Origin of the sequence: Cytobacillus oceanisediminis (genome assembly GCF_004366035.1) — a bacterium.
In the GTDB taxonomy this organism is placed as follows: Bacteria; Bacillota; Bacilli; order Bacillales; family Cytobacillaceae; genus Cytobacillus; species Cytobacillus oceanisediminis_C.
The window spans coordinates 169,958-227,628 of sequence record NZ_SOEE01000007.1; the positions used below are offsets into that span (position 1 = coordinate 169,958).

The 57,671-nt window shown below is 41.4% G+C and carries 53 protein-coding genes (2 of these 53 running past the window's edge); 34 read left to right on the plus strand and 19 right to left on the minus strand.

Annotated elements, in window-relative coordinates; genetic code table 11:
• The 3 genes from fabG to DFO72_RS18460 form a co-directional block, all read left to right on the plus strand.
• On the plus strand, window positions 1-497 hold the 3' portion of the coding sequence (gene fabG / locus DFO72_RS18450) for a 3-oxoacyl-ACP reductase FabG (RefSeq protein WP_113883400.1). Its footprint begins 244 nt before the window's first position; the window shows 497 of its 741 coding nt (coding positions 245-741); its start codon lies beyond the left edge, outside the window; the stop codon is at window positions 495-497.
• Window positions 498-551: 54 nt separating this feature from the next.
• Entirely contained in the window at window positions 552-1,730 is a 1,179-nt protein-coding gene (locus tag DFO72_RS18455) for a thiolase family protein (protein ID WP_113883399.1), read from the plus strand.
• Between the two features lie 81 nt (window positions 1,731-1,811).
• Window positions 1,812-2,351, plus strand: coding sequence for a GNAT family N-acetyltransferase (locus DFO72_RS18460; RefSeq protein ID WP_243856202.1), 540 nt, complete (start codon window positions 1,812-1,814; stop codon window positions 2,349-2,351).
• 33 nt (window positions 2,352-2,384) lie between these two features.
• Here DFO72_RS18460 and DFO72_RS18465 read toward each other — a convergent pair whose 3' ends face one another.
• Complete coding sequence (locus DFO72_RS18465; protein WP_113883398.1) at window positions 2,385-3,539, minus strand: MFS transporter; 1,155 nt, start codon at window positions 3,537-3,539, stop codon at window positions 2,385-2,387.
• 148 nt (window positions 3,540-3,687) lie between these two features.
• On the opposite strand from DFO72_RS18465, the gene addB reads away from it, so the two are divergent.
• The 3 genes from addB to DFO72_RS18480 all read left to right on the plus strand — a co-directional run bounded on the left by addB (window position 3,688) and on the right by DFO72_RS18480 (window position 11,433).
• A complete protein-coding gene (gene addB / locus DFO72_RS18470; protein ID WP_113883397.1) occupies window positions 3,688-7,194 on the plus strand; it encodes a helicase-exonuclease AddAB subunit AddB in 3,507 nt (1,168 codons plus the stop codon).
• Window positions 7,172-10,930 carry a helicase-exonuclease AddAB subunit AddA gene (gene addA, locus DFO72_RS18475; RefSeq protein WP_113883396.1) on the plus strand — a complete coding sequence of 1,253 codons (3,759 nt, stop codon included), beginning with the start codon at window positions 7,172-7,174 and terminating at the stop codon, window positions 10,928-10,930. Before addB ends, addA begins: the two co-directional genes overlap by 23 nt.
• A 191-nt stretch (window positions 10,931-11,121) precedes the next feature.
• On the plus strand, window positions 11,122-11,433 hold the full coding sequence (locus DFO72_RS18480; protein ID WP_113883395.1) for an HNH endonuclease: 312 nt from the start codon (window positions 11,122-11,124) through the stop codon (window positions 11,431-11,433).
• Between the two features lie 35 nt (window positions 11,434-11,468).
• Here DFO72_RS18480 and DFO72_RS18485 read toward each other — a convergent pair whose 3' ends face one another.
• From DFO72_RS18485 to DFO72_RS18510, 6 genes are read right to left on the minus strand one after another with little or no spacing between them, the layout of a single operon-like run.
• Window positions 11,469-11,687: a spore germination protein gene (locus DFO72_RS18485; RefSeq protein ID WP_009331287.1), complete on the minus strand. Its 219-nt coding sequence runs from the start codon at window positions 11,685-11,687 to the stop codon at window positions 11,469-11,471.
• Window positions 11,688-11,729: 42 nt separating this feature from the next.
• A complete protein-coding gene (locus tag DFO72_RS18490) occupies window positions 11,730-12,110 on the minus strand; it encodes a spore germination protein GerPE (RefSeq protein ID WP_113883394.1) in 381 nt (126 codons plus the stop codon).
• Between the two features lie 6 nt (window positions 12,111-12,116).
• Window positions 12,117-12,293, minus strand: a complete 177-nt coding sequence (locus DFO72_RS18495; protein ID WP_009331284.1) for a germination protein GerPD — start codon at window positions 12,291-12,293, stop codon at window positions 12,117-12,119.
• Window positions 12,290-12,898, minus strand: a complete 609-nt coding sequence (gene gerPC / locus DFO72_RS18500; protein ID WP_113883393.1) for a spore germination protein GerPC — start codon at window positions 12,896-12,898, stop codon at window positions 12,290-12,292. The genes DFO72_RS18495 and gerPC overlap by 4 nt, the downstream gene beginning before the upstream one ends.
• Window positions 12,899-12,928: 30 nt before the next feature.
• The gene (locus DFO72_RS18505) at window positions 12,929-13,168 is read right to left on the minus strand and encodes a spore germination protein GerPB (protein ID WP_113883559.1); all 240 of its coding nucleotides are present in this window, start codon (window positions 13,166-13,168) and stop codon (window positions 12,929-12,931) included.
• A 13-nt stretch (window positions 13,169-13,181) separates the two neighbouring features.
• Window positions 13,182-13,403 carry a spore germination protein gene (locus DFO72_RS18510; protein ID WP_009331280.1) on the minus strand — a complete coding sequence of 74 codons (222 nt, stop codon included), beginning with the start codon at window positions 13,401-13,403 and terminating at the stop codon, window positions 13,182-13,184.
• 207 nt (window positions 13,404-13,610) lie between these two features.
• Between DFO72_RS18510 and DFO72_RS18515 the strand changes: the two genes are divergently transcribed.
• From DFO72_RS18515 to DFO72_RS18535, 5 genes are all read left to right on the plus strand, one after another.
• Window positions 13,611-15,203: a long-chain-fatty-acid--CoA ligase gene (locus DFO72_RS18515; RefSeq protein ID WP_113883392.1), complete on the plus strand. Its 1,593-nt coding sequence runs from the start codon at window positions 13,611-13,613 to the stop codon at window positions 15,201-15,203.
• A 205-nt stretch (window positions 15,204-15,408) separates the two neighbouring features.
• A complete protein-coding gene (locus tag DFO72_RS18520; protein WP_113883391.1) occupies window positions 15,409-16,596 on the plus strand; it encodes a DUF418 domain-containing protein in 1,188 nt (395 codons plus the stop codon).
• An 84-nt stretch (window positions 16,597-16,680) separates the two neighbouring features.
• The gene (locus DFO72_RS18525; protein WP_113883390.1) at window positions 16,681-17,589 is read left to right on the plus strand and encodes a fumarylacetoacetate hydrolase family protein; all 909 of its coding nucleotides are present in this window, start codon (window positions 16,681-16,683) and stop codon (window positions 17,587-17,589) included.
• A gap of 195 nt (window positions 17,590-17,784) precedes the next feature.
• Window positions 17,785-18,141: a YisL family protein gene (locus DFO72_RS18530; RefSeq protein ID WP_113883389.1), complete on the plus strand. Its 357-nt coding sequence runs from the start codon at window positions 17,785-17,787 to the stop codon at window positions 18,139-18,141.
• 201 nt (window positions 18,142-18,342) lie between these two features.
• Entirely contained in the window at window positions 18,343-21,258 is a 2,916-nt protein-coding gene (locus DFO72_RS18535) for an EAL domain-containing protein (protein ID WP_113883388.1), read from the plus strand.
• Between the two features lie 538 nt (window positions 21,259-21,796).
• Here DFO72_RS18535 and DFO72_RS18540 read toward each other — a convergent pair.
• Window positions 21,797-22,360, minus strand: a complete 564-nt coding sequence (locus tag DFO72_RS18540) for a DUF2777 domain-containing protein (RefSeq protein WP_113883387.1) — start codon at window positions 22,358-22,360, stop codon at window positions 21,797-21,799.
• Window positions 22,361-22,516: 156 nt separating this feature from the next.
• On the opposite strand from DFO72_RS18540, the gene asnB reads away from it, so the two are divergent.
• Entirely contained in the window at window positions 22,517-24,364 is a 1,848-nt protein-coding gene (gene asnB, locus DFO72_RS18545) for an asparagine synthase (glutamine-hydrolyzing) (RefSeq protein WP_113883386.1), read from the plus strand.
• 165 nt (window positions 24,365-24,529) lie between these two features.
• On the opposite strand, the gene DFO72_RS18550 is transcribed toward asnB, so the two are convergent.
• On the minus strand, window positions 24,530-25,879 hold the full coding sequence (locus tag DFO72_RS18550; RefSeq protein ID WP_113883385.1) for an MATE family efflux transporter: 1,350 nt from the start codon (window positions 25,877-25,879) through the stop codon (window positions 24,530-24,532).
• A gap of 123 nt (window positions 25,880-26,002) precedes the next feature.
• Window positions 26,003-27,772 carry an alpha-glycosidase gene (locus tag DFO72_RS18555; protein ID WP_113883384.1) on the minus strand — a complete coding sequence of 590 codons (1,770 nt, stop codon included), beginning with the start codon at window positions 27,770-27,772 and terminating at the stop codon, window positions 26,003-26,005.
• 314 nt (window positions 27,773-28,086) lie between these two features.
• On the opposite strand from DFO72_RS18555, the gene DFO72_RS18560 reads away from it, so the two are divergent.
• The 5 genes from DFO72_RS18560 to DFO72_RS18580 all read left to right on the plus strand — a co-directional run bounded on the left by DFO72_RS18560 (window position 28,087) and on the right by DFO72_RS18580 (window position 34,597).
• Window positions 28,087-29,379, plus strand: coding sequence for an extracellular solute-binding protein (locus DFO72_RS18560; RefSeq protein WP_113883383.1), 1,293 nt, complete (start codon window positions 28,087-28,089; stop codon window positions 29,377-29,379).
• A gap of 294 nt (window positions 29,380-29,673) precedes the next feature.
• Window positions 29,674-30,957, plus strand: coding sequence for a carbohydrate ABC transporter permease (locus DFO72_RS18565; protein WP_113883382.1), 1,284 nt, complete (start codon window positions 29,674-29,676; stop codon window positions 30,955-30,957).
• Between the two features lie 2 nt (window positions 30,958-30,959).
• Complete coding sequence (locus tag DFO72_RS18570; protein ID WP_113883381.1) at window positions 30,960-31,802, plus strand: sugar ABC transporter permease; 843 nt, start codon at window positions 30,960-30,962, stop codon at window positions 31,800-31,802.
• 89 nt (window positions 31,803-31,891) lie between these two features.
• Window positions 31,892-33,430 carry an alpha-amylase family glycosyl hydrolase gene (locus DFO72_RS18575; RefSeq protein ID WP_113883380.1) on the plus strand — a complete coding sequence of 513 codons (1,539 nt, stop codon included), beginning with the start codon at window positions 31,892-31,894 and terminating at the stop codon, window positions 33,428-33,430.
• Between the two features lie 120 nt (window positions 33,431-33,550).
• Window positions 33,551-34,597: a LacI family DNA-binding transcriptional regulator gene (locus tag DFO72_RS18580; RefSeq protein WP_113883379.1), complete on the plus strand. Its 1,047-nt coding sequence runs from the start codon at window positions 33,551-33,553 to the stop codon at window positions 34,595-34,597.
• 171 nt (window positions 34,598-34,768) lie between these two features.
• On the opposite strand, the gene DFO72_RS18585 is transcribed toward DFO72_RS18580, so the two are convergent.
• Window positions 34,769-35,638 carry an SDR family oxidoreductase gene (locus DFO72_RS18585; protein WP_113883378.1) on the minus strand — a complete coding sequence of 290 codons (870 nt, stop codon included), beginning with the start codon at window positions 35,636-35,638 and terminating at the stop codon, window positions 34,769-34,771.
• A gap of 119 nt (window positions 35,639-35,757) precedes the next feature.
• Between DFO72_RS18585 and DFO72_RS18590 the strand changes: the two genes are divergently transcribed.
• On the plus strand, window positions 35,758-36,261 hold the full coding sequence (locus DFO72_RS18590) for a GNAT family N-acetyltransferase (RefSeq protein ID WP_113883377.1): 504 nt from the start codon (window positions 35,758-35,760) through the stop codon (window positions 36,259-36,261).
• Between the two features lie 165 nt (window positions 36,262-36,426).
• Here the strand turns inward: DFO72_RS18590 and DFO72_RS18595 are convergent, their stop codons facing one another.
• Window positions 36,427-36,918 (minus strand): YajQ family cyclic di-GMP-binding protein, encoded by a 492-nt coding sequence (locus DFO72_RS18595; protein ID WP_113883376.1) that lies wholly within the window; start codon window positions 36,916-36,918, stop codon window positions 36,427-36,429.
• 158 nt (window positions 36,919-37,076) lie between these two features.
• Between DFO72_RS18595 and DFO72_RS18600 the strand changes: the two genes are divergently transcribed.
• Window positions 37,077-37,940 (plus strand): CvfB family protein, encoded by an 864-nt coding sequence (locus DFO72_RS18600; protein ID WP_113883375.1) that lies wholly within the window; start codon window positions 37,077-37,079, stop codon window positions 37,938-37,940.
• Window positions 37,941-37,985: 45 nt separating this feature from the next.
• On the opposite strand, the gene DFO72_RS18605 is transcribed toward DFO72_RS18600, so the two are convergent.
• Together DFO72_RS18605 and DFO72_RS18610 are read right to left on the minus strand one after the other, a co-directional pair.
• Window positions 37,986-38,117 (minus strand): DUF3941 domain-containing protein, encoded by a 132-nt coding sequence (locus tag DFO72_RS18605; RefSeq protein WP_009331260.1) that lies wholly within the window; start codon window positions 38,115-38,117, stop codon window positions 37,986-37,988.
• A gap of 109 nt (window positions 38,118-38,226) precedes the next feature.
• Complete coding sequence (locus DFO72_RS18610) at window positions 38,227-39,081, minus strand: DegV family protein (RefSeq protein ID WP_113883374.1); 855 nt, start codon at window positions 39,079-39,081, stop codon at window positions 38,227-38,229.
• A 395-nt stretch (window positions 39,082-39,476) separates the two neighbouring features.
• Here DFO72_RS18610 and DFO72_RS18615 point away from each other — a divergent pair, with 395 nt between their 5' ends.
• Both DFO72_RS18615 and DFO72_RS18620 read left to right on the plus strand, forming a co-directional pair.
• Entirely contained in the window at window positions 39,477-40,307 is an 831-nt protein-coding gene (locus DFO72_RS18615) for a YitT family protein (RefSeq protein ID WP_113883373.1), read from the plus strand.
• Between the two features lie 19 nt (window positions 40,308-40,326).
• Window positions 40,327-41,082, plus strand: coding sequence for a BsuPI-related putative proteinase inhibitor (locus DFO72_RS18620; RefSeq protein ID WP_113883372.1), 756 nt, complete (start codon window positions 40,327-40,329; stop codon window positions 41,080-41,082).
• A gap of 38 nt (window positions 41,083-41,120) precedes the next feature.
• On the opposite strand, the gene DFO72_RS18625 is transcribed toward DFO72_RS18620, so the two are convergent.
• From DFO72_RS18625 to DFO72_RS18630, 3 genes are all read right to left on the minus strand, one after another.
• Window positions 41,121-41,306 carry a DUF3813 domain-containing protein gene (locus DFO72_RS18625; RefSeq protein ID WP_113883371.1) on the minus strand — a complete coding sequence of 62 codons (186 nt, stop codon included), beginning with the start codon at window positions 41,304-41,306 and terminating at the stop codon, window positions 41,121-41,123.
• 2 nt (window positions 41,307-41,308) lie between these two features.
• A complete protein-coding gene (locus tag DFO72_RS29580; protein ID WP_009331255.1) occupies window positions 41,309-41,461 on the minus strand; it encodes a hypothetical protein in 153 nt (50 codons plus the stop codon).
• A 129-nt stretch (window positions 41,462-41,590) separates the two neighbouring features.
• On the minus strand, window positions 41,591-42,409 hold the full coding sequence (locus tag DFO72_RS18630) for a Cof-type HAD-IIB family hydrolase (protein ID WP_113883370.1): 819 nt from the start codon (window positions 42,407-42,409) through the stop codon (window positions 41,591-41,593).
• 280 nt (window positions 42,410-42,689) lie between these two features.
• Here DFO72_RS18630 and DFO72_RS18635 point away from each other — a divergent pair, with 280 nt between their 5' ends.
• From DFO72_RS18635 to DFO72_RS18645, 3 genes are all read left to right on the plus strand, one after another.
• The gene (locus tag DFO72_RS18635; RefSeq protein WP_113883369.1) at window positions 42,690-43,457 is read left to right on the plus strand and encodes an alpha/beta fold hydrolase; all 768 of its coding nucleotides are present in this window, start codon (window positions 42,690-42,692) and stop codon (window positions 43,455-43,457) included.
• A 77-nt stretch (window positions 43,458-43,534) separates the two neighbouring features.
• Window positions 43,535-43,843 carry a metal-sulfur cluster assembly factor gene (locus DFO72_RS18640; RefSeq protein WP_113883368.1) on the plus strand — a complete coding sequence of 103 codons (309 nt, stop codon included), beginning with the start codon at window positions 43,535-43,537 and terminating at the stop codon, window positions 43,841-43,843.
• Window positions 43,844-44,074: 231 nt separating this feature from the next.
• Window positions 44,075-45,199: a TIGR04053 family radical SAM/SPASM domain-containing protein gene (locus DFO72_RS18645; protein WP_113883367.1), complete on the plus strand. Its 1,125-nt coding sequence runs from the start codon at window positions 44,075-44,077 to the stop codon at window positions 45,197-45,199.
• A 30-nt stretch (window positions 45,200-45,229) separates the two neighbouring features.
• Here the strand turns inward: DFO72_RS18645 and DFO72_RS18650 are convergent, their stop codons facing one another.
• Window positions 45,230-45,931 (minus strand): Crp/Fnr family transcriptional regulator, encoded by a 702-nt coding sequence (locus DFO72_RS18650; protein WP_113883366.1) that lies wholly within the window; start codon window positions 45,929-45,931, stop codon window positions 45,230-45,232.
• Window positions 45,932-46,217: 286 nt separating this feature from the next.
• Here DFO72_RS18650 and moaA point away from each other — a divergent pair, with 286 nt between their 5' ends.
• Window positions 46,218-47,234, plus strand: a complete 1,017-nt coding sequence (gene moaA / locus DFO72_RS18655) for a GTP 3',8-cyclase MoaA (RefSeq protein WP_113883365.1) — start codon at window positions 46,218-46,220, stop codon at window positions 47,232-47,234.
• A gap of 111 nt (window positions 47,235-47,345) precedes the next feature.
• On the opposite strand, the gene ric is transcribed toward moaA, so the two are convergent.
• Window positions 47,346-48,038: an iron-sulfur cluster repair di-iron protein gene (ric, locus tag DFO72_RS18660; protein ID WP_113883364.1), complete on the minus strand. Its 693-nt coding sequence runs from the start codon at window positions 48,036-48,038 to the stop codon at window positions 47,346-47,348.
• A gap of 224 nt (window positions 48,039-48,262) precedes the next feature.
• Here ric and DFO72_RS18665 point away from each other — a divergent pair, with 224 nt between their 5' ends.
• The 9 genes from DFO72_RS18665 to DFO72_RS18705 all read left to right on the plus strand — a co-directional run.
• The gene (locus tag DFO72_RS18665) at window positions 48,263-49,528 is read left to right on the plus strand and encodes a molybdopterin molybdotransferase MoeA (RefSeq protein ID WP_113883363.1); all 1,266 of its coding nucleotides are present in this window, start codon (window positions 48,263-48,265) and stop codon (window positions 49,526-49,528) included.
• On the plus strand, window positions 49,516-50,058 hold the full coding sequence (mobB, locus tag DFO72_RS18670; RefSeq protein ID WP_113883362.1) for a molybdopterin-guanine dinucleotide biosynthesis protein B: 543 nt from the start codon (window positions 49,516-49,518) through the stop codon (window positions 50,056-50,058). The genes DFO72_RS18665 and mobB overlap by 13 nt, the downstream gene beginning before the upstream one ends.
• Before the next feature lie 161 nt (window positions 50,059-50,219).
• Window positions 50,220-50,939, plus strand: coding sequence for a YwiC-like family protein (locus DFO72_RS18675; protein ID WP_113883361.1), 720 nt, complete (start codon window positions 50,220-50,222; stop codon window positions 50,937-50,939).
• Window positions 50,940-51,142: 203 nt separating this feature from the next.
• Window positions 51,143-52,174, plus strand: coding sequence for an N-acetyl-gamma-glutamyl-phosphate reductase (gene argC, locus DFO72_RS18680; protein ID WP_113883360.1), 1,032 nt, complete (start codon window positions 51,143-51,145; stop codon window positions 52,172-52,174).
• Between the two features lie 13 nt (window positions 52,175-52,187).
• Window positions 52,188-53,417 (plus strand): bifunctional ornithine acetyltransferase/N-acetylglutamate synthase, encoded by a 1,230-nt coding sequence (argJ, locus tag DFO72_RS18685; RefSeq protein WP_113883359.1) that lies wholly within the window; start codon window positions 52,188-52,190, stop codon window positions 53,415-53,417.
• Between the two features lie 12 nt (window positions 53,418-53,429).
• Window positions 53,430-54,203, plus strand: a complete 774-nt coding sequence (argB, locus tag DFO72_RS18690) for an acetylglutamate kinase (protein ID WP_113883358.1) — start codon at window positions 53,430-53,432, stop codon at window positions 54,201-54,203.
• On the plus strand, window positions 54,200-55,357 hold the full coding sequence (locus DFO72_RS18695) for an acetylornithine transaminase (RefSeq protein ID WP_113883357.1): 1,158 nt from the start codon (window positions 54,200-54,202) through the stop codon (window positions 55,355-55,357). Before argB ends, DFO72_RS18695 begins: the two co-directional genes overlap by 4 nt.
• 77 nt (window positions 55,358-55,434) lie before the next feature.
• Window positions 55,435-56,514 (plus strand): carbamoyl phosphate synthase small subunit, encoded by a 1,080-nt coding sequence (locus DFO72_RS18700; RefSeq protein ID WP_113883356.1) that lies wholly within the window; start codon window positions 55,435-55,437, stop codon window positions 56,512-56,514.
• Window positions 56,507-57,671, plus strand: the 5' portion of a protein-coding gene (locus DFO72_RS18705; RefSeq protein WP_113883355.1) for a carbamoyl phosphate synthase large subunit. 1,961 nt of this gene lie beyond the right edge of the window; only the first 1,165 of its 3,126 coding nucleotides appear in the window; it begins with the start codon at window positions 56,507-56,509; its stop codon lies off the right edge, out of view. Before DFO72_RS18700 ends, DFO72_RS18705 begins: the two co-directional genes overlap by 8 nt.

Sequence of the window (57,671 nt, forward strand, 5' to 3'; positions counted from 1 at the left end):
AAATTGACATCCTGATCAATAATGCAGGAATTACAAGGGACGGGATGCTGGCAAAGCTTGCTGCAGATGATTTTCAGGCGGTTATGGACGTGAATCTGGCAGGTGTCTTCCATTGTACACAAGCAGTGCTTCCATTCATGCTGGAACACGGAAGCGGAAAAATAATCAATACGTCCTCTGTTTCGGGAGTCTATGGGAATGTCGGACAGACAAACTATGCGGCAGCCAAAGCGGGTGTAGTGGGAATGACCAAAACATGGGCAAAAGAACTCGGCAGAAAAGGAATCAACGTAAATGCCGTTGCCCCAGGATTCATCTCAACCGGTATGACAGCAAAAGTACCGGAAAAGGTTATGGGCCAAATGCAGGGCATGGTTCCGCTGGGGAGACTTGGAAAACCAGAAGATATTGCGAATGCATACCTGTTTCTGGCTTCCGATGAATCGGATTATGTGAATGGCACGGTCCTTCATGTAGATGGCGGCATCATGATGTAATGACCTGAATTCGAGCGCGTGCTCGATAATCAGAAGATTAATGAGGTGGAAAAGATGAGAAATGTTGTAATAACATCAGCAGTCAGAACACCGGTTGGCACGTTCGGCGGAGCGTTTAAGGACCTCCTGCCGACGGATTTGATTGTGCCTGTATTAAAAGAAGCTGCCGAGAGAAGCGGCCTGCAGAGCAATGAGGTGGATGAAGTGATTTTAGGACACTGCATTCAGCGTACAGATGAACCGAATACAGCAAGAACAGCAGCTTTGCTTGCAGGCTTTGATGATACAACAACAGGGTTCACAGTCCAGAGGCAGTGTGCATCCGGCATGCAGGCAATTATGTCTGCAGCGCTGCAGATTCAGTCAGGGATGTCAGATATCGTGATTGCTGGAGGAGTGGAAGCCATGAGTTCCAGCCCTTATGTATTAAAGCAGCATCGCTGGGGCGCCCGCATGCAGCATGGGCAGGTAACCGATACCGTATGGGAAATTCTCGAAGATCCAATCCATCATATTATGATGGGGGAGACGGCAGAAAACCTGGCAGAAATTCATGCCATTACAAGAGAAGAACAAGATGAAGCGGCCTTGCTTAGCCACAAGAGAGCCTTGCATGCAATTGAAAACGGTTACTTTGATTCGCAGATCGTTCCAATTACTGTGAAAAGCAGGAGAGGGGAAGTAACCGTTACAAAAGATGAAAACCCACGGGCAGATTTAACAGCCGAAAAGCTGCGCAGCTTGAAGTCTGTCTTTAGAAAGGATGGCTCTGTTACAGCAGGAAATGCATCAAGCCTGAATGACGGCGGAGCAGCACTTGTCCTGATGCCGGAAGATCTGGCTCTGGATAAGGGACTGAAGCCTTTGGCAAAGATTGCTGGCTTCTCCGTGGCAGGGGTAAATCCAAAAGTAATGGGAATAGGGCCTGTGCCGGCAGTCAAAAAAGGTCTTGCCAATGTCAGCTGGTCGCTTGATGATGCAGACTTGATTGAGATAAATGAGGCTTTTGCAGCGCAATATTTGGCGGTTGAGAAAGAGTTAGGCTTAAACCGGGACAAAGTAAATGTAAATGGAAGCGGAATCAGCCTGGGACACCCTATTGGATGTACCGGTGCGCGCCTTGTTGTGAGTCTCGTTCATGAATTAAAGAGAAGAGGCGGCCATAAAGGAATAGCGTCTCTATGTGTCGGAGGCGGGATGGGGGCAGCAGTATTTGTGGAAACGTACGAATAAAGAGTTCCTTCGGGAGCTCTTTATTTATCCAATAAGCGGAGCCCATCTTCTGCAGAATTGATTTTTCCGGGGGTGAAGAAAGTGATAAACAGTACGATATTGTCTGGAAAGAGGATACTTCTGGGGTGGTTTATTGAGGATGATATTAAAAAGATAATCCAGTGGCGTGCAGACGAAAAAATCATGCGAAACCTGGATGCTCTGCCGGTAAAACCCAAACAGGAAATGGAAATTAAGAAATGGCTTGATGAATGTCCGCAAGACACCTTCAGATTTTCGCTCAGGTTAAAAGAAGCAAATAAACTGATAGGCTATGCGGAGCTAAACGGCATTTTATGGCCACACAGAACAGGCTGGATTACCATTGCCATTGCAGAAGAAGCCGAATGGGGAAAAGGGTATGGAAAGGAAGCCATGCAATGCCTTATTCGCTATGCTTTTATGGAGCTGAATCTGTATAGGCTTCAGCTTACTGTATTTTCCTATAATACTAGAGCAAAAACTCTTTATGAAAGTCTTGGATTCCAGAGAGAAGGCTGCTATAGAGAGTTTCTTGAGCGCGATGGAAAACGGCATGATATGTTTCTATACGGGCTCCTGAGAAAGGAGTGGAAAGAGTGAAAGAGCGCGGAATAATTCCGCGCTTTACAGGATTTATTCTGGCTGACTGACAAAAATAATTTCTTTTGACAAGAAATAGCTAAGAATGATATTCGTCAGGAAAAAGGCAAGAAGCAGATACAGTACATAATGATATTCAAGAATCATGACGGCCGGCGGGGCAAAGCTTGCTCCGGTCAATAGAAAAAAAGAATAGAGAGAAAGCGCTTTTGCGCGGTCAGCCCCTGCAATCATGCCAATCAGTGTAATAACAGTGGGAACAAGAATGGATATGGAAGCCACAAACAATATGGAAATTGCCATCAAGGCAATAGTGCTGCTGAAGAAAAACATATTAATGATGCTGAAAATCCCTAAAAGTAAACCAAGCTTTAATGTCGAATAGGCACCAATCCGCTCAATTAGCTTTCCAGTAAAGAGAGACAGCAGTGCCCCAATTAAACCCGCTGCTCTTAATGTGAATAATTCCTCCAAGGTTCCATGAAAATTCCTGGCTATTGCATCATAAAAAGCTGCGAAGGAAAACAGCAGAGTAAAGGTGATAGCATAGCATTTGAGCAGGTTTCCTTTCTTTAATAATTTTTTCATTATAGAAATGACGGAAACCTCTGACTTGAATGAATGCGAGGTGCCTGGGAGTATTTTGTACGAGACAAGGAAGAGGATGAAATAACAAAAAGCAAAGAAATAAAAGGCATAGTTCCATTTAAAATAAATAGTAATTGTCGAACTGATCAGCTGTCCAAGAATGCCGGCGACAAGGAATCCTGTATTAATAAAAACAAGCAGCAGGGTGCGGCTCCTCGGCCTAAAAAGATCAAAGGAATAAGCGAAGGCAACAGGAGCAAAGCTCCCAAGAGTCAGCCCCTGAATCGACCTGGTAATATAGAGAGCCTCTACATTAGGAGAGAGCCCGACGGCACAAGTGGACAAAGCAGAGGCAAACAAACCAGTAATAATAATTCTGCGTCTGCCAAATGTATCGGAAGCAGGACCAAAGAACAGCAGGCCGGCTGCATAAAAAAATGCAAACATGCTTCCCCCGCCAACAATATAATTTTCATTTACTTTAAATGTATCAGCAATATCCCCGTAAATAGGAATTAGTGTATAAATGTTGCTGGCCACAAAAATTCCTGTAACTGTCAAAATGACTGAAGTTGCCATCAGGACCGGTTTTGAAATCATCCTTATCACCTGCCGATATACTTTATGCACGAAACACCGTATAGGAACGTTGTCATTTCCACAATTTTGAAAAACCCCATTCAAAAAATTGAACAGCTTATATGATAAAATAATGACAGAGAGAGAGCTTTTTTTAAGGAGGAAAAATATGACCGTACGTTTATTGATAGGCCGGTCCGGAAGCGGTAAAACGGAATACTGCCTAAATGAAATCCGTGATGAACTGCGGCTTAATCCGGATGGAGATCCAATCATTTATTTAGTTCCGGAACAAATGACGTTCCTTTCAGAATATAAATTAATTACCACGCCCGGCCTTGGCGGAATGATACGCAGCCAGGTATATTCCTTCACGCGCCTTGCCTGGAGAATTCTTCAGGAAACAGGAGGAATGAGCAGATATCATCTTAACAGTGTTGGCATCAGCATGCTTATCCGAAAGATCATCGAAGATAAAAAGGATGAGCTGAAGCTTTTTCAGAGGGCTGCAGATAAAAATGGTTTTATTCAGCAAGTTGAACAAATGATGACTGAATTCAAACGTTATTGTGTAGCCCCCGATGAACTGGCTGAAAGGCAGCAGCAGCTGTCAGGAAAAGGGAAATCGAATAAGGCCCTCCAGGACAAGCTTCATGATCTTGAGTTAATCTATAAAAATTTTGAAGAATCTCTTGCCGGCAAATATACAGATTCAGAAGACTACTTCCGCCTTCTTGGTGAAAAAGCCTCCCATTCAGAGTATCTAAAAAATGCCGAGGTTTATATAGATGGCTTTTACAGCTTTACACCACAGGAATATTCGATTGTTGAACAGCTGATGAAGCAGTGTAAAAACGTCACTATTACACTGACACTTGACCAGCCGTTTAAACATAGTGCTACTGAAGAACTTCATTTATTCAGGATGGCGGGAGAAAACTATCAGACAATCAAAGAAATGGCTTCCCGCAACAGACTGGGTATTGAAGAAATGATCCTTACTGAGCAAAAAAGGTGGAGCAGCCCTTCTCTTAGGCATCTTGAGGCGTATTTTGACAGCAGGCCTGCTGAGGCATTTCCAGGGGAAGCAGACATTCACATCGGACAGGCTGTCAATAGGAGGGCTGAGATTGAGGGCGTTGCCAGAAAAATAAATAAGCTTGTTCGCACAGATGGCTATCGCTATCGTGATATTGCAGTACTTGCGAGAAACGGACAGGATTATCATGACATGATTGAAACCGTGTTCCATGACTATGAAATCCCATTTTTTATTGACCAAAAAAGAACTATGCTGAATCATCCACTCGTGGAGTTAATTAGGTCAACTCTTGAAATCATCAATGGGAATTGGCGCTATGAACCGATTTTCAGAGCAGTAAAAACGGAGCTCATATTTCCGTCCAAGTTAAACCCCGGCAAGCTTCGTGAGCAAATGGACAGACTTGAGAACTATGTTCTTGCCTATGGCATTCAAGGGGACAAATGGACGAAGAAAAAAAGATGGATATACAGGAGAATCAGGGGACTGGAGTTTGAAGCGGTTGCCCAGACAGATGCCGAGAAGAAAATAGAAGATGAGTTAAGCGATTTGCGCGAAATGATTACAGGTCCAATATTAAGGCTGCACAGACGCTTGAAAAAAGCTGCTGATGGCCGCGGATATTGTGAAGCATTATTTTTATACCTGGAAGAATTAGATGTGCCTGTGAAAATTGAAAAGTGGAAATCAGCTGAAGAGGAAAAAGGGAACCTTGTTAAATCAAGGGAGCATGGACAAGCATGGAATGCCATTATGGAGCTTCTCGATCAGTATGTAGAAATGCTTGGTGAGGAAGAAGTGACGCTAAAGCGCTTTGCTTCCGTTCTGGATGCCGGTCTGGAGTCACTGCGATTTTCGCTTGTTCCGCCTGCCATCGATCAGGTCATGGCGGCCGATTTGGAAAGGTCAAGGCTAACTGATATTAAAGCTGCCTTTGTCATTGGTCTGAATGAAGGAATAATACCTGCCAAATTCTCAGAGGATGGTGTGCTGGCGGATGACGACAGAGAAATTCTGAACACAAACGGAATGAAACTGGCACCAGGAAGCCGTACTCGACTTCTTGATGAAGAATTTATAGCCTATAAAGCGTTTGTCACTCCATCAGAAAAACTTTTTATCAGTTATCCGCTGGCAAATGAAGAAGGTAAAGCACTTATGCCTTCTCCTTATATTAAGAGATTGGGAGATTTATTCCCCGATTGCAGGCAGCATTCCTTCATGTCGGATCCGGCAGAGCTGCCGGAAACGGAGCAGCTGGAATATGCGGATAATCTGAATACAGCACTTTCGTATTTGACTTCGCAGCTTCAGCTGAAAAAACGCAGTTATCCACTCTATGACCTGTGGTGGGATGTTTATAACTGCTATCTTAACAATGAGCAGTGGAGAAGGCCGGCACTAAAGGTTCTTTCCAGCCTGAATTATGAAAACCGTACACTTCAGCTTGGCGAAGACATCAGTAAAGAATTGTATGGCGATCATATCCAGGCGAGTGTTTCCAGGATGGAATTATTCCATAGCTGTCCATTTTCCCATTTTGCACAGCATGGACTAAGGCTTCGGGAAAGACAGGTATACCGCTTGGAAGCGCCGGATATCGGGGATTTATTCCACGCCGCGTTAAAATTTATCGCAGAAACAGTTATGACTCAGAAGCTATCATGGACAGATATGACAAGGGAACAGTGTGAGATCCTGGCAAAAGAAGCAATTGAAATGCTCGCTCCTAAATTGCAAAATGAAATTCTTTTAAGCTCGAACAGGCATCACTATATTAAGAGAAAGCTTGAGCAAATCATCAGCAGGGCCTCCTATGTTATCAGTGAGCATGCCAAATCAAGCGGATTCTCGCCAGTGGGCCTTGAATTGGGGTTTGGTCCAAAAGGGGAACTTCCTTCGCTTGTTTTTCCTCTTAAAAATGGGACTAAAATGGAGCTTGTCGGAAGAATTGACAGAGTGGACAAGGCTCAGGATACAAACGGGACATTTTTACGGGTAATTGACTATAAATCAAGCTCCAAGGATTTGAATGTCAGTGAGGTTTATTATGGCATTGCTCTCCAGATGCTCACGTATCTGGACATCATTATTGCCCATTCCAATTCTTTGATCGGGACTGAAGCCGATCCTGCAGGAGTCCTTTATTTCCATGTCCATAATCCAATCGTCAGCACTTCAAAAATGCTGACATTAGAGGATATCGAGCAGGAACTTTATAAGAAATTTAAAATGAATGGTCTGCTTCTGGGAGATGAAAATGTCATCAGGTTAATGGACCAGACAATTGAGACAGGTGATTCATCCATAGTCTCAGCCGGATTTAAAAAGGACGGGACACTTTCGAAGCGATCTAAAGTGGCAAGCAAGCAGGAGTTTGATTATTTGCGCCGTTATGTAAGAAAGATGTATAGGAATACTGGCAATATGATAACAGAGGGCGATGTTAAAATTGCCCCATATAAAATGAAGGAAAAAACACCATGTACATTTTGTGCCTATAAATCTGTATGCCAATTTGACGAATCGCTCGAAACCAATGATTACAGGTTATTTGTGCCTAAGCCAAAAGAGGACATGATTGAAATCATCAAGAAGGAGGTGGAGGGCGATGAAAATGGCCATACCGCCTAAGCCGGAAGATGCAACCTGGACAGATGACCAATGGAAAGCAATTATGGCCAAGGGTCAGGATATCCTGGTGGCTGCTGCAGCCGGATCAGGGAAAACGGCTGTTTTGGTTGAAAGGATCATCAATAAGATTATCGCTGATGAAGATCCTATTAATGTCGATGAACTGCTTGTTGTGACCTTCACAAATGCCTCAGCAGCCGAAATGAGGCACAGAATCGGCGAGGCTCTTGAAAAAGCGATTAATGCCGATCCGAAGTCTGCTCACCTCAGAAAGCAGGTAAGCTTATTAAACAGGGCATCCATCTCGACTTTACATTCATTTTGCTTAGAGATGATCCGTAAATATTACTACATGACCGAGATTGATCCCGGATTTCGAATCGCTGATGAAACAGAAGCACAGCTCTTAAGGGATGAAGTACTAGAAGAACTTTTTGAAGAGGAATACGGTAAAGAGGGAAACGAAGCATTCTTTGCACTTGTTGATACTTTTACAAATGACAGAAGTGACACTGCCCTTCAAGATATAATAAGGGACTTATACGATTTTGCCCGCTCCAACCCTTCACCTGATCAATATCTTGATTCAATTGTTGAGATGTATAACGTGGACGGTGTTGACAGTCTTGAACAGCTTCCATTTGTCCGTTTCCTTTTGGCGGATATAGATCTTCAGCTGAAAGGTGCCAAGCAGCTGCTGGAATATGGGCTGGAGCTGACCAAGCTTCCGGGAGGACCTGCTCCGAGAGCAGAAAACTTTGTTGCAGATCTGCATGTTGTCAATACTCTAATCGAAGCGAAAAATGATTCGTGGCCGATGTTATACGAAGCGATGCAATCATGGTCTTTTGGCAGAGCCAAAACGTGTAAGGGCGATGATTATGATGAAGGGCTGGTTGAAAAGGCAAAGAAACTTAGGGACCAGGCAAAGAAAATCATAACCGGCCTGCAGGAAGAACTGTTTTTCCGCAAACAGGAAAGCTTCATGCGTGACATGGCGGAAATGAAGCCCCATATAGAATCGCTTGTTTCGTTAGTTAAAGAATTCTCAATTCGCTTTGACCAGGTTAAAACTGAAAAAGGGCTTGTTGACTTTGCCGATCTTGAGCATTATTGCCTTGAAATTCTTTCATCATCAGATGAAGAGGGCAGGCTTCTGCCATCAGAAGCAGCTCTTGCCTGCAGAAATCAGTTCAAAGAAGTCTTGGTTGATGAGTATCAGGATACAAACATGGTCCAGGAAGCTATTTTGCAGCTGGTAACGGCAGATTCAGAAGAAAATGGGAATCTTTTCATGGTAGGCGATGTAAAGCAGTCGATCTACCGTTTCCGCCTTGCAGAGCCTAATCTGTTTTTGGGTAAGTACACCCGGTTTGGCCGGGACGGAGAAGAGGCAGGGCTTAGAATTGATCTGGCGCGAAATTTCAGAAGCCGTAAAGAAGTCCTCCACGGGACCAACTATATTTTTAAGCAAATTATGGGGACATCTGTCGGTGAAATTGAGTATGATCAGGCAGCAGAGCTTGTTAAAGGAGCTCCTTATTCAGAGAGTCAGGAGCACCCTGTGGAAATAGCCATTATTGATCTTGAAGGAAATGAAAAAAATGAACCTGAGCCTGAATCAGTGGATGAGGGTTTTGACGGCGAAGAGTTAGCCCAGTCACAGCTCGAAGCCAGATTTATGGCGTCGAAAGTAAAAGAAATCATTGGGAATCGGAAAGAAGTTTACAACACAAAGACCCAATCTGGGCGGCCTCCCAAGTATAGGGATATTGTCATCCTGCTTCGTTCCATGACATGGGCTCCGCAAATAATGGAGGAGTTCAAACAGCAGGGAATCCCTGTTTATGCCAATCTCTCCAGCGGCTATTTTGAAGCAACGGAAGTAGCGATTATGATGTCACTTCTAAAAGTGATTGATAATCCGTATCAGGATATTCCGCTGGCATCGGTTCTAAGATCTCCTATTTTGGGGTTGACGGAAGAAGAGCTTGCACAAATCAGAATCCATAATAAAAGAGGATCTTTCTATGAAGCATTGACTTCTTTTTGCCGGAATGACCCAACCCTGGAAACAGAAGAATTATACGAGAAAGTGCGGCCATTTTTCGATCAGCTTAAAGATTGGCGTGTAATGGCGCGCCAGGGATCTCTTTCCGAACTGATTTGGCATCTGTATAGGGAAACCAGATTTTATGATTTCGTCGGCGGCATGCCGGGAGGAAAACAGAGGCAGGCAAACCTTCGAGCATTGTACGACAGAGCAAGACAGTATGAAGCAACATCATTCAGAGGATTATTCCGCTTCTTAAGGTTTATTGAACGAATGCGGGACAGAGGCGATGATCTTGGCGCTGCCCGTGCTTTGGGTGAGCAGGAAGATGTTGTCCGCCTTATGACGATCCACAGCAGCAAAGGGCTGGAATTTCCTTTCGTTTTCATTGCAGGGCTTGCCCGCAATTTTAATACGATGGATCTGAAAAAGCCATACATGCTCGATAAGGAATATGGATTTGCTGCAAAATATGTAAATGCCGAGAAGAGAATTTCTTATCCCTCATTGCCGCAGATTGCCTTTAAACGAAAAAAGAAAATGGAAATGCTTGCTGAAGAAATGCGGGTCCTGTATGTTGCTTTAACAAGGGCGAAGGAAAAGCTTTTTCTGGTTTCGTCCGTCAAGAGTGCAGATAAAAAATTAAATCAGTGGCTGCAGGCTTCGGAGCATAAAGAGTGGCTCCTGAATGAATATGACAGGGCTTCTGCAAACAGTTACCTGGACTGGATTGGTCCATCACTTGTCAGACATAGAGATTGTGAGGCATTGAAGGGGGGAGGGCCGGTTCATCCTCTCGTTCCTGCTGAAATACTTGAACACCCTTCCTGCTGGAATATAACCATAATCAAAAGCGAAGAAGCTGCTGTTCTTATAGAAGAAGCCAATGAGGGCGAAATGGATTTGCTTCAATTGGTTTATGAAGGAAAACCTGTTCCAACTGAATCGGTATATAAGGATAAAGTAGAGGAACAGCTTTTCTGGAAATATTCCTTTAAGCAAGCTGCACAGCACCGTTCTAAACAATCCGTTTCGGAAGTGAAGCGGCAGCGGGAGATTTTTTCTGAAGAAGACAGCGGTACTGAATTAATCCATAAAATCAATAAACCCCTGCTAGGCAGGCCTCGATTCATGCAGGAAAAATCTCTTTCTCCAGCTGAACGGGGTACTGCTATGCATGCTGTCATGCAGCATATAGATTTCAGCAGGCCTTCAACTGTTGAAACGATATCTTCCAAAATGGCTGAGATGGTTCAAAACGAATTGCTGACAGAAGAGCAGCATGCCAGCATTGAGCCGCAGCTGATTGTACAGTTTTTCGAAACTGAACTGGGACAAAGAATCGTTCAGGCTAAATCGGTACGAAGAGAAATTCCATTCAGTTTATCTTTCCCAGCCCGGGAAATCTATACAGATTGGCAGGGAGAAGATGAACCGGTTCTCATCCAGGGGATCGTGGACTGTGTATTTGAAGATGAGCATGGCCTGGTGCTTCTGGATTATAAAACAGATGGAATCAGCGGCCGGTTTAAGGGAGGCTTTGCAGAAGCCAAACCCGTTCTCGAGAACAGGTACAAAGTTCAAATTGATATGTACACCAGAGCACTGGAACAAATATTAAAGAGAGAAGTTAATGAAAGATACCTATTCTTCTTTGATGGGGCTCATACACTTAAGTTATAGGGAAAGCCGGCAAGGGAACTTGCCGGTTTTTTGTGTATTAGCAGGAAGGTATTGCGTGCACTAGCTGAAAAGCCGCGCATAAACAGAGGGATCCCGCGCGCAGACGGAACATCGCCGCACGCAAAAAGGAGAATATACGATTTACTGCCGCTCCAATATAAAGGGCAATTTAAATATAAAGGAGGCTTGCAATGGGAAAAAAGCAAACAGAGGCGGGAACCTGCGAATTATGCCTGCGGGAGGATACTAATATAACAGTCCATCATTTAACCCCGAAAGAAATAGGAGGCACCTTCCTGCCGACCGCGAAATTATGTATACCCTGTCATAAGCAGATTCATGCTTTATATACGAATGCAGAGCTAGCTGTAAGACTAAATTCAATAGAGTTATTGCAGCAGGATGATAAAATCCGAAAATATTTGAAATGGATCAAAAAGCAGCCTTCAACAAAGTTAACGAAAGCCAAAAAGTCCAATGACAGGAAATCAAAAGGACGATAACAAATGAGCTATCGTCCTGAATTTTTGATAATAAATTAGTTATTGCCGACATTTGGCTGATCAACCAGACTGGTATCCAGTACATTGCTGGCACTCAGGCCATTGTTTGTAATGACTAAGCCGCCCGTATTTGCGGCACCCTGTCCGGTCGTTGATTTGGAATTGCTTTTTGGAGAAATATAAAGGGAGTCTCCAAATTGTACAATTCCCCCGCCGACGTTAATGATTTGTACCGGTCCGATTATAGCTGGCATGTAAAACATCCTTTATAAAAAATTTTCATCCTTAAGCTCTGATTACGAATTGCTGTTTTTGGGATAAACCTGCCGGATATGCTTGATTCGGGCTTCCATTGAAATATTTCCACTGTTGCCGATATGAATGACAGATGAGGAGGAAACCCCGATAATATCAATATTCTGAACCCTAATGATCGGATTGAGCTGTGCAGTCTGTATAGTTATATCTTCTTCAATAGGAATTAAAGGAATGGGTTCCCTGAAAACGGGATAGATATTAAAATTCCCTTCCTTCGCGTTATAATACTCCACTTCACGCTGACCGGCAATTGCTCTGGAGAATCCTTTAATAAAACAGGAGTCCCCAATTTCAAATACAGAAGAAAAGGAGAGGGTGTCAATATTAATTCTGTCAACGGATGAAGTTCTTTGCAGCATAGCAGTTTACTCCGGTGTCAGAGGCACAAATGGCCCTATCAGAAGCGATTCAGGGGGTGTATCAAAAGTGGCAGCCAGTTGGATCGTTTGCGTATCTCCCACCATTAAAACAGATGAGCTGGATACCCCCAGCACTCTTATGCTGCCAACACACAAATCTCTGTTATATACCTGATAATTCATTCGTTATTCATCCCTTTCATATTCTCTGGCAAATGCGAGATAAAGGCATGGACTCCATTGTGAATTTCCTTTTTTATAAGCTCAATAATCTCTGCGTTATCATTTTCCTGCCCGGATCGATTTGAAGCCTGCTGTTTAATATAGAAATCAATCCTGTTAGGCAGCTGCTTTTTGATATCTTCTTTGATAAACGCAATATAGGAATCATCCACACTGACATTTAACTTCTTCTGAACAGAAGAAGTAATTTCAGGAAGTTCCCGTTCTAAATATTGATAGATGGCATCTTCAATTTCCATCGTTCTCTTCATTTGGTTCTTAGGCGAAATAGGTGCATTGATGTTTTTGTTATCTACGGCAAAATCTTCAATATTTTGCAGCTCAGAAGGATTTAAGCCAATATTTAAAGTGCCTTCAAGAGACTCAACCTTAAGCTGGTCGAATTTATATTCAATCCGATCAACCTGCATCGGAGGACGGCTTTTCAGAACTTCATTCTCTTCCTGAAGTTTTCTGACCGCTGCTTCCAGGCTGCGTATTCGTTTTTCCTGTGCCTCCACAAAAGCATGCAATTGCTGAAGATAGGTATTTAATTGCTGGTTCAAGCGCACCACCTCGCTTTATTAAAAATGAACTTATCGTTTCTGCTCCCTGGTCAGGGGTACAGATGGCCCCAGGAAAACACTCCCCCCTGCTGGCCCCGCCGGCGTTGGCAATTCCGCTTCAGGTGCAGGCTCAGTAAAGCCGCCAGTGTTATATAAATAAGAGGCCGGCTTTATAATGCCTGCACTTCCAATCTGCATGACGGAAGAGTTTGTAATCCCGCCGATCTTTATTAAATTAATATGAATGGATTGCTGTATATAAAAATTCATATGATCACCCGTTTTAAGCATTGAAATAATTGCCCTGATCCACGCCATCACAATCATAAGTGTTTGTTGTGCTCCGGTGATTGTAAACATTCAGGCCATCCCCAGTGTTAAACGATCCAGCGCCTGAAAAGGTCTTAGCGTTAGAAACAGGCATGATTTTATAAACATCCCCAATATTGAAGACAGAACTGCTTCCGATTGATATGACCTGTGCGACTCCGACAATAGCTGGCATACATAAACACCCTTTAAAATGATTTCTTGTATATCGTATGTGCCTAATAGCTGATTGTGATTAATTAGCCCAAATATCTGAATTACACTTTAATAAGAATGTCTGCAAATGTTATATAACAGACAAAATACAGGTGAAACTGTCATAATTTTTATGATAATATAAAAAATATAGAATTAACTAAATTTTCAGTGAGGTGGCCATAAGATGAATGTTCCATTAATAGTAACGCAGTTTTTAGATCGTGCTGTGTCTCTTTACGGTTCTAAAAAAGCCATTTTTGCAGATGATCGAGTTTTTACATATGAGGAATTGAACACGAGAGTTAATCAGCTCTCCCATGGATTAAAAGCTTCAGGGATTGAAAAAGGGGACAGGGTAGCTTATCTTGCACCAAATTCCGTCGAAATGCTGGAGGGGTTTTATGGTATTTTTCAGCTGGGTGGAATCATGGTCCCTTTAAATATACGGCTTAAGCCGGAAGATTATCTGTTTATATTAAACCACAGTGAATCCAAAATTCTATTTGTCGACCAGGACCTTTACCATCTTATACTTCCTGTGAAGGATCAGCTTAAGACGGTTGAAAAGATCATCGTTCATTATAAAGAGGAAAAAACAATAGAAACCGATTATGATTCATGGCTCAGCAGCCAGGACAGCAGTCCATATCAGAGGGAAGTCCTCGATGAAAATGATGTGTGCAGCCTTCTATATACCAGCGGTACAACAGGCAATCCAAAAGGTGTCATGCTGACCCATCGCAACAATTACCTGCATGCATTGTCAACTATGCATCATTTGAGGGTAAGCGATCAGGATGTATTGCTTCATGTCCTTCCGATGTTCCATGTGAATGGATGGGGCTCTCCTTTTTATTACACGGCAAATGGCGCTTCTCAGGTGTGTATAAGAAAAGCGACTCCGGAAAAGATTTTTGATGAACTGCAAAAACATAAAGTATCCGTCATGCATATGGCTCCTACAGTCCTGAATTCGCTGATGCAGCATTATGAACAATTTGTTCCGGCTGTTGAACAAGATGTCAGAGTTGTTATAGCTGGCTCCGCCCCGCCGCCAGCTTTTGTAACAAGAGTAGAAAAGGAGCTTGGGTGGGAGTTCATACAGGTATATGGAATGACTGAATCATCTCCATTAAGCACTGTTTCGACGATTCGGTCTCATCTTAAAGAACTGCCCCTTGCTCAGCAGTATCGGATGAAAGCAAAGGCAGGCCACCAGATGATAGGCTGTGAAGTCAGGGTAATTAATGAACAGGGGGAAGAAGTAGTCCATAATGGCATGGAAATCGGTGAAGTCGTTGTCCGCAGCAACGGAGTGATGAAGGGCTATTGGAAAAATGAAGAGGCAACAATGGAAGCTATTCGAGGCGGATGGCTTCATACCGGTGATATGGCGAATGTAGATGAATACGGCAATATCGATATCGTAGACCGTAAAAAGGATATCATAATCAGCGGCGGTGAAAACATATCATCAATCGAAATTGAAGGGGCTTTATACGAGCATCCTGCCATACTGGAAGCAGCCGTTATAGCTGTACCTCATGAAAAGTGGGGGGAAACGCCACACGCGTTCGTCGTTCTGCGAAATGGGAAAACACTGACTGAAGAGGAAATTATCAGTTTTACCAGGCAGAAACTTGCCCACTTTAAAGCTGTAACAGGAGTGACTTTTGTAGAAGAGTTGCCGAAAACAGCTTCGGGGAAAATTCAAAAAATCCATCTTCGGAATGATTACTGGGAGTTGAAAGGGAAAACAGGCCGTTTTGTTAATTAACTGAAAGCCGGGACTTCAGCATTTGCTGGGTCCTTTTTTACAAAAAGAAAGTTGGAATGCTGATATCTGTCTAGCATAAGCAGCCTGCCCCCTTAGTCAGCGTTCCTTCGTGAGCAATGCGCTTCCGCATTTCTTTTCTGGACAATTAGAAACCTGCTCTCTATCATTAAGGTTAGATTTTCTTTCAAAAAGAAGGAGGCGTTTTATGGACAGGCAAGTCAGTCCGGTCCTGGAGAAGGATCGGATCATTTCGCTTGATATTATGAGGGGATTTGCCATCCTCGGGATTTTTCTAGTTAATATGCTTTCTTTCCATTCGCCATATCTATATATTGATCCTTTAGAATGGTGGGACAGTCCGGCAGATAAAGCCGCCTATGCCTTTATTGATATCTTTGTGCAGGCCAGCTTTTACCCATTGTTTTCCATGCTGTTCGGTTATGGATTAGTCATTCTTAGGGAGAGTGCACTGGCGAAAGGCCTTGGATTTGGAGGAATGGCTGCAAGGAGATTTTCCCTTCTGCTGCTGATAGGCATCATTCACGCTTTTCTCATATGGCATGGGGATATTCTAATTAATTATGCAATCTTTGGCTTTATGTTTTTACTGTTTGTAAAAATGTCCGGAAGAAATATGCTTTTAACCGGAATATTGCTTTACATCATTCCCAATCTGATATTTGCCCTTTTGTTATTTGCTACAGTTCTGTTTGTTCCTGCTGATGAGCTATCAATCTATGATCCTGCAGCTGCATTAGCTTCTTTACAGGCCTATCAAAATGGAAGCTTTACTGAGGTTACCGCACAGCGGGCAGAGGACTGGTCAGGAGTTAATAATCTTGCTTCACTGCCTATCATGATTGCCTCTATCTTTCCTTTATTTTTAATAGGGGGAGGAGCTGCCAAGCTGAAATGGCTGGAAGAACCGGAAAAAAACAGGGCATTCTTCACGAAAATTATGCTGGTCTCTTTGGCTGCAGGGGTATTGTTCAAATTGCTGCCTTACTTGTTGGAAAGCAATCTGGGACTGGATTACGTGCAGGATATATTTGGAGGTCCGCTGCTTGCTATTGCTTATGGTTTAGGAATAGCAGTAATGATAAAAAATGGCCAGGGACCTGGATTCCTGCTGCCGCTCTCATATGTTGGGAAACTTTCGCTCTCAAATTATCTTTTCCAGTCCATTATCTCGACTTTTATATTTTATAGTTATGGATTAGGTTTCTATGGAAAGGTATCTGCTTTTTGGGGGACTCTTCTGGTTATTTTCATTTTCGCTTTTCAGGTTATAATCAGCCGCTTCTGGACTGCCCGCTATTATTATGGACCGGTTGAATGGCTCTGGAGGAGCTTCACCTATTTCAAAATCCCTAATTGGAAGAGAAAGGGTTAATATTTGGATTCATTTATAAATAGTCCAAAAATTTGAAAATTTATATTATACTAAAAAAGTGAATAATAAAATGAGGTGATGGGAATGAAGTTTGTTACTTTTAAGGATAGCAGCGGAAGTGTGGCAGGTTTATTGGACGACACCGGCACAAAGGTTGTTCCGCTAAATGCAGCTTTAGAAAAAATGGAAGGCAAAAGTGATTTGCCAGCGACTTTGAAGGAATGTATTGCCTTAGGAGATAAGTTCATTGAGAAGGTACATAGTTTAAAAGACTGGCTAAGCAGCAATCCTGGCAGGGAAGAACTCTTTCGGCCGCTCGCTTCTGTCGCATTGGAAGCCCCGATTCCCCGTCCCGATAAGAATATCTTTTGTGTAGGCAAGAATTATGCCGAGCATGCAATTGAGATGGGAAGCAAAGAAGACATTCCTGAGCACATAATGGTCTTTACAAAATCTCCAACAACGGTAATTGGCCATAATGAAACGGTATTAAATCATCATAATGTTACAGCAGAGCTGGATTATGAAGGAGAGCTTGCCGTTGTAATCGGAAAAAAAGGACGGGCTATCCCAAAAGAAGAAGCATTCGAACACATCTTTGGCTATACGATTATTAATGATGTGACAGCAAGGGATCTGCAGGCACGCCATAAGCAATTTTTTATCGGTAAAAGCCTGGATGCCACATGCCCGATGGGTCCTTGGATCGTCCATTCAACTGCTGTTGAAAACCCGAATCAGCTTGATATTCAAACAAAGGTAAACGGAGAATTGAGACAAAGTTCAAATACTGAAAACTTTATCTTTCCAATCGAAGAAATCATCTCGGTCCTGTCAAAAGGCATGACCCTTGAACCAGGAGATATTATTGCTACTGGAACTCCTGCAGGTGTAGGCAAAGGCTTTAAGCCTCCACGCTTTCTTCACCCGGGAGATAAAGTGGAAATTACAATTGAAAAAATAGGAACTCTAACAAATTTTATAGAAAAATAAAAAGGTGGCCTGTGTACAAAATCACAGGCCATTACGTATTAATTTATATCTTAAGAGTGTCAATGAGAAATATCACATATTGCCTTAAATAGTTCACAAAGTTGTCCTTAAATGATCTTTGCAGCACCATAATTTTAGGTTTTTCTATGCCAATATGGTATGATGGTATCGAATTTTACAATAGGAGGCACTGGAATGATACATGCCCATATAACAACTTGGTTTTTGGCACTAGTTTTATTTATTATTGCGCTTATGATGCATAAAAGCGGCAAGCAAAAAGGTTTAAAAGTCGTTCACATGATCTTGAGACTGTTCTATTTGCTGATTATTGGAACTGGGGTTTGGATTTTAAGCAGCCTTAACAGCATCGACCTTCTTTATGTGCTGAAGTCCCTGGTAGGCATTTGGGTAATAGCTATGTTTGAAATGATTATTATCCGCACTGTTAAAGGGAAAAAGACATCTGTTTTATGGGGACAGTTTGTTGTTGCTTTAATTCTGGTTTTATATTTAGGCTTTGTTAAATTGCCATTAACATTTATGACGTAAATAAGGATATTTTTTGAGAAGCTGCCAAAAAGGCAGCTTTTTCTAATTTTGTCATATCATGACTTCATTAAATATGGTAATTTAAAAATATAACTAACTTTATAATAAAAATTAGAAATGGGAGTTTCAGCTGTATAAAGGGCGTTCCTTTAGCGGGTAACTGGCATTATTCTAATGATCTTACTGTGATGGTGGGTTTTTATGGCAAAGACGATTTCATGTTTATATAAGAATACTAGCCAGCTGAATAGATTTATAGACTTAAACGAATTAGATGAATATCCTAATTTACTAGTGCAGGTTTTTACAGGAAACCCTGAAAGTCTAAATATCGTGAAGCTTCAAAAAGAACTGGCAGACAAGCTTCCATTTGCACAAATAGCAGGCTGTTCGACTTCTGGTGAAATTTATGAAGGCCGGATTACGGAAAAACAAACAGTGATCTGCTTTACTGTCTTTGAAAAAACAGAATTAAAATCTTTCCTGTTCAATAGGACTGATTTTAAGAATAGTTATGAAATGGGCAAGACCTTAGCACGGGAACTTGCTATCTTCAATACAGAGGCTGTAATTATTTTCCCTGCTGGATATGATGTAGATTCCACTGCCTTGCTGGAGGGGATTAATGAAATCCATCCGGATGTAGTAATCTCAGGGGGCCTTGCGGGAGATAATGGTTTATTTCAGGAGGGCTTTGCTTTTTCTCAGGATGGAATCACCAGCGATGGGCTTGCAGCAGTTGCCCTTCAAAGCGGCCATCTTTCAGTCCGTTCGTTTGCAAATTATCAGTGGCAGGAGATTGGAAAAAGCTTTACTGTTACAAAGGCCGAAGGATCTATCATCTATTCCTTAGATCATAAGAAGCCCTTAAATATTCTAAAGCATTATTTGGGTGAGGCTTTTATTAAGGATTTGCCGGAATCAGGTACTGAATTCCCTTTCCTGTTAAAGTACCGCGGGGAAAAAGTTTCTGTTTTTATTATAAAACCACTCGGAAATGGTGCTATTAAAGTAAACAGGAAGGTTGAAGAAGGAGACACACTCACGTTTGCTTATGCAAATCTGGAAGACATCATTGAACGGTCTTTACAGGAATTAGAAGAGCTTGACAAGCTAGCTCCTGAAAGCATATTTATATACAATTGTATGGCCCGAAAACAGTTTGCTAGAGATTTTACGGAAAAAGAACTGGAAATGTTCCAGGGGATTGCCCCGGCGAGCGGGTTCTTTTCTTACGGGGAATTTTCTTTCCGAAAAGGCGGAGTTCCGCAGATGGTCGGACATTCTCTTACATATCTTGCTCTATCAGAAAATATTGCTGAATCAAAAAAGAATCGGCCAAAATTATATTCTTATGAAAAGACGGCCCAATTTAAAACGATTACTTCATTGACTCATTTAATGCATGCTTCTCAGGATGATATTAATGCATTAAACAGCAGTTTGAAAATGTCTGAACAATATTATAAATCACTGTTTGATAATAATGCAGATTTTGTTTACTCAACCGATTTGAAGGGGAATTTCACAAGTATTAACCCTGCATTCGAGAAAACTTTTGGGTTCAGACGGGATGAAATAATCGGAAAAACTGCCCTTTCATATGTGCGTGATGCGGATGTGCAAAGGGTCAGAATGCATTTTTACCGGGCGTTAAGAGGGAAAGAGCAATATTATAACGTTTATATCAATACAAAATCTGGCGAAACTAATCTTTTTCAGCTGAAAAATATTCCAATTACTGTTAATGGGGAATGTGTAGGTATTTATGGAATTGGCAGAAATATTACAGAACAGAAAAAGATTCAAGAGAAGATAACAGAACTGGCTTTTTTTGACCGGGATACCGGGCTGCCAAATAGAATGAAGTTTACAGAACAATTGGAAATGGAATTAAAGAGAGCCAGAAAAAAACAGAAGAAAATTGCCGTTCTCTCTATTGATATCGACCGCTTTAAAATCATAAATGACAGTCTGGGGCACTTTGCTGGGGATATGGTGTTAAAGGAAATTTCCGAAAGAATAGAAAGGGTTTTGCCGTCGGGTTCTTATTTGGGAAGATTCAGCGGTGATAAGTTTACTTTGGTATTATCAAGGGAAGCAACTATCGAGAAGGTAATGAATGTCTCCAAAAAGATATTAGAGGAAATATCCCATCCTATATCTCAGTCGAATCAGGAGTTCATTGTCACTGCCAGCATTGGTGCGAGCCTGCATCCAGATGATGGGTCCGATGAGCATTTGCTGCTGAAAAATGCGGATATTGCTACGAATCGTTCCAAGCAGCAAGGAGGAAACAGGGTTACCTTTTTCTCGATGGAAATGAATCAGCAGGCAATGGTCAGACTTGAGCTTGAAAGCTACTTAAGAAAAGCTTTGCAGAAAAATGAATTTTATCTATGCTATCAGCCATTAATTGATCTCGAAACAGGCAATTTATACGGAAGCGAAGCCCTGATACGCTGGAATCATCCAAAACTTGGCCTTGTTTCACCCGGTGATTTTATTCCTCTTGCAGAAGAGACAGGTCTCATTAAGGATATCGGCGGCTGGGTATTGAGGTCGGCTTGTAAGCAGAATAAACGGTGGCAAATGCTTGGCTACAAATCACTTTCCATCTCTGTGAATGTATCCGCCTATCAATTCCAGCAGCCAGGATTTCTTAAAGAAGTGAAGATGGCATTGGAACTTTCCGGTATGGAGCCGAAATATTTAACATTGGAGCTGACGGAGAGCACGATGCTGAGAAATGTTGAGTACAGTATACAAGTCATGCAGTCGCTGCAGGAAATAGGAGTCAAAGTATCAATTGATGATTTTGGCACAGGTTATTCTTCCCTAAGTTATTTAAAGGACCTTCCAATCAACACATTAAAGATCGATCGGTCGTTTATTAATAATCTGCGATTAAACACATCCGATGTTGCCATTGTAAAAGCCATCATCACCATGGGACACGGGCTTGCCGTTAAAGTCGTGGCAGAAGGTGTGGAAACAAAGGAGCAGATTGAGCTGTTAAAGGAATTAAAATGCCATTATGCACAAGGCTTCTATATTCATAAGCCGCTTATGACCAGTGAGTTTGAGGAAGGGTTATCACAGTTTAACGGGCAGTAAGAGCCTCCACCTTCAGTTCTCGGAGGAATCAAAAAAGGATAAGTGCGTGTCAAACTGGCCGTAAAAGCCCAAAAAAAGAACAAAGACTAAGTACGCCACATCCTATGGGCATCAATTAATAATCAATGGGGAAATCGCCCCATTGATTGAAATTTCACTTTATCTAAATATGCCCAAATGCACAGTTAGCAAAAAGAAACAGCAGCACTGCCATTAAAGGCAGGCTGCTGTTTTTTTTACAAAAAAGGATAAGATTTTGAACGTAGATAATTGTCTAGCTCCAGCGCCTATCCCCTCGAGGTCACAAGCCGTTTCCTTTTAGAAGGAAGAACGCCTTCTTACAGGAACCGTCTTATGCCTGTCGTCCCTGGGTAGCCACCTCCACATTTCGGGCAAGCCTCCCAAAAAGTGAAAGAACGCCTTTCTGAGAGGCTCTTCTTGTGCTTGATGCCCCCAGGGTGGGGGTAATGCAGACGTTGCCACAGGACGTGGCGTTCTTAGTCTGCATTACTTCGTGGTCAAGGAGCTTCCGCTATTTTTATGAAGAAATTTTTTCAATAACCATCCTTTTTCCGCTGTTTAAGGTAAATTCAAACCGGTCACTCATTTTTTCATAATAGCAAAAATGGTGCTGCACATTGCAAATATGATCCTGATTATCAAAAACGATAAAATTCACACCGCTTTTTCTGTCTTTATCATTGAAAAATGCCAGCTGATTATAGCAATAAATACAGTCATAAACTGAAAATTGCATGGAATTTAAAGTAGCTACGAACTGGTAAAAGGCATCATCATTCATTTCCTCCAGTAATCTCTCAAGGGAGAAAACCAGATGTTTTCGGATGCGGATCGAGTCCTGATTCTTTAAGTGGAATATTTCATCATCAAAGGTCACTTTGCCATCCTCGAATAAAATGCCTTTCTTCCACCGTTTAAAATGAAATACTTCCATTTCCTGATGGAGGAATTCATCCAATAATGATGCTTCATCTGTTTCATGGTCGAAAAAAACCCATTGTTCATTAATATACTCTACAGTGCCTTCTGTAAAAGCACGGGATTGATATTCAATAAGCTTTGTTCGCTGCTGTCTATTCATATAAAACCTCCATTAACTTCCTCAACTTCTTTTTAGACAGTTTTGGCGATTTTTATAACCGCTTGTTGTGGACAATTAACTTTTTTCTAGGCTGTGCATACAATAGCATCATGAAAAATGTGCCCATGCGATTCCGCTTTGAGAGGATGATGTAAAGTGTGTGGAATTACCGGCTGGATTGATTTCCAAAAGGATTTGAGAAAAGAAACGGCAGCAATTGGCAAAATGGTGGATACGCTGGCAAAGCGGGGTCCAGATGAAACAAACATATGGACAGATGTGCATGCTGGATTCGGCCATAAAAGGTTAATTGTTGTAGACCCAGCAGGCGGAAAACAGCCAATGACTAGGGAAAAACATCAAAACCGCTATACTATTTGCTATAATGGAGAGCTTTATAATACGGAGGATCTCCGTAAAGAACTCCTTATAAAAGGATATTCGTTTGATGGCCATTCTGACACTGAGGTTTTGCTGACTTCTTATATAGAATGGGGAGAAAATTGCCTTCAATTTTTGAATGGCATCTATGCCTTCGCTGTATGGGATGAAAAGAAAGAACAATTATTTATAGGCAGGGACCGTTTAGGGGTAAAACCTTTATTTTATAGAGAAACGAAGCAGGGCATTATATTCGGATCTGAATTGAAAGCTATTTTGGCCCATCCTGATGTTAAAGCTGAAATCGGCAGGGAAGGTCTGGCAGAAGTTTTTGGACTGGGGCCATCAAGATCTCCAGGGGCAGGAGTTTTCAGAGGTATTGATGAATTAAGGCCTGCACATGCGCTGACCTTTTCGAAAAATGGACTGAAGGTTTGGCGTTATTGGAATGTGAAAAGTGCGCATCATGAGGATAATATAGAGGAAACTGCTGAACGAGTGAGAGAATTATTTACGGATGCTGTAACAAGGCAGCTGGTCTCGGATGTTCCGTTATGCACGTTTCTTTCCGGCGGTGTGGATTCGAGTGCGATTACAGCTATTGCGGCAAAAGCTTACGAAAGAGATGGAAAGGGCCAGTTGAATACTTATTCGATAGATTATGAGGGAAATGAGGAGTTTTTCAAGGCAAATGAGTTTCAGCCCAATTCGGATGGAGCATTTATCCAAAAGATGTCCCAGTCCTTTAATACGAGACATAACAGCTGTATAATCACTCAGCAGCAGCTGGCAGAGAATTTAATCGAATCAGTGCATGTAAGGGATCTTCCGGGCATGGCTGATGTCGATTCCTCCCTGCTATGGTTTTGCAGGGAAATAAAAAAGGATTTTGTTGTAAGCTTATCAGGTGAATGCGCGGATGAAATATTTGGCGGCTATCCATGGTTCCACAGAGAGGAAGACTTAAAGCGTAAGGGCTTCCCATGGATGAGGTCGCTCGAAGCCAGACAGGGGCTATTGAAACAAGATTGGAGGAAGAAATTAAATATCCATGACTATGCCATGGAAAAATACCTTCAGGCAATCTCTGAAACACCTGCCTTAGATGGGGAGAGCAGGGAAGACGCGAGCAGGAGAGAACTTTTTTATATTAATATGATTTATTTTATGACGACCCTGTTAGACCGTAAAGACAGAATGAGTATGGGGGCGAGTCTTGAAGTCCGGGTGCCTTTTGCCGATCATCGATTGGTGGAATATGTATGGAATATTCCGTGGGAGATCAAAATGCATGGGAACCGCGAAAAAGGAATTCTGCGCAAAGCACTCGAAGGCATACTGCCGAAGGAGGTATTATACAGAAAGAAAAGTCCGTACCCCAAAACGCATAATCCGGAATATACGGGTGCAGTCCAAAAGATGCTAACTGGATACCTGGAAGACCGGTCATCCGCTCTGTATGAATTCTTTGATTACAGCCAGCTGAAGAATATTATTGAATCGGGCGGTGACTCTTTCAAGGAACCATGGTTTGGGCAGCTCATGACTGGGCCTCAGCTATTAGCTCACCTTGCACAGATTCATATTTGGTTTAAAGACTATAATATAAATATTGCTGAATGAAAAAACAGCGGCAGTCTAACTGCCGCTTTCATTATGGGAGCCATGCAGACTCTGCGACAAGGAAAGCTGCGGCAGCGATACATCGCACGACCGAAAGCTTGTAGCTTTTGGGAGGACGCGGCGTTCTGCATTCCTCAGCGAGGGAGGAGCTTCTGCTTTTCTTATTTAGACTGCTTTTGAAGACACAAACGACTTGTTAACCCAGACTCTGGATCTCCAGCGCCATAACATGAGCAATCCTCTAAGCCATTCATCGGCTATAAAAGCGATCCAAATGCCGGCAAGTCCCAGTCCAAAATGAATTCCAAGGACATAGGAAAGGGTGACGCTTACGCCCCACATGGACAGGATCCCCATATAAACGGGGAATTTTACATCTCCGGCTGCACGGAGGGAGTTAATGACGACCAAATTAAACGACCTGCCGGGCTCCAGAAGTATAGTCAGAAGAATGAGAATACTGCCAACCTTTATGATGTCTGGATTAGAAGTGAATATGCCCATCAATTCTTCTGAGAACAAGGAGAAAATAACGGCTGTTCCGAACGAAATCATGATGGCAAGGCGCAGACTTTTCATGCACCTTTTATAGGCTGCCTCGTAATCCTTTCCACCTACCATATGGCCTATCAAGATTTGAGTGCCCTGGCTGATGGCGACACTGAAAAGGAAAATGAACATCATAATATTCTGTGCATAAACTTTTGCAGTCAGAGCCTCCGTACCCAGAGCAGCGATGAAAATGGTAATGACCATCTGTGACCCATTATAGGATAAATGTTCACCTGCTGAAGGGATACCGATTCTTAAAAGATTTTTGATATGTTTCTTTGGAAAGCGGAAAAGTAAGCGGAACGGAAGCGCTTTTTCTGTTCTTCTAAGCAGGACAGCGACTGCAGCAGCAAATCCGATCAATCTGCTGATGACAGTGGATATCGCCACTCCTTCTACACCCAGTACAGGGAAACCGAATGGGCCAAAAATGAATAAGTAATTGCCTATAACATTTAAGATGTTCATCCCGATGGTAATGTACATAACATCTCTGGTAAACCCATAACTTCTGATGATGGCTCCAATTGTCATAATTAATGCCTGGACAAAAGAAAAGCCGCCAACGATGACCAAGTAGGCGTTTGCCTGGCTTAAAAGTTCCTCCGGCAAATCCATCGTCCGGAGCAGCGGTTTGCCTGATACGAATAGAAGGATGCTTAAGATGATCCCAAATACAAGGTTTGCCCCTAAGGAGACAATTGAAATTTCAGAAGCTGTCTTCTTATTTTTTGCGCCTAAATTTTGAGCAATAAGGATGGACGTCCCAGTTGCAACAAATCCAAACATGACGATCACGAGCGAAAGGATCTGATTTGACACACCAACTGCAGCCACGGATTCATCCGAATATTGCGAGAGCATAAGCGTGTCAGCATTCCCCATAAGCATGTGAAGCAATATTTCTATAAAGATCGGCCAGGTTAATGCAAATAATGTTAAGTTTTTCTGGTTCTTAGTCATGGTTAATCTCCCTGTTTGTAATAAGATTCATGTAAATAGGAGGGGCCGGTGACAATTAAAAACGAAAAAAGAAAAGCCTTAAGGTATTGCCCTTAAGAACTTTCCTTATTTCAATCAGGTTTCCTATTTATTGAAGATGGAGGAGAAGGACAGAATTTCAAACCCAAATCCATCAAGCTGAACTTTAAGGTTCTCCGCTTCTGCTGCAAATTCTTCGTCTGTAAGCATATTCGTAATCTTTACGCCCTTAAGCGGATAAGGTAAAGTAACTTCCACACTTTCATCCTCAGGATTGGCGAGCACAATGATTGTTTTAAAATCATCGTATTTGCGGTAGGCAACTATATTAGAATCTGTTTGGATAAATTCAAAATGGCCTTCATTTGCCAGCAGCTTTTCTTCTTTCCGCAGCTTAATAAGCCTTTGAATATGAGAATGCAAATCACGATCCTGTTTTTCCTCATCCCATTCCATGCATTTTCTGCAGCCGGGATCCATTTCACCGCTGAGCCCTATTTCATCCCCATAATATATACATGGTGAACCCATAAAGGTAAATAAAAGTGTATAAATAAGTTTTACCCTGCCTTTATCCTCTTCACATTCCGTTAAAATCCTGGGTGTATCATGGCTTCCGACCAAGTTGAATGCAGCTTCGTAGACATTAGACGGATAGCTGTGGATTTCAGCGGTCATATTATTGGCAAATTCAGTCCCGGTAATGGATTTTTTTGCAATTAAATTAAGCAAGTTCGTGGTAAAAGGATAATTCATGACAGCATCGAACTGGTCTCCGCGCAGCCAAGGCATAGAATTGTGCCAGATTTCCCCTAAAATATAGAGATCTGGTTTAATTCGTTTAACAGTCTGTCTAAATTCACGCCAGAACTGATGGTCGACTTCATTGGCCACATCAAGCCGCCAGCCGTCGATATCAAATTCTTCAATCCAGTAGCTGGCCACTTTGAGCAAATAATTCTTTACCTCGGGATTATTTGTATTCAGCTTTGGCATCTGTTCAACAAAAGCAAAGGTCTCATAATTAGGGTACTCCCCGCCTTTAAGCGGGAAACTATGCGGATGGAACCAATCCTTATATTGTGATTTTTCTCCCTTCTCAAGCACATCCTGAAAAGGTGGAAAATAGTATCCGCTATGGTTGAAAACTGCATCGAGCATCACTCTAATATTCCGCTTATGGCATTCTTCAACCAGTCTTTTTAATGTATCCTTTGAACCGAACTGGGGGTCAATTTCCAGATAATCTATTGTATCATATTTATGGTTGGAAAATGCCTTAAAAACAGGCGTGAAATAGATGCCGGTAATGCCAAGCTCCTGAAGATAACTCAGATGTTCAATGACACCTTCAAAATCACCGCCAAAAAAGTTATCCTTAGAAGGCTGTTCACTGCCCCAGGGAAGAACTCCTTTGGGGTCATTGCCGCGATTCCCGTTAGCAAATCTTTCTGGGAAAATCTGATACCAGACTGTATCCTTCACCCAGGAAGGAGCTTTAAATACCTCTTCAGGATGAAGATAGGGAAAGTTGAAATAATAACCTGAATCAGAAGGAGTCTCCTCGTAAAAACCTTTTTCAGTCAAAATTAATTCTTCTTCACCAGATTTTAATTGGAAGCCATATCTGGATCTTCTATATGGCGGGTCCATATATACATGCCAATAATCATGAATGCCATCAGATCCGGATTTCTTCATATCCGTTTTTTCATACTGCCATTTTCCATCTGCCCAAAGATATTGGTCACCGTGTATTAAAGTGACTTCAGAAACATCATCTTTCTTTGTTTGCAGTCTAATATGTAAGGTTTTCTTGCTGGTAGGATAAACATAATGATCAGCAGGATAATGTATGATAGCTGCCTTTTCCATTGAAATTCCCCTTTCAAAAGTGCAATCGCTTGCATTATATCATATAAAAGAAATGAAAATATAGAAGAGAAATGAGCATCAATCTTTTAAAATTAATTTTCGCTTAAAAATATTTAGAAAAAAGTAGTTGTAAAAGCCCAAAAACCTTGTATAATAAAAATTAGAAATTGTGCAATCGTTTTCATTAAGCGGTTTCATTGGTTAATAGTTTAAGTGAACGCTCAATTTTTTAGAAATAGAATAAGGCGTTTACACTTTTGTGCAAACGGTTGTACTTTTTGTATTTCTCAACAGATATTAAAGGGGGCAATATCATGAAAAAGTCACTATCTTTCTTTATGATGCTGGTATTAGTGATCGGAATGCTGGCAGCTTGCGGTCCTCAGCGTGAGGCACAGCCGGAAAAAACAGATAAAGATAACGGCACAGGCGAAAACCAGGCTGAAGAGCCAAAACCGGAAAAATTAGTAGTTTGGGAAGACACAGATAAAGGCATTGCTTTAAAGCCTGCCATTGAGTCTTTTGAAAAAGAGTATGGAATTAAAGTTGAGTTTAAAGAGTTGGGCATGGCAGATAAGATCCGTGATCAATTAAGGCTTGATGGACCTGCAGGTAATGCACCTGACGTTGTTACACTTCCTCATGACCAAATTGGCCAGGTTGTAACTGAAGGTCTTCTTCAGGAAATCCAGGTAGAAGACAGCGTTCTTGATACTTTCACAGAATCATCCATCACTGCTCAGATGTTTGATGGAAAGCTATATGGTCTTCCTAAAGCAACTGAAACACCAGTTTTCATCTATAATAAAGCATTAATGGAAAAAGCTCCTGAAACAATGGATGAGCTTTATACTCAAGCTAAAGAATTGACGACTGGCGGACAGTACGGATTCCTGGCTCTATTCGATAACTTCTATTTCGCGCACGGACCTATTGCTGGCATGGGCGGATATGTTTTCAAGGAAAATGACGGTGCATTAGACCGTGAAGATGTAGGTTTAAACAACGAAGGCGCTATTGAAGGTGCTGAGTTCATTCAAAAGTGGTACAGTGAAGGCTTATTCCCTAAAGGAATCATCGGGGAAAGCGGCGGAGCAGCAATGGATGGCCTATTCAATGAAGGAAAAGCTGCTTCTGTTATGAATGGTCCATGGGCACTTCAAGGCATGAAGGATGCAGGAATTGATGTTGGAGTTTCTGTTATGCCAAAGCTTCCTAACGGAGAGCCTGTTAAAACATTCATGGGTGTTAAAGGCTGGCATGTAACGGCATTCACTAAAAATCCTTATTGGGCAACAAAATTCGTTGAGCATATTACAAATGAAGAAAACTCAAAAATCCGTTTCGAAGCAACTCAGGAAATCCCTCCTGTAAAATCTCTTATTGAAGATCCTGTAATTGCAGACAATGAAGCTGCAAAAGCAGTTGCAGAGCAATCTCAATATGCTGTTCCAATGCCAAACATTCCTGAAATGGCTGAAGTTTGGGGACCAATGGCCTCTGCACTTCAAACAATTGCAACAGGAAAAGCGGAGCCAAAGGCAGCACTTGACGATGCAGTAAAAACGATTAAGACAAATATCGAAACAAATCACCCTGCCAAGTAAATCTTGACAGACAAAGGGCGGTACCTCCCAGGAGGTATTGCCCCTCATTTTTATATAATGACAAAAAAAGCGGAAGGCGCCCGCTTCGGCTTAGACCCCATGGCGCCAGGAGCTAGGAAGTTATCTAACTTCATATTTAATACATTCGTATCTTTAAATAGAAGCGGCAGAAGCCGCTTTCCTGTTCCTCTTTAAAGCAACCGTTTGCACAAAAAACAGCCGCTATTATTTTGGAAATGAATTATAATGATAGAAAATACTTTCTCCTATAAAGAAAGGGGAGGCCACAGCCATATGGACACAAAAAAAATGACATCCAATCATGGAAGAAATGCTGCTCTATTATCCATCCTGCCTGGATTTGGACAGTTTTATAATAAACAGTTCGTAAAAGGTGCCATATTCTTAATTCTTACGGTTTCGTTCTTTGCAGCATTCTATGACACACTAAATTGGGGATTCTGGGGACTTATTACACTGGGGGAAATTCCAGTTCTGGATCACTCGATTTTTCTCCTGATCGATGGAATTATCGCACTGATTGTAACAGCATTGGGACTTATCATATATGCTTTCAATATTTATGACGCATATAATAATGGAAAAAAGCGTGACTTGGGGCTGAAATTAAACAGTGTCAGAGAACAGTACCACAATCTCCTTGATAATGGTTTCCCTTATTTAATGATATCTCCGGGATTTTTTCTCTTAGTTTTCGTAGTTATTTTTCCAATCTTATTCGTAGTTCTTCTTGCATTTACAAATTATGATCTATATCATTCTCCGCCTGCCAAACTGGTAGATTGGGTTGGCATCCAGAATTTTATCGATATCTTCAAGCTGGATTTATGGAGAAAAACCTTCTTTGGCGTAATGGGCTGGACAATAGTCTGGACTTTTGTAGCTACCACTTTGCAGGTAGCTCTGGGTATTTTCCTCGCAATTCTCGTTAACCAGAAGGATCTTAAGGGGAAAGCGATTATTCGAACAATCCTCATTCTCCCTTGGGCAGTTCCTGCCTTTATATCAATCCTGATTTTCTCAGGGATGTTCAATGAGACATTTGGTGTGATTAATAAAACGATTCTAGATGCAATAGGCATCGGTCCCGTTCCATGGATGACAGAGGAAAACTGGACACGTTTAGCATTAATTTTCATTCAGTCATGGCTTGGATTCCCGTTCATTTTTGCCATGACAACAGGTGTTCTGCAGTCCATTCCGGATGAGCTTTATGAAGCTGCAACAGTGGATGGTGCAACGATCCTGCAGAAATTCACAAAAATCACCCTGCCGCTGGTTCTTTTTGCAACGGCACCCATTATCATTACTCAGTATACATTCAACTTCAACAACTTTAATGTTATCTTCTTGTTCAATGGCGGGGGACCGGCCATTCCGGGCCAAAATGCCGGCGGTTCGGATATTCTTATATCCTGGATTTATAAACTGACAATGACTTCTGCCCAATATGGCAAAGCAGCAGCGGTAACCATGATTCTGTCATTAATCGTCATCACGGTAGCCCTATGGCAGTTTAGAAGAACAAAATCATTCCAAGAAGAGGATTTGATGTAGTTATGAGCATGAAGAAAAATAAAATAATCCGGCTGACTTTTTCATATGTAATTATTGCCTTTATGAGCTTTATTGTGATTTATCCGCTTTTGTGGGTAGTGGGTTCTTCCTTAAATCCAGGCCAAAGTTTGTCGGGATCCACAATGTTTCCTGAAAACCCCACATTAGATCATTACAAATATCTTTTTGATTCAGATAAGTCCAATTATGTTAAATGGTACTGGAATTCTTTGAAAATAAGTACATTGACAATGATTTTAACGGTTATAACAGTATCCTTCACTGCGTACTCATTTTCCCGTTACCGCTTTATCGGAAGAAAAAATGGGTTATTAACTTTCCTGATACTGCAAATGATACCCAACTTTGCAGCACTGATTGCCATATTTGTATTAGCGACAAGAACAGGTTTAATTGATACACATCTTGGATTGATCCTTGTGTATGTCGGCGGGCAGATTCCAATGAATACTTGGCTGATGAAGGGCTATCTCGATACGATTCCAAAAGAACTTGATGAATCTGCGAAAATGGATGGTGCGAGCCATCTGCGTGTCTTCTGGCAAATTGTTATGCCGCTCGCAAAGCCAATTGTTGCGGTAGTTGCGTTATTTTCATTCATTGCTCCTTTTGGAGATTTTATCCTTGCCAGAATTTTATTAAGAACAGATGAAAAGTTCACAATGGCTGTAGGATTGTATGAAATGGTTGCAAAGCAATTTGGAAATGAATTTACAAAGTTTGCTGCTGGCTCTGTGTTAATTGCCATTCCGATTGCTGCACTGTTCCTTATGTTCCAAAAATACTTTGTATCTGGTTTGACGGCAGGGGGAACAAAAGGCTAATCTTAAAGGGCTGAAACTTTACTGGCCGCTGCAGCCTGCGATCTGGATTGCAGTCTCTCAGCGGCTTGAAAAATGAAGGAGGAGCGGCGATGAAAAAAGGAATCATAACCTTCATCTTAATCCCGTTTCTTCTTTTTTATGCCCTGCCGGCAGGAGCAGCTGAAAAAGAAGAGCGTAAATGGCAAGATGAAACTTTTTATTTCTTAATGGTTGACCGATTTAGCAATGGAGATCTAAATAATGACTTTAAGGTCGATGTTCAGGACTCAAAAGCATATCATGGCGGAGATTTTAAGGGGATTACAGAACGCCTGGATTATATTAAAGATATGGGTTTTACAGCAATTTGGCTGACTCCCGTTTTCGATAATGAAGAGAAGGGCTATCACGGTTACTGGATTAAAGATTTTTATAACACGGAAGAGCACTTTGGCACAATGGATGAATTCAAGAAGTTAGTCCAGGAAGCCCACAAAAGAGATATGAAAGTGATTTTGGACTTCGTAGTAAACCATGTGGGCTCCAATCACGAATGGGTTAATGACCCCGGGAAAAAGGATTGGTTCCATGAAAAACAAGATGTCATGAACTGGACCAATCAAGCGGAGATTGAAAATGGCTGGATTTATGGTCTCCCTGATTTAAAGCAGGAAAACCCTGAGGTACAAAACTATTTAATTGATGCAGCAAAGTGGTGGATCGAAGAAACGGATATTGATGGATATCGTCTTGATACTGTAAAGCATGTTCCAAAATCATTCTGGACCGAATTCACCAAAAATGTAAAGTCAGTCAAAGAAGACTTTTATTTGCTGGGGGAAGTTTGGTCGGATGACCCAAAATATATTGCTGAATATGAAAAAACAGGGATAGACGGCTTTGTTGATTATCCTTTAAATGATCATTTAAGAACTGCCTTTGCAGAGCCTGACAAGTCGTTAAGCTGGCTTTTTACAAACTGGGACCGAAATAAGGCATTTTATGAAAATCCCTATCTAATGGGAAGCTTCATGGATAATCATGATACTGTCAGGTTCACCCGTGATGCTATCACAAAAAATCATCATCCGGGACCAAGGTGGAAACTAGCCTTAACATACATGTATACCACACCTGGGATTCCGATTGTCTATTATGGAAGCGAAATAGCTATGGATGGCGGAGAGGACCCTGACAACCGCAGACAAATGGATTTCCGAACAGATAAAGAACTGATTGATTATATCTCAAAACTTGGGGAAGTGAGGCAATCGCTGCCATCTTTAACAAGGGGAGACATGGAACTGCTGGAGGAAAGGGACGGTTTTGCCGTTTATAAACGGACTTACGAAGATGAAACAACGGTTATTGCGATCAATAATTCAACAAAGTCACAGAAAGCTGTGCTGGATTCCTCACAATTAGAAGAAGGAAAAGAGCTTCGCGGCATGATTGCTGATGATCTCATCCGAGGTAAAGACGGAAAATATGAGATGATCATTGACCGTGAAGAGGCTGAAGTATATGTTCTGGCAGAAAAATCGGGATTGAATATTCCGCTGATTGCAGCTCTCGCAGCAGTTTATTCAGCCTTTATGATTTTTATCTATCTTTTATGGAAGCGGTCAAAAAAGAAGAAATCCGAGTAATTTTGGCATTAGAGCCGCCCCTTCTTCCTATTCCTGTTAACTGTTTAAAAAAGGAAAGAAAATCAAACCTGTTTTGATTATAATATTAATAACAGAGACCTCACGGAGAGGGTGATTCTATTGGCAGTCACAATTAAAGATGTAGCAAAGATGGCAAAAGTTGCGCCATCTACTGTTTCAAGGGTAATTGCCAACAATCCTCGCATCAGCGAGAAAACCAAGCAAAAAGTCAGGGAGGCAATGGAACAATTAGGATACCATCCGAATTTTATTGCGCGAAGCCTTGCTAGCCAATCAACACGCGCAATTGGGCTGATAATGCCCAGTTCTACGGATGTAGTATTTCAGAACCCCTTCTTTCCAACTGTCCTTAGGGGCTTGAGCGAGGGAGCGCATGAAAGGCATTATGCCCTCCATATGACAACCGGGAAAACAGATGATGAGATCTATGAAGGTGTTGTCCAGATGGTACAGGGCGGCCGGGTAGATGGAGTGATATTGCTGTATTCAAAAGTGGAGGATAAAGTTCTGGCCTTCCTAAAGGATAGGGATTTCCCATTTGTTGTTATAGGCAAGCCTTTTTCAGACGAAGAAGAAATCACTTACGTGGATAATAATAATTTCCGTGCAGCCAAAGAAGTAACGGAATACTTGATTAAGCTAGGCCACGAGCAAATTGCGTTTGTCGGCGGAAACTTGAATCTAACCGTTACTGTTGAACGGCTTCTAGGCTATGAAAAAGCATTAAGGGATTCTGGCATTCAGCTGGTAAATGAATATATTGTTCATGAAGAATTCTTAAAAGAAGGAGGCCAGGAAGCTGTCAGAGGACTCATTTCCTTGAAAAAACCTCCAACCGCCCTTGTGGTTGCTGACGACTTAATGGCATTGGGTGTCCTGAATACGCTGGATGAAATGGGTATAAGAGTTCCTGAAGATATATCTATCATCAGCTTTAATAATGTGCTTCTGGCTGAAATGTCCAGGCCTCCTCTAACTTCTGTTGATATCAATATATTCGATCTGGGATTTGAATCTGCCCGAAGCCTTATATACAGAATTGAAAACCCGCGGGAGCCTGTAAAACGAATTATTATTCCCCATAAAATTGTAAAACGCTGCTCATGCAGCAGCCCGAAAACTGAAGAACCACAGATTCTATCATAAAAAGGGAAGCCTGGTGCAGGCTTCCCTTTTGTTTATCCCAGTCTAACGTGAGTAAGACCCCCATTGCAAGACGCAGAGGAATCATTGGGAATTAACTGCCTGTATAGGCCCGATTGGTTCAATTAACAATCAGAGGGGGTTAATTTGACCCCCTCTGATTAAAGTTCCGCTCTACCCGTTTACAATAGTGCCTCCATTGACATGGATCATCTGGCCGCTTACATAAGATGAATCATCACTGGCAAGATAGACATAGGCCGGAGCTAATTCATAAGGCTGTCCTGCTCTGCCTATTGGGGTATTTGATCCAAATTTCGATACCTTATCCGCGGTGAATGTAGATGGAATAAGAGGTGTCCAAATAGGTCCAGGAGCAACTCCATTTACACGGATTCCCTGTCCAGCCAGTGATTTGGCCAATGAGCGTGTAAAGGAGACAATCGCTCCTTTTGTTGAAGAATAATCGATTAACTGCTCGTTGCCTTCATATGCAGTTATGGATGCAGTATTGATAATTGAGCTCCCTTTTTTAAGATGAGGAAGTACTGCTTTTGTTAGATAGAAGAAGGAAAAGATGTTTGTTCGGAATGTTTTTTCAAGCTGTTCAGCAGTGATATCAAGCAGGCTTTTTTGAGGATGCTGCTCGGCTGCATTATTAACCAGTACATCGATTTGTCCAAATTGATCAAGTGTTTTCCTGACTGCATCCTTACAGAATGTTTCGCTTCCGAGATCACCGGACATCAGCAGACAGTCCTGTCCCTCCGCCTGAATAGCTTCTTTAGTTTTTTCTGCGTCTTCATGTTCTTCCAGATAGACAATCGCCACGCTGGCTCCTTCCTTGGCAAAATAAATGGCGGCTGATTTTCCGATGCCGCTGTCACCGCCTGTTATTAAAACAACTTTTCCTTTTAATTTATCGGACCCTTTATAATTTGGATCAACAGTTTGGGGCTCAGGCTGCATTGGCGCCTCTGTGCCGGGCTGATGATCCTGATGCTGAGGCGGAAATTCCTTTGGATTGCTTTGAGTATTAGACATTACGAAATCCCTCCAAATCATTAATACTCTTTTAATTCCATTTTATTATGTTAAAAAAACATGGAAATTATTTGCATTGCTCTTATATAATGTACTTAAAAAGAGTGGGGGAACAGGAATTGCAGATTCGATCAGCTGACAAAAGTGATGCAGAAGCCATTTTGGCGCATTGCCGGAAGGCTTTTGGAGAAAGTGATTTTTTAATGACCGGGGCGGATGAATTTAATTTAACAATTGAAGAAGAAGAAGCGTGGATTGAGCAGAGCATTAGAACTGGGGATCTGATTTTATTAGCGGAAGTTGACAATGAAGTGATTGGAATGCTGACCTTTCGGCGTTCAAAAAGCAAAAAGGTAAACCATCTGGGTTATTTCGGGATCACAATACAGGAGAAGCATTGTAACCAGGGATTGGGAAGCAAAATGATGGAGCAATTTCTGAAGTGGGCGCAAGACGAGCCAGGTCTGGAAAAAGTATGCCTGGAAGTCTTTGCGTATAACCAAAGAGCGATCCATCTGTACAAGCGATTTGGATTTCAGGAGGAAGGACGCAAAATTAAACATATTAAAAGAAGCAATGGGTCTTATGCAGATGAATTAATAATGTATAAATTTGTAAAATAAATTTGGTTCTTTAATTTGTGAACTTATCAAATAAATGCTCCAAGCCAGCAAAGAACCTGAATAATTAACTAATATTAGGAAAAGATCAGCAAATTAAATTCATTTAATGCAAGCTGGTTTTCCTGAAAACTAAAAAAGCAAACGGATTATCTCCGTTTGCTTAAATTACCGATAATTTACGAATTGAACATCAACAGTCAAATCTGCCTCTTTTACAGCAGCAATAATCTTCTGCAGGTCATCGCGGTTTTTGCCGGTTACACGGACCTGATCATCCTGAACTTGGCTCTTCACCTTTAAACCGCTGTTTTTAATAAGGGTATTAATCTTCTTGGCATTTTCTTTATCAATTCCCTGAACAAGCTTTGCCCTTTGGCGTACTGTTCCGCCTGATGCCCCCTCTAACTTGCTGTAATCAAGATTTTTTACAGGTATGCCCCTTTTTATCAATTTACTCAATAAAACATCTTTGAGCTGTTCCATTTTAAATTCATCATCAGATAAAAGCACGAGCTCTTCCTTATCCAGCTTTATATCACTTTTGCTGCCTTTAAAGTCATAACGGGTGGAGATTTCCTTCATGGCAATATTAATGGCATTGGTTACTTCAGAAAAGTCAACTTTGGATACAATATCAAATGAGCTTTCTTTAGACATGACAGCCTCCTTGGAGATAACATTTTAAGTTTCACTTCTTGTCCTTATTATAGTAAAATATAGCAGTTCAAACAACTTTAGGAGTTATGTGATCTTAATTGGGAAAGATTTAATATAATGAATATTTGTTTACTGGAAACTAAGAAGGAGGAAAAGGGATGGCTTTAGAAGAGAATTTAGGCCGTGCTGCTAAACTGATTGTTTCAAGGGAAGCGGCATTTGGCTATTTTTTGACGGATGGAGAGGAAGATGTTCTTCTTCATCAGAACGAGACGGATGAAAAACTGGAAGAAGGACAGGAAGTCGAGGCTTTTCTTTATATGGACTCGCAGGGAAGAATTGCAGCAACAACTGTGATTCCGGAGGTTCAGGTGGGTACATATGGATGGGCGCATGTAAGTGATGTAAAGCCCGGCATCGGTGTATTTATCAACATCGGCATTCAGAAGGACATGCTCCTCGGGGAGGAAGATTTGCCTGTACATGAAGCCGTCTGGCCGATTGAAGGGGATAGGTTATACATTACACTTCGGGTGAATAAGAATAACAGGATTTATGTGAAAATGGCTACTGATCCTGTCATTACAGATATTTCAATAAAGGCAGCCAAAAGTGATTTTAATAAGAATATTCACGGACATATATATAGGACTGCAAAGGTCGGGAGCTGGATTTATACAGCTGAGGGCTTTAAAGGCTTTATCCATGAATCCCAGCGCAAAAGAGAGCCCCGTCTTGGCGAAAAAGTTGAGGGGCGAATTGTTGATGTGAAAGAGGACGGTACAGTGAATGTTTCTCTTGCTCCCAGAAAACATGAGGCACTGGATGATGATTCCGAAAAAATCCTATCTTATCTTGAAAGCCGCAATGGTGCGATGCCATTTGGCGATAAAAGCGCGCCAGAAGATATACAGGAGCGTTTTCAGCTAAGCAAAGCTTCATTTAAAAGGGCTTTGGGAAGGCTTATGAAGGAAGGCAAGATTTATCAGGAAGAAGGATGGACATATATAAAAAAAGACTAATTCACAATCTAAAAACGGACAAGCCAATGCTTGCCCGTTTTATTATTATAGATGGTCTGTCTTTTTGGAATATTGGTTTTTCCCGGCTTTGCGGTTTTTTTCGCGCATCATATTTTTTTCGTGAAGAAGCGCATTATTGTCTTTCGCTTTTTTATCATTATCGGAAGTATGCGGCATAATAATAATACTCCTTTCATACTGAGAGGTTTATCCTTCAGAAATATAACTGAAGTACAATCATATTGTCTGTCAGAATGAAATGGAGTATGTATTCTTCACTTAAGGTTTATATTTGCTTTTGGTAGAAAATTGCAATTGTTCCTGGACCCGTATGGGACCCTATTGCAGAGCCTATGGATGTAATATAGACTTCTTTGGGTTTAAACTCTTCCAGGATTAATTTTTGCATTTCAAAAGCTGTGTCTTCATCATCAGCATGGCTGATGCCGACCGTCTGATTCTCAAACGAAGTCCCATTTTCTTTCATTAGCTCAATAATGCGGCGAAGAAGCTTTTTCTTGCCGCGCAGTTTCTCAATCGGTACAAGTTTGCCATCTTCTACAGTTAGGAGAGGTTTAATATTCAAAAGTCCGCCTAAAAATGCGGAAGCTTTAGAAACACGTCCGCCTTTTGCCAGGTATTCGAGATCATTTACAGTAAATAAACTCTCGAGTTGCCGGCAGCGAAGATCGATATCTTTCTGTATGTCTTCTTTGGATGCGCCTGATTGTGCTTTAGCAGCAGCTGACTTCACGATTAATCCATATCCCAATGAAGCCGCCTTGGAATCGATAATGGATAATTTAAAGTCCGGGTATTTCTCTTTTACTTGCTCCAAAATCATTACAGCGGTCTGGTATGTACCTGAAAGTCCGGAGGAAAAAGAAACATAAATGCCATCTTCATTTCTTTCTGCCATTTTCATGAACGTTTTCTCAAAATGGAGAGGGGATACCTGAGATGTTTTAGGCACCTGGCCTTCACGGATAGCATCATAAACACTCTTAGGTTCTATGGTGACTAAATCTTCATATTCTGTATCATTCAGTTGAACCTTTAATGGGAAAAGTGTGACGCTATTTTCTTCATAGAAGCTTAGCGGCAGATCACACGCACTGTCAGCTAAAATTTTTACTGACATTTTCTTTCACCTGCTTTCAAACTATATGAATTAAGTTTATAGAAATCAAGGAGAAAAAACAATGAATTGTGTTGAATATGACACACATTTCGCAGTCTTAAGGGCAGTAAGACTCTCACTTTTAGAACTAGAGGAATCAAAGGGAAATAAGCGGGAGGCAAACAGCCCGTAAAGGCCAGTAAGAAAAACATTGACTAAGAACGCCACATCCTGCGTCAATGTCTATGTGACCTGCTTCCTCAAAGCTGTCGCTTTTGGTCGTGCGGTGATTATGCTGACTAAGCCTTACTTGTCCTGTGGGCCTCATCTAACAATCAGCGGGGAAAAATACATCACTGATTGAAGTTTCATTTTACTGGGTAAAGAAAATAATAAGAAAATTCAGGGGGTAAAAAATGGTTTGGTTAGAAACTAAGAAAGTATTTATTGTTTTGATTGGCGCGATATTGAACGCGATTGCGATGAATTTTTTTCTGATACCTGCGAATGTATATGCGAGCGGTTTTACAGGTGTGGCACAGCTCTTATCAAGCATACTGGGGGATTTTGGATCAACAGGGATCCTGCTGTTTATTCTAAATATTCCTGTCACCATTTTAGCCTGGAAGAAGGTTGGAAGGTCCTTTACCATTTATAGTTTTCTAAGCGTATTCTTAATGTCTTTTTTCTTGGAAATCATACCGGTAATTCATGTATCAAAAGATATTTTGCTTAATGCAGTTTTTGGAGGTGTCATTGCGGCTGTTGGCGTAGGGATAACACTTAAATGGGGGGCTTCCACAGGAGGAATGGATATCATCGCGATGGTATTATCCCGAATGAAAGACAAGCCTGTCGGTACATATTTTTTCACTCTTAACGCCATTATTATAATAACAGCAGGCTTTTTGTATGGCTGGGAAAAAGCTTTATACACTCTTGTTACCCTTTATGCCTCAACCAGGGTCATTGATGCCATTCATACAAGACATGAGAAACTGACAGCATTGATTATAACGAAAAAATCGGAAGAAATGAAAAAAGCCATCCATGACCATCTTGTCAGGGGAATTACAACCTTTCCTGCAAAGGGGGCTTTTACAAATGAAAACAAGGAAATGATGATGATTGTCATCACCCGTTATGAGTTATTCGACCTTGAAAGAATTATTAAAGAAGTAGATCCGAGTGCCTTTACAAATATTGTCCAAACCGCTGGTGTTTATGGTTTCTTCCGCAGGGATTAAATGAATGGAGGGATGAAGGATGCTTCGGCTATTGGCTGCTGCTGCTCTGATTATCTTCACTATGCCTTTGCAAAGTTTTGAAGCTTCTAAAAAGGAAATGCCATTTGATTTTAAAGTAATGCCTCAAGCAGGAACGGAAACAATGGAGATAGAATTGCTTCTGAGGAATACTGCCAATTACCCGCTAAGCTTTGAGTTTAGGACTTCCCAATTTTACGAGGTAAAAATATTAAATCAAAAAGGCGAAATGGTATATTCCTCTTCAGAAGGTAAAGCGTTTTTACAAGCTATACAGTCTATTGGCGTCAAACCGGATGAAATCAAGGTGTGGAAAGAGCAGTGGGATTATCGGCACAATGGCAAAAGAGTAAAGGAAGGGGAGTACATTGTAAAAGCCAGGCTTTTGGCATCAAACTTAAATGGTAAAGAACTGGAGACCAAAGCGGAATCAGAAGCCACTGTCTATATCCCAGGACAAAATCCTGCCTTTCGCAATGTTAAGGTTACTGGAGAGAATGGCTTATATTCAATATCATTTGATGGGCGGTCAAAAAGCGGAAAGCTATGGTATACAGTTGAAGATGGCCATAATGAACTGCTGCCTGAAAAGGGAGTTTCAGCACTTTCAAATGACTGGGAGAACCTTAATATAAAAGTAAGCATTCCTGCTGATAAACTGCCTGAAAACGGATCAGTGATTTTGCATTTATATGAAAAAAGCCTTGAAGACGGACATATTATTAATTCCTTTCCTGTTATCCTGGAAAGGAGGTAAAAAAGAAGCTGGCAGCCATCGAGGCTGCCAGCTTTTTTTTAGCGATTCTGCGAATATTGTTCAAGCTCCTGCTGCATCTCCCGCAGCTGTGCCTGTTCAGCCACCGTGGAATTGGCAAACGCGGAACTTAAAGCATTTTTCGCGCGGAAAACAGTTTCTTCGCCTGCAGAATTTTTAGCTATTTCCACATATTTTCTGGCTTCCTGAAATAATCTGTTTCCCATCGTTATATTCCTCCGAGGGATGATTCTTTCACATTAGCTAATTTTTGGGCTTCCGCCTCTGCATAGGTCATGTGGTACGGGATACGCTCATCATGCTTACTAACAGTATCAACACCCTGTTGTACGAAGCGTTTTGATTTATTACGTTTACCCATTCGAATCCCCTCCATGAAAGAGTTTAAAGCAGCATCGTGCTGCTCCATCCTTTAGTATGCTCTATAGGAATGATTTAAAAAGGGAATTTAATGGACTGGCTACTATTTAATTCTTTTTGTTTCATTTGCTTACAGTGCTTTAAGGTTTAATAATTCATTTAAATAGATTCCGATTCCATCTTCCTCGTTGGTTAAAGTGACTTCATTGGCAATATTTTTCACCTGGTCGATAGCATTGCCCATGGCAATCCCGTAGCCTGCAAATTCAAGCATTTCAAGATCATTGTCTTCATCACCGAAAGCTATGATCCGCTCAGGCGGTATTTGGAAGTAATTAGCTGCTTTTTGAAGGCCAACGGCTTTATTCAGCCCTGTTTTTACGATTTCAATGACATGCCATGGAGCCGCCCAGCGACGGTGGTCAATCACTTCGGCATGGACTTCAGAAAGGTGGGCTCTAATTGTTTTTACATGTTCTTCATCTGTATGGATCAGCATGCTTGTCGGATTATCATTGAGAAAATTGCGCAAATCTCCAGTAGTAATTTTGGGGTCGCCAAAACTGAAGATATCCAGAAGCTTTTCATCATGGTAATGAAGGTAAACATCATCTATAACTTCTGCTACAATATTATGAACTGTATAGCTATTAACGGCTTCGACAATTTCTTTTGCAACGTTCATTTGCAGAGGTGTGTGATAAACTCCCCAATTATGATCTTTAGGATGATGTATGTAAGCACCATTGAAATTGACAATTGGCGTAGTCAATCCCATTTCACGATAGTAAATTTCGCTGGAGCGAAATGGCCTTCCAGTGGCAATCATTACTTCATGTCCTTGTTCACGTGCCTTTTGAATAATCATTTTAGTTTTAGCTGAGATGGTTTTGTCATCTTTTAATAATGTTCCATCAAGGTCCAGTGCGATTAAATGTTTTTCTGCCATAAGATCTCCTTCTAAGCGCTCGGCACTTTTTTATAAGAATATAACTGCAGTTAGGGGACTGCAGCCAAATGCTTACCTTGAAGTATGCCCCGCTTTTCTTTTAAGTGTAAAGGTTTTGGAAAAAAAAAGTCTACATGTTAAACTGAAAATATAGAAAGAATTTACATCAAGACAAGAGCGTGCGTTTTTTACAAAATCATTCTATACATATATGTTATCAATATTATTATAATTTTGTAAAAAAATTCACTTTTGCCCAACAGGTTTAGGAGGAAGAACTGTGGTTGTTATTGAACATAAGCATATCAAAGAAATTCCTGTTCTTGAACTCGCCAGACAGGAAGTAAAAGGGGAACGCTTGCCTTTTATTATTTTCGTTCATGGCTTTACGAGTGCCAAAGAACATAATCTGCATTATGCCTATCTGCTTGCTGAAAAAGGGTTCAGGGTGGTGCTTCCGGACACCTTACTGCATGGGGAAAGATCTGAAGGTTTATCAGGAAGCGAATTAAATTTCAAGCTATGGGATATTGTTCTGAATACCATTGCTGAATTGAACATAATCAGGGAAGTCTATGAGGATGCAGATCTGATCGACCAGGGAAGAATAGGAATTGTAGGCACCTCCATGGGGGGAATAGTCACTTTAGGCGCCTTGACCCAGTATGAGTGGATCAAGGCTGCAGTAAGTCTTATGGGTATGCCGTATTATGAAAAATTTGCTCAGCTTCAGCTGGATGAATTGAAAAAGAATAATATTAAAATGCCGCTTTCCAGTGAAGAACTAGCAGATCTGCTGGGGACTTTAAGGGAGCGGGATCTAAGCCTTCAGCCTGAAAAGCTTGGAGGAAGGCCGCTTATGTTCTGGCATGGCAAAAAAGACCCGGTTGTGCCTTATTCCTATACATACCAATTTTATGAGACCATCCAGCCCTTATATAGAGACTCACCTGAAAACCTAATGTTTATATCAGATGAACAGGCAGGGCATAAAGTAAGCAGGGAAGGGCTGCTTGAAACGGTTAAATGGTTCGAGGAACATCTATAACCAACATTTTTTCAATTCATTTAAATATTTGTTAAGATAGAGAAAGAGATAAAGTAAATAATGAAGGAGTGCTAAGTATGGACCAGGATTTAAAAGACAGCATCATGGGTGCACTTGAACTAGTTGTTGACCCGGAGCTGGGGATAGATATTGTTAACTTAGGCTTAGTATATGATGTGAAAATGGAAGAAGAAGGTAAAGCTGTAGTAGATATGACTCTTACTTCCATGGGGTGCCCTTTGGCAGGAACAATTGTTGATCAAGTAAAGTCAGCATTGGCAGATATTCCGGAAGTAAAGGATACTGAAGTGAACATTGTCTGGAACCCGCCTTGGTCTAAAGATAGAATGTCCCGCTATGCAAAAATCGCACTTGGTGTACAATAAGATTTAATCTTAAAACAGCAGGAGTATTTTCCTGCTGTTTTTTTTTGTGCCCTTGCCTTGATTTCGTTGGTCACAACTCTGTAAACTCTTTGAAAATGAGCATTTGTATGTGAGATAGTTCACTTATTTAACATGCCGATTATCCTATAATAACGATGGAAAGACAAAATATAGGTTTGCATTGTGTTGATAAAACATCCAGGATTGAGGCTGTTTAAGGAGGCATCTCAAATGGGATTTGATAGAGATTTTAATAAAGACCCTTTTATTGTGATTTGGGAATTAACAAGGGCATGCCAGCTCAAATGTCTGCATTGCCGTGCGGAAGCGCAATACAGGAGAGATCCGCGAGAGCTTTCTTTTGATGAAGGAAAGTATTTGATTGACCAAATTAAGGAAATGAACAACCCTATGCTTGTTTTTACTGGTGGAGATCCATTAATGAGGCAGGATGTATTCGAAATTGCCGAATATGCTGTAAAAAAGGGCTTGCGTGTTTCAATGACGCCCAGTGCGACACCCAATGTAACGAAAGAAGCTATTGAAAAAGCCAAAGAGGTCGGCTTAGCTCGATGGGCTTTCAGCCTTGATGGGCCAAATGCGGAAATCCATGATCATTTTAGAGGTACTGCCGGTTCCTTTGATTTAACGATCGAAAGGATTAAATATTTGCACGAGCTTGAAATTCCAGTCCAGATTAATACAGTTATTTCGCGTTATAATATCGATTATCTTGAGGAAATGGCTATGGTTGCAGAAGAACTCAAATGTGTTCTTTGGAGTGTGTTCTTCCTTGTCCCAACAGGGAGAGGGCAGGAAACAGATATGATTTCTCCGGTTGAACATGAGAGGGTATTTACTTGGCTGTATAACTTAAGCAAAAAAGTTACTTTCGATATCAAGACAACAGCTGCACAGCATTACCGCCGAGTGGTCATTCAGCAAAAAATGAGGGAAGCGAAGGCTCAGAATGAGGACATCCAATATCTCGATGCACTCACACAGCAAGGGCTAACGGGTTCTATAGATGGTTTAGGCAGGGCTCCTAAAGGAGTGAATGACGGAAATGGATTTGTTTTCATTTCACATATTGGGGATGTTTATCCCAGCGGGCTGCTTCCTGTAAAAGCAGGGAATGTAAGGGAACAGCCACTTGCTGAAATATACAGGGAATCGCCAATTTTTAAAGACCTAAGAAATCCTGATAAATATAAAGGGAAATGCGGACTATGCGAGTTCCGTTATGTATGCGGGGGATCCAGGTCACGGGCATTTGCCATGACAGGGGATTATATGGAAAGCGAGCCGTTTTGTGTTTATATTCCAAAGGCACTTAGAAAGAAAGCGCCAAAGTAAAAGAAAGAGGAGTGCAGTTCAGCTGCACTCCTACTCGATGCTGCAATATACAGCAGGGCAGTTTTCACAGCCTATTTCATTTTTTAAATATTGAAGGTTTTTGACTGTGATTTTTCCATTTAGAATGGTAATGATGCCGTCTTTCTTCAGTTCACCCAGTATCCGGTTGGTGCTTTCCCTGGAGGTTCCGCAGAAATTCCCAAGCTCTTGATTCGTAAGGGGCTGATCAATGAGTATGCCCTCCTTAACCTTTATTCCATAGCTGTTAGTCATTCTGATAAGGGTTGAATACAGGGCACCTTTTTTTCCATTTAGGACGAGATCTCTAAATTTGGTCTGTGTATTACGGAAGTGGTCGCTCATCCATTTCATAAATTCATAAGCCAATGTGCTATTTTTAAATATCTCCTTTTCCAGGACATCTTTTTTTATCACAGCCACTTCACCAGTTTCAAGAACTAAAGCATTCAATAAATATTTAGGGTCACTGGTAAATAGGGTCAGCTCGCCAATAATTTCATTTTCTCCGCATAACCTGAAGGTGAGTTCTCTGCCATCTGCTGTTATCTTGCTGATTTGTATCTTGCCTGAAAGTATAATATAAAGCTCATCAGCATCCATGCCTTCTTGAAAAATGAAAGCCCCTTTAGGGGTTTTCATACGCCGGTCTGCGAAATGAAGAAGCTCTTTAATCTCTATGGAATGTGTCGGTTTAATGGCTGTACGAGCCATGTTAATCCTCCTTCATAAAACAACTGTCTTTTTTCACAATAATATCATTTGTATGGTGAAAACATTGCCGGCTTTTGTGTCTTTATTGTGGCATTTTCTATTGAAATGGCGTGTCTTTGCTATTATACAAACAATTCCCTATTAACATTGAAACGATTGTATGTTCTAATAGTAGAAGCCCTTAATTTGAGATACTGGGTTATTTCTGTTATTTTAAGGGAAAGGCTAAAATATACATCTGTATAGAAAGCTTATTTAAGTCACTCTTTATATGGAGTTGAACAAAATGGCTAAAACAATCGTTAAAGATAAATTGGATAGACCTTTAAGAGATCTTCGCATTTCTGTCATTGACCGCTGTAATTTCCGCTGTCAATATTGCATGCCGGCAGAAATTTTCGGGCCGGATTTTGCTTTCCTTCCAAAAAATGAACTTCTGAGCTATGAAGAAATCGAACGGCTGGCTAAAATCTTTGTAAGTCTTGGAGTGGAAAAGATCAGGTTAACAGGCGGGGAACCCCTTATGAGAAAGGACATGCCTAAACTTGTAAAAATGCTTTCAGACATTGAGGGCTTAAAAGATATAGGGCTTACCACAAATGGTGTATTGCTGCCCAAACATGCGAAAGATTTAAAGGAAGCAGGACTGGTGAGGGTTAACATCAGTCTTGACAGTCTGGATGATGAGCTGTTTGGAAAAATAAACGGACGCAATGTAGGTGTAAAACCAGTTCTTAAAGGGATCGAGGCAGCAAAAGAAGCAGGGCTGGGCGTCAAGCTTAATATGGTCGTTAAAAAAGGCCTGAATGATTCTGAAATTGTCCCGATGGCTAAGTTCTGTAAAGATAACGGCTTACAGCTCCGCTTTATTGAATACATGGATGTCGGCAGTACAAACGGCTGGAAGATGGACGAGGTTGTTACCAAAAAAGAAATTTATAGCATTTTAAAGGAACACTATTTATTGGAACCGGTAGATCCGGATTATTTCGGAGAGGTTGCCAAGCGATACCGTTATAAGGGCACGGATGTGGATGTTGGGTTTATTACATCTGTTTCTGAATCTTTCTGTTCAAGCTGCACACGTTCAAGATTGTCGGCAAACGGCCAAATTTTCACATGCCTATTTAATGGAGAAGGGCATGATCTGAAGGGATTTATGAGAAAAGGCGCCACGGATGAAGAAATTACCGATCGAATTGTTAATATTTGGAAAGGTAGAAAAGACAGATATTCAGACGAACGGACTGAAGAAACCATTGCCAGCAGGAAAAAAATTGAAATGTCCTATATAGGTGGATAAAGAAAGCATGCCTTGCTATGTCATGAGAAATGGACATAGCGGGGCAGGCTTTTTATTTTGTCGTTTAACTGCAAAAAAACTGCAGCCGTTATTGGCTGCAGATCGTAATGTTTATATATATCGTGGAAATAGAATGTTATTCTCAAGGTGAACATGCATAAAGGTTTGGCTTTCCAGATCTTCCAGCCGCTTATACACGAGACGGTAAGATCCGCATGCATCTGAAGGTGGAGCATAATCTGATGTAATTTCCCTTAATTCCTTTAAAATTGAACCAGCATGATCATGCTCTTTCTCAAGCTCCCGGATATAGCTGATGATTTCTTGGCGATTTTCAACCTGAGGGTCCTCGAGCTTCAGGAGCATTGGAAAAACTGACTCTTCCTCTTTAGAAGTATGTTCAAGAAGCTCGTGCTTCAGCTCAAAGAATAATTGATGGACTTTTAATAGCTCCTTATGGCTTTCTCCATGTACTCTTGAAACCTTTGTTACATATGGGCTTAATAGTGACAGTTCCTCCTCAAGAGGACGATGATATCGATTGATGACATGTTCAATAATGTCTTCTGAAGAACTGTCTGTCCAAACCTCTAAATCATCGGTTTGGTTTTCCTTCTGAATAACCTCGTTCAATTCTTTAATCAGAATTTCCATATCTGCAGACTGCTCTGAAACTGCACGCACCAGCGGAATATTTCCACCGCAGCAAAAATCGATGCGATGCCGTTTAAAAACATCACTTGTTTTTGGAAATTCGTTTACAATATCTTTTACCAGACGGTCTTCTGTAAGATGTATAGTCATTGAATTTTCCTCCTTCTATCTTGTGAACTATCTTTAGAATAAATGAATATCCTTTTTAATTTGGTGACGGGCATCACACTTCAAGCCTTTATTTAATTTTTTTATGAAAATCATGCACATGCAAAAAAGGAATGTGTGATGATTGTCATGTTATAAGTTTTCATGTACGTTTATAATAATTGAAATAGAAAAGGCATTAAGAAAAGTACATAGGAGCTGATATAGTGCTGGAAAAAAGAACTCCCATTCCTGTTGGGGAAGCAGTAAAAAAAATCATGGCCTATCAATTAAAAGGAAGTGCAGAATACATATCCATTAATGAAAGCAACGGCCGTTTTCTGGCAGAAGACTTAAAGGCGACCCATGATGTACCTCATTTTGATCGCTCACCATATGATGGATTTGCAGTACGTTCAGCAGATACAATGGAAGCTTCAATGGAAAATCCCGCAGTATTTGAGGTAATAGATCACATTGGCGCGGGGCATGTGACTTCCAAAAACATTGGTCCATTCCAGGCCGTGAGAATTATGACGGGTGCGCAAATGCCTGAGGAATGTGATGCCGTGGTAATGCTTGAACTGGCAAAAGCATATGAAGAAGACGGTAAGAATTTTATGTCCATTAAACGCTCCTATAATCCTGGAGACAATGTTTCCTTCAAGGGCGAAGATGCGAAAAAAGGAGATTCACTGGTCAAGAAGGGGACAAAAATCAACCCGGGAATTCAGGCTATTCTTGCTACCTTTGGCTATGCCGAAGTACCGGTTGCAAAGAAGCCTGTTTTCGGATTATTTGCAACCGGTACAGAGCTATTGGAAGTACACGAACCGCTGCAGCCGGGGAAAATCAGAAACAGCAATGCCCATATGATTACAGCCCAAATTGAACGGGCCGGGGCGGAAGTTATTTATTATGGAAAGCTCCCTGATGAATTTAATACATGTTTCAATGCTGTGAAAGAAGCATTGAACAGCGTGGATATGCTGATTACTACGGGCGGTGTATCTGTTGGCGATTTTGATTATCTGCCGGGCATTTATGAAAAGCTTGGTGCAGAGATCCTTTTCAATAAAGTTGCGATGCGGCCCGGCAGTGTGACTACAGTTGCCCAGCATGAAGGGAAGCTGCTGTTTGGACTATCCGGAAATCCTTCTGCCTGCTATGTCGGGTTTGAGCTTTTTGCAAGACCGATCATCCGGAAAATGCTGTTCTCTGAGAAACCGCATTTAAGAAAAGAAACAGCAGAACTCGTGGCAGAGTTTCCAAAAGCAAACCCATTTACACGATTTGTCCGGACAGCTGTGAATTATTCAGGAGGCAGACTTGTTGCGGCGCCAAGCGGAGTGGATAAATCAAACATTGTAATGAGTCTCGCTGGCGCGAATTCACTAATGATTCTGCCTGGCGGAACCAGAGGCTATGGCAAGGGCGACATTGTTGAGGTGCTTTTGCTTGAGGACCATGAAGGAAGCGAATGGCCATGGTAAGTAAAGCTGTTATTTTTCAGGTATCCGGCTATCAAAACAGCGGAAAAACAACATTGGTAAGCAAAATAATTTCCGGATTAAAAAGAAATGGCCTTTCTGCCGTTACCATTAAGCATCATGGTCATGGCGGCAAACCCGAAACCCCAGAAGGAAAGGATTCCAGCAATCATATTGAATCAGGAGCAGCTGCTTCAATTGTTGAAGGTGGAGGCAGACTGCTTTTACAAGCTGAGAAGAAAAGCTGGAGCCTGGACGAGCAAATTAAGATTGCCATGCAGCTGCATCCTGACGTTGTGCTTATAGAAGGTCATAAAAAGGCTTCATATCCAAAAGCACTCCTGCTCAGAAGTGATGAAGATATGTACCTTATGGAGGAACTGACAAATATCTGTGCACTCTTCTCCTGGGAAGATAAATTGATTAAGCACAAGGCTGCAGATTTGGACACTCCGTTTTTCAGCATCCATGATCCAATAGGTACTGATTGGATTATTGAGTATTTAGTGAGCGAAAGTAAGAAAAGGAAATAAGATTATGCAAAACAGCCCATTCTATTTTAGGCTGTTTTTAATAATTCTCAAAAAAGTTGAACGTTTTGTGGCGATATTGTTTACCAGTGATAATCTTCACTTATTATTTACCGCGAAAATTATATATTATTGGCAGAAAGCAGCGGGGAGGTATTATATAGGTGAAGTTATTTATGCCAAAACAGCATGGAGCCTGGGCGATGCTGATCCTGCCATTTTGGCTCGGAGCGGCTGCATCTGATATTATTTGGTCTCATATCCCATTTTTTTTAGGATGGATTTTATTATATCTGGCTACTTATCCGGGCCTTCTTCTATTTAAAAGAAAAAAGATAGCTTTTTATGAAAAGTGGGTTATTATTTATCTGGTTCCGGCTATTTTACTGCTATTATTTCCTATAATGGCAAGGCCTTCGATTATCATATTTGGACTTCTTATGATTCCTTTTTTTATCATTAATGCGCGCTATTCGTCCAATAACAGAGATAGGGCATTGGGTAACGATTTTAGTGCCATTTGTGCCTTTTCAACAGCAGGCCTTGCGAGCAGCTACTTGCCGTATGGGGAAATTACACCGCTGGCCTGGACAGTATTTGTAGCTTCCATTTTATTTTTTGCCGGAAGCACCTTCTATGTAAAATCAATGATCAGGGAAAAGAAAAACATTTCCTACAAATGGATTTCGTGGATCTTTCATGCTGCGGTACCGATTCTCTGGCTGCCCGCAGGTGGTTGGATTGTATCTGCAGCGTTTCTTCCCAGCCTTTTTCGGTCCATTGCATTTTATGGGAAATCATTTACACCTAAAAAAATTGGGATATATGAAATTGCGAATGCAGCCATATTCTTTTTCATGTTATTACTTGCCATTTATAATTAAAGACCGGCCTGACAAGGCCGGTTTTTCAATTTGTTCAGAAATGTTATTTAGCTGTGCCGAGTAAAAATAAATATTAGAAATCTTTAAAACTTCAGTAAAATAGGTTGCATTTTTTTCTTTCAGTTTCTATAATAAGAGAAACACAAATTCATAAATATGTATATAAATGATTAAATATACAATAGAGTGTGGAAGGAGCAATTATGAACGTTTCAATTATCGGAACAACCGGATATGGGGGTGCGGAATTGCTCCGTATCCTTAAACAGCATCCGGAATTTAAAATTAAATCGATTCATTCAACGAAAGAAGATCTCCCCATTTGGAATGAATATCCCCATCTATATGAAATCATTGACAAGAACTTACAGGGGATTGATTCAGTTCAAATAGCAGATCAGTCTGATATTGTTTTTCTGGCTACACCATCTGGAGTATCAGGGAAACTTGCTGAAAATTTTTCAGGCAAGAATATAAAGGTAATTGACCTTTCCGGTGATCTTCGAATCCCAGCTCAAGCCTATCTGGAGTGGTATAAACACGCTCCTGCAAACGAATCTCTCGTAGAAAAAGCAGTATATGGGCTTCCTGAGTGGCATCATGACGAAATAGCTTCTGCAGAAATCATATCTAATCCTGGATGCTATCCAACAGCTGCTCTGCTAAGCCTTGCACCAGTTGTAAAAGAAAATTTAATAAAACCCGATAGCATTGTTGTCGATGCAAAATCCGGCGTGTCAGGGGCAGGAAGGGCGCTTTCGAGATCAACTAGCTATGCAGAAGCTAATGAAAACCTGCGTGTTTATAAGGTAAACCAGCATCAGCATACACCTGAGATCGAGCAGCAGCTGATGAAATGGAATTCCGCTCTAAAGCCGATCACATTTACGACCCATCTTCTTCCTATTACAAGAGGCATTATGACAACCAGCTATGTTCAGCTGACAAAAGATTACACATCTTCTCAAATTCTTGAACTTTATCAATCAGTCTATGAAAAACAGCCATTTATTCGAATTCGTCCTGAAAATTCATTCCCTTCCGTTAAAGAGGTGGCAGGCTCTAATTTTTGCGATATAGGTGTCCATGTGGATTCCAGAACGGGCAGACTGACAATAGTTTCAGTGATTGATAATTTAATGAAGGGTGCTGCCGGGCAGGCTGTACAAAATGCCAATATTATGAGCGGATTGGATGAATCAGCGGGTCTCGGATTTGTTCCGCTCTATCCATAAGGAGGAAAGATAAATGCAATTAGTATCTCAAACTGAAGTAACCGAACTGCCGACAGGAAGCATCATAACACCGAAAGGATTTACAGCAGCTGGCGTACATGCAGGGCTGCGCTATTCAAAAAAGGACCTGGGAATTATATTGAGCGATACTCCTGCACAATGTGCAGCTGTCTATACAACAAGCCATTTTCAGGCTGCCCCTCTAAAAGTTACACAGGAAAGCATTGCAGCGGAAGGCATCATTCAGGCTGTCATTGTAAATAGTGCATGTGCCAATGCCTGTACAGGGGACCAGGGGCTAAAGGACGCCTATCAAATGAGAAAATCAGCTGCAGATAAATTCAATTTAAAGGAACAGCATGTGGCGGTTGCCTCCACTGGTGTCATTGGGGAGTATATGCAGATGGATAAGATAGAAGAGGGCATTAAGATGCTGAATCCCGGCAATGAGGCATTACACTCAGAGGATTTTCAAACAGCCATATTAACAACGGATTTAGTGATGAAGAAATGCTGCTATTCGGCAGTAATCGATGGGAAAACCGTTACTATGGGCGGATCGGCAAAGGGGTCTGGAATGATTCATCCCAATATGGCAACCATGCTTGCGTTTATCACTACAGATGCAAATATAGACTGCAGCGATTTGCAATCTACCTTAAAACAGGTTACCGATCGAACGTTCAATCAGATAACCGTTGATGGAGATACCTCAACTAATGATATGGTAATGGTCATGGCTAATGGAACAAGCGGTATAAATAAACTTTCGCCGGATCATCCAGATTGGGATGTTTTTATACAGATGCTTTCTCAAACAAGTGAAAGTCTTGCTAAACAGATTGCAAAAGATGGTGAGGGAGCAACAAAGCTGATAGAAGTGGAGGTATCGGGGACAAAAACGGATGACGATGCAAGAATGATTGCTAAACAGATTGTCGGATCGAATCTTGTTAAAACTGCTATATATGGAGCGGATGCCAATTGGGGCAGGATTATCGGGGCTATCGGACAAAGCCAGCCAGCTCTTAATCCTTCTTCGGTAGATATCGCAATTGGACCTATAGTCATGCTGAAAAATAGTGTTCCACTGGCATTTTCTGAAAAAGATGCAAAAGAGTACTTATCCAATGCCGCCATTCAGATTACTGTGGATCTTCATCAGGGAGCAGGCAAAGGGAAAGCCTGGGGATGTGACTTATCCTATGATTATGTCAAAATCAATGCAAGTTATCGTACCTGAGGGGGATGCCAATTGAAAAGTATAGTCATTAAGTGCGGGGGCAGTGTAATGGAAGAGCTGGGTGAAGCTTTCTTTGATAGTCTTTTAGAGTTGAAGAAGGAAGAATACCAGATTGTTTTCGTTCATGGAGGAGGCCCGGCAATTAACAGCATGCTTGAACTTTATAATATCCCTCATGAATTTGTTAATGGGCTAAGAAAAACGACTCCGGAAGTCTTGGAGGTAGCAGAGATGGTTTTGTCAGGACAATCCAACCGCAAACTTACCTCAATGATCGAACTGCATGGTTTGAGAGGGTTTGGCGTAAATGGCAGTGATGCGGGATTACTAAAGGCAGAATTTATCAATCAGGATGAGCTTGGACTGGTTGGCGAAATAACGGCAGTTAATCAGTCGGTACTGGAAATGTTATTTAACGAAGACCTGATCCCTGTCATTACTCCAATTGGGGCTGCAGAAGGCGGCACGAAATTGAATATTAATGCCGACTATGCGGCGGCGGCCGTTGCCAATGCCATTAAAGCTGAACATTGTATCTTTGTAACGGATGTAAAAGGAATTTTCATTGACGGTAACCTCTCTCCTCAGCTTGACGCGGATGAAATTGAACAGCATATTAACGATAAAAAAATTACAGGCGGAATGATTCCAAAGGTTACCTCTGCCTTGAACCTAATCAGCAAAGGGTTAAATAGCGTAATGATTGTATCAGGAAAAGAAAAGTTTTATGAGGAAGGGATTTGGTTCGGTACGAATGTATCTGCCAAGAAGGAGGTCTTAACTTGAGTAATCTATTTCCAACGTATGCCCGGTGGGACGTAGAGCCGGAAAAAGCAGAAGGAAGCTATCTTTTTGATAAAAATGGGAAGCGTTATTTGGACTTCACCTCAGGAATAGGGGTATGCAATCTTGGCCACCGTCCGGCAGCTGTACAAAAATCAATCAATGAACAGCTGGATAAATTCTGGCACGTTTCAAATTTATTCGAACAGAATCAGCAGGAGGATGCTGCAAAGACTCTCTCTGAAGCTGCGGGCATGGACCTTGTATTCTTTGCCAACAGCGGAGCGGAAGCAAATGAAGCAGCGATTAAGCTTGCAAGAAAAGCTTCGAAACGGAAAAAAATCATTACCTTTCAGCAATCATTCCACGGGAGAACCTTTGCCACTATGGCTGCAACGGGCCAGGAAAAAATTAAAAAAGGCTATGGTTCCATGCTTGAGACTTTTAAGTATGTTCCTTTTAACGATATTAATGCGTTGAAGGAAGAGATTGACGAGGAAACAGCGGCCGTAATGCTGGAAATTGTACAGGGTGAAGGCGGGATTCACATTGGGAATCAGGAGTTTCTTACAAAAACTGAGGAACTTTGCAAAGAATATGGAGCGCTGCTGATTGTAGATGAAATTCAGACCGGCATAGGCAGAACGGGCAAAGCCTTTGGATTTCAGCATTTTGACCTTAATCCCGATATCGTAACCGCTGCTAAAGGCCTGGGAAGCGGATTGCCAATAGGCGCTGTGATTGGAAAAAGAGCATTAGAAGAAGTATTTGGGCCAGGAAGCCATGGATCAACATTCGGCGGGAACCCGATCAGCATTGCAGCAGCTATTGCTACAATGAAGACAGTATTTGATGATGATTTTTTACAGGAAGTTCAGGAAAAGAGTGTATATCTTGCTGACAAATTGGCAGGATCGCTTGAACAGATTGCAGCTGTTAAGGAGCTTCGCTATCTTGGTTTGATGGTCGGTATTGAATCAGATATCCCCCTTCCATCTTTGTTAAAGGAATTAAGAGCCAATTGCTTGCTGGCTTTGCCTGCAGGGGAAAATGTATTGCGGCTGCTGCCTCCGCTGACAGCATCAAAATCTGAAATAGATGAAGCGGTTCAAATTCTGCAATCCACACTAAAGGAATTTTCAAAATCAGCTGTTTAAGCTGTATTATTTTTCAAGTGTATGAATAAAAATTAAAACAGTTATATAAATATACAGATAGCTTCGAGGTGTTGATAATGGAAGGATACCTTCATTTAAATAGCGGCCATTCCTATAAGGGCCAATGGCTGACGGATAAGCCTGAAAAGGATATAGAAGGGGAAATCGTTTTTTTTACAGGAATGACAGGCTACCAGGAAGTATTGACAGATCCTTCTTATAAGGACCAAATTATTGTGTTTACGTATCCTTTAATTGGAAACTACGGAATAAATGAGTCTGATTTTGAGAGCAAGAAACCTCATGTGGCAGGGGTTATTGTTTATGAAGGAAGCAGAAATCCTTCGCATTACAAATCGGCTTATTCGCTTCAGGAATACCTTCATAAATGGAATATTCCATTATTAGGGCATATGGATACCCGATCAATTGTAAAGAAAATACGTTCAGAAGGCAGCATGCCGGCAAAAATATCTTCTTCGGAAACGGCACCCGCCGGATTGCTGCTTCCAAAGGATGAAAAAGTTTGTAAAGTATCTTCGCAAACTATGGAGTGTTTTGGAGAGGGAAGCATTCATATAGTTGTCATCGATTTTGGCGCTAAAAAGTCAATTGTGGATTCCTTGCTGAAAAGAGCGTGCAGGGTTACATCTGTTCCTTACAACACAAGTTTTGAACAGATAAAAAAACTAAATCCAGACGGTGTAGTGCTTTCAAACGGGCCTGGAGATCCTAAAGAATTAAAAAGCATCCTCCCGGAATTAAAAAGGGTGCTGGAGCAGTACCCGGCATTGGGAATTTGTCTTGGACACCAGCTGGCTGCTTTAGCATTTGGAGGCAACACAAAAAAACTGTCCTTTGGCCATAGGGGTGCCAACCACCCGATTGCGGACATGAAGAAGGGTACAGTCTATATGTCATCACAAAATCATAGCTATGTGGTTGATGAAGAAAGCATAAAAGATACAGGGTTTAAAACCCGCTATGTAAACCTTCATGACCAGTCAATTGAGGGACTAATGCATAAGGTCCTGCCAATCCATACGGTGCAATTCCACCCGGAAGCCCATCCGGGACCTGCAGATGGTGATTATATTTTTGATGAGTTTAAGAACATGATTCAAGAGGAGAATAGGAGAGTTTTCGCTTATGCCTAAAGACACCAGCATCCAATCCATATTAGTAATCGGCTCCGGCCCGATTGTCATCGGGCAGGCGGCAGAATTTGATTACGCAGGAACACAGGCCTGCGCAGCATTAAAGGAAGAAGGCTATAAGGTTATCCTTGTTAATAACAATCCGGCTACCATTATGTCTGACAAAGCTTTTGCAGACAAAGTCTACTTTGAACCGATGACAGCTGACAGCCTTGAGAAGATTATAAAGAAAGAACGTCCCGATGGCCTGCTTGCCACCCTGGGAGGCCAGACAGGCTTGAATCTTGCTTTTAAACTGAGTGAATCAGGTGTGCTCGAACATTATGGAGTGAAGCTTTTGGGCAGCAGCATTGAATCCATTAAGAAAGGTGAAGACCGGGAAGCTTTTCGTAAGCTGATGAACGAGCTTAACGAACCTGTTCCCGAAAGCATCATTGTCCATGAAGTAAATGAAGCCATCCAATTTGCCCGCGAAATTGGATTTCCTATTATCGTCCGTCCAGCTTATACTCTTGGCGGAACAGGCGGAGGCATAGCAGGAGATTTTGATGAACTGACCTCTCTGGTCCAGGGCGGCTTAAAAGAGAGTGCGATCAGCCAATGCCTTGTTGAAAAAAGCATAGCAGGATTTAAGGAAATAGAATACGAGGTCATGCGGGATTCACAGAATACGTGCATCACTATTTGCAATATGGAAAATATTGATCCCGTTGGGGTTCATACCGGTGATTCAATTGTTGTGGCACCTTCACAAACCTTAACAGATGATGAGTATCAGATGCTGAGATCAGCATCAATTAAGATCATTTCAGAGCTTGGCATTATTGGAGGGTGCAACATTCAGTTTGCCCTTGATCCGCATAGCAAGAATTATTACTTGATTGAAGTAAATCCCAGAGTCAGCAGGTCATCTGCCCTTGCTTCCAAAGCAACAGGCTATCCAATTGCCAGAATGGCTGCAAAGCTTGCCGTCGGGTATACCTTATCGGAAATTATCAACCCTGTAACAGGAGATACTTTCGCAAGCTTTGAACCAGCTCTGGATTATGTCATCGTTAAGTTTCCAAAATGGCCTTTTGATAAATTTCCTTCAGCAGACCGCAAACTAGGAACGCAGATGAAAGCAACCGGAGAAGTAATGGGCATTGACCGGAATC

Bases quoted from the DNA above. Each gene is read 5' to 3' on its own strand.
- DFO72_RS18455 (WP_113883399.1), top strand. From the start codon at position 552: ATGAGAAATGTTGTAATAACATCAGCAGTCAGAACACCGGTTGGCACG.
- mobB (WP_113883362.1), top strand. From the start codon at position 49,516: ATGGCCATGGTAAGTAAAGCTGTTATTTTTCAGGTATCCGGCTATCAA.
- DFO72_RS18495 (WP_009331284.1), bottom strand. From the start codon at position 12,293: ATGAATTATCAGGTATATAACAGAGATTTGTGTGTTGGCAGCATAAGA.
- DFO72_RS18465 (WP_113883398.1), bottom strand. From the start codon at position 3,539: ATGATTTCAAAACCGGTCCTGATGGCAACTTCAGTCATTTTGACAGTT.
- DFO72_RS18575 (WP_113883380.1), top strand. From the start codon at position 31,892: ATGAAAAAAGGAATCATAACCTTCATCTTAATCCCGTTTCTTCTTTTT.
- DFO72_RS29580 (WP_009331255.1), bottom strand. From the start codon at position 41,461: ATGGGTAAACGTAATAAATCAAAACGCTTCGTACAACAGGGTGTTGAT.
- DFO72_RS18605 (WP_009331260.1), bottom strand. From the start codon at position 38,117: ATGCCGCATACTTCCGATAATGATAAAAAAGCGAAAGACAATAATGCG.
- DFO72_RS18585 (WP_113883378.1), bottom strand. From the start codon at position 35,638: ATGTCTAATACTCAAAGCAATCCAAAGGAATTTCCGCCTCAGCATCAG.
- DFO72_RS18600 (WP_113883375.1), top strand. From the start codon at position 37,077: ATGGCTTTAGAAGAGAATTTAGGCCGTGCTGCTAAACTGATTGTTTCA.
- DFO72_RS18515 (WP_113883392.1), top strand. From the start codon at position 13,611: ATGAATGTTCCATTAATAGTAACGCAGTTTTTAGATCGTGCTGTGTCT.
- DFO72_RS18535 (WP_113883388.1), top strand. From the start codon at position 18,343: ATGGCAAAGACGATTTCATGTTTATATAAGAATACTAGCCAGCTGAAT.
- DFO72_RS18540 (WP_113883387.1), bottom strand. From the start codon at position 22,360: ATGAATAGACAGCAGCGAACAAAGCTTATTGAATATCAATCCCGTGCT.
- argC (WP_113883360.1), top strand. From the start codon at position 51,143: ATGAACGTTTCAATTATCGGAACAACCGGATATGGGGGTGCGGAATTG.
- DFO72_RS18480 (WP_113883395.1), top strand. From the start codon at position 11,122: ATGGGAAAAAAGCAAACAGAGGCGGGAACCTGCGAATTATGCCTGCGG.
- DFO72_RS18625 (WP_113883371.1), bottom strand. From the start codon at position 41,306: ATGGGAAACAGATTATTTCAGGAAGCCAGAAAATATGTGGAAATAGCT.
- DFO72_RS18595 (WP_113883376.1), bottom strand. From the start codon at position 36,918: ATGTCTAAAGAAAGCTCATTTGATATTGTATCCAAAGTTGACTTTTCT.
- DFO72_RS18700 (WP_113883356.1), top strand. From the start codon at position 55,435: ATGGAAGGATACCTTCATTTAAATAGCGGCCATTCCTATAAGGGCCAA.
- addA (WP_113883396.1), top strand. From the start codon at position 7,172: ATGAAAATGGCCATACCGCCTAAGCCGGAAGATGCAACCTGGACAGAT.
- argJ (WP_113883359.1), top strand. From the start codon at position 52,188: ATGCAATTAGTATCTCAAACTGAAGTAACCGAACTGCCGACAGGAAGC.
- moaA (WP_113883365.1), top strand. From the start codon at position 46,218: ATGGCTAAAACAATCGTTAAAGATAAATTGGATAGACCTTTAAGAGAT.
- DFO72_RS18520 (WP_113883391.1), top strand. From the start codon at position 15,409: ATGGACAGGCAAGTCAGTCCGGTCCTGGAGAAGGATCGGATCATTTCG.
- DFO72_RS18560 (WP_113883383.1), top strand. From the start codon at position 28,087: ATGAAAAAGTCACTATCTTTCTTTATGATGCTGGTATTAGTGATCGGA.
- DFO72_RS18640 (WP_113883368.1), top strand. From the start codon at position 43,535: ATGGACCAGGATTTAAAAGACAGCATCATGGGTGCACTTGAACTAGTT.
- DFO72_RS18525 (WP_113883390.1), top strand. From the start codon at position 16,681: ATGAAGTTTGTTACTTTTAAGGATAGCAGCGGAAGTGTGGCAGGTTTA.
- DFO72_RS18645 (WP_113883367.1), top strand. From the start codon at position 44,075: ATGGGATTTGATAGAGATTTTAATAAAGACCCTTTTATTGTGATTTGG.
- DFO72_RS18610 (WP_113883374.1), bottom strand. From the start codon at position 39,081: ATGTCAGTAAAAATTTTAGCTGACAGTGCGTGTGATCTGCCGCTAAGC.
- DFO72_RS18530 (WP_113883389.1), top strand. From the start codon at position 17,785: ATGATACATGCCCATATAACAACTTGGTTTTTGGCACTAGTTTTATTT.
- DFO72_RS18505 (WP_113883559.1), bottom strand. From the start codon at position 13,168: ATGAATTTTTATATACAGCAATCCATTCATATTAATTTAATAAAGATC.
- DFO72_RS18490 (WP_113883394.1), bottom strand. From the start codon at position 12,110: ATGCTGCAAAGAACTTCATCCGTTGACAGAATTAATATTGACACCCTC.
- DFO72_RS18555 (WP_113883384.1), bottom strand. From the start codon at position 27,772: ATGGAAAAGGCAGCTATCATACATTATCCTGCTGATCATTATGTTTAT.
- DFO72_RS18630 (WP_113883370.1), bottom strand. From the start codon at position 42,409: ATGGCAGAAAAACATTTAATCGCACTGGACCTTGATGGAACATTATTA.
- DFO72_RS18510 (WP_009331280.1), bottom strand. From the start codon at position 13,403: ATGCCAGCTATTGTCGGAGTCGCACAGGTCATATCAATCGGAAGCAGT.
- DFO72_RS18620 (WP_113883372.1), top strand. From the start codon at position 40,327: ATGCTTCGGCTATTGGCTGCTGCTGCTCTGATTATCTTCACTATGCCT.
- DFO72_RS18550 (WP_113883385.1), bottom strand. From the start codon at position 25,879: ATGACTAAGAACCAGAAAAACTTAACATTATTTGCATTAACCTGGCCG.
- DFO72_RS18565 (WP_113883382.1), top strand. From the start codon at position 29,674: ATGGACACAAAAAAAATGACATCCAATCATGGAAGAAATGCTGCTCTA.
- DFO72_RS18615 (WP_113883373.1), top strand. From the start codon at position 39,477: ATGGTTTGGTTAGAAACTAAGAAAGTATTTATTGTTTTGATTGGCGCG.
- addB (WP_113883397.1), top strand. From the start codon at position 3,688: ATGACCGTACGTTTATTGATAGGCCGGTCCGGAAGCGGTAAAACGGAA.
- DFO72_RS18485 (WP_009331287.1), bottom strand. From the start codon at position 11,687: ATGCCAGCTATAATCGGACCGGTACAAATCATTAACGTCGGCGGGGGA.
- DFO72_RS18570 (WP_113883381.1), top strand. From the start codon at position 30,960: ATGAGCATGAAGAAAAATAAAATAATCCGGCTGACTTTTTCATATGTA.
- ric (WP_113883364.1), bottom strand. From the start codon at position 48,038: ATGACTATACATCTTACAGAAGACCGTCTGGTAAAAGATATTGTAAAC.
- DFO72_RS18650 (WP_113883366.1), bottom strand. From the start codon at position 45,931: ATGGCTCGTACAGCCATTAAACCGACACATTCCATAGAGATTAAAGAG.